Origin of the sequence: Sphingobium sp. Cam5-1 (assembly GCF_015693305.1) — a bacterium.
GTDB lineage: Bacteria > Pseudomonadota > Alphaproteobacteria > Sphingomonadales > Sphingomonadaceae > Sphingobium.
Genome location: NZ_CP065138.1, coordinates 2,096,424 through 2,151,668, shown reverse-complemented (window position 1 = coordinate 2,151,668; position 55,245 = coordinate 2,096,424). Strand labels below are relative to the sequence as shown.

General features: G+C 61.6%; 57 protein-coding genes (2 of these 57 running past the window's edge). 30 read left to right on the top strand and 27 right to left on the bottom strand.

Features of this window, described 5'->3' with window-relative positions:
- From IZV00_RS10730 to IZV00_RS10715, 4 genes are all read right to left on the bottom strand, one after another.
- Positions 1–611 carry the 5' portion of a DMT family transporter gene (locus tag IZV00_RS10730; RefSeq protein WP_196224637.1) on the bottom strand. It extends 307 nt beyond the left edge of the window, so the window shows 611 of its 918 coding nt (coding positions 1–611); it begins with the start codon at positions 609–611; the stop codon falls past the left edge of the window.
- Positions 608–964 carry an endonuclease domain-containing protein gene (locus IZV00_RS10725; RefSeq protein ID WP_443020044.1) on the bottom strand — a complete coding sequence of 119 codons (357 nt, stop codon included), beginning with the start codon at positions 962–964 and terminating at the stop codon, positions 608–610. Before IZV00_RS10725 ends, IZV00_RS10730 begins: the two co-directional genes overlap by 4 nt.
- Before the next feature lie 127 nt (positions 965–1,091).
- Positions 1,092–2,612, bottom strand: a complete 1,521-nt coding sequence (locus tag IZV00_RS10720) for a fumarate hydratase (RefSeq protein WP_196224635.1) — start codon at positions 2,610–2,612, stop codon at positions 1,092–1,094.
- 96 nt (positions 2,613–2,708) lie between these two features.
- Entirely contained in the window at positions 2,709–3,353 is a 645-nt protein-coding gene (locus IZV00_RS10715) for a glutathione S-transferase family protein (protein WP_196224634.1), read from the bottom strand.
- Between the two features lie 547 nt (positions 3,354–3,900).
- Here IZV00_RS10715 and IZV00_RS10710 point away from each other — a divergent pair.
- Complete coding sequence (locus IZV00_RS10710; RefSeq protein ID WP_196224633.1) at positions 3,901–5,832, top strand: ribonucleoside-diphosphate reductase subunit alpha; 1,932 nt, start codon at positions 3,901–3,903, stop codon at positions 5,830–5,832.
- 409 nt (positions 5,833–6,241) lie between these two features.
- Here the strand turns inward: IZV00_RS10710 and IZV00_RS10705 are convergent, their stop codons facing one another.
- Positions 6,242–6,496, bottom strand: coding sequence for a DUF2171 domain-containing protein (locus IZV00_RS10705; RefSeq protein WP_196226615.1), 255 nt, complete (start codon positions 6,494–6,496; stop codon positions 6,242–6,244).
- A gap of 89 nt (positions 6,497–6,585) precedes the next feature.
- Between IZV00_RS10705 and IZV00_RS10700 the strand changes: the two genes are divergently transcribed.
- From IZV00_RS10700 to IZV00_RS10690, 3 genes are all read left to right on the top strand, one after another.
- On the top strand, positions 6,586–7,641 hold the full coding sequence (locus IZV00_RS10700) for a ribonucleotide-diphosphate reductase subunit beta (RefSeq protein ID WP_196224632.1): 1,056 nt from the start codon (positions 6,586–6,588) through the stop codon (positions 7,639–7,641).
- 2 nt (positions 7,642–7,643) lie between these two features.
- Positions 7,644–8,696, top strand: a complete 1,053-nt coding sequence (locus IZV00_RS10695; protein WP_196224631.1) for a RelA/SpoT domain-containing protein — start codon at positions 7,644–7,646, stop codon at positions 8,694–8,696.
- A 313-nt stretch (positions 8,697–9,009) separates the two neighbouring features.
- Positions 9,010–9,552: a glycine zipper 2TM domain-containing protein gene (locus IZV00_RS10690; RefSeq protein WP_196224630.1), complete on the top strand. Its 543-nt coding sequence runs from the start codon at positions 9,010–9,012 to the stop codon at positions 9,550–9,552.
- Here IZV00_RS10690 and IZV00_RS10685 read toward each other — a convergent pair.
- Both IZV00_RS10685 and IZV00_RS10680 read right to left on the bottom strand, forming a co-directional pair.
- A complete protein-coding gene (locus IZV00_RS10685; protein WP_196224629.1) occupies positions 9,549–9,989 on the bottom strand; it encodes a thermonuclease family protein in 441 nt (146 codons plus the stop codon). The genes IZV00_RS10690 and IZV00_RS10685 overlap by 4 nt on opposite strands.
- 285 nt (positions 9,990–10,274) lie before the next feature.
- Positions 10,275–10,592: a hypothetical protein gene (locus IZV00_RS10680; protein WP_196224628.1), complete on the bottom strand. Its 318-nt coding sequence runs from the start codon at positions 10,590–10,592 to the stop codon at positions 10,275–10,277.
- Positions 10,593–10,729: 137 nt separating this feature from the next.
- Between IZV00_RS10680 and IZV00_RS10675 the strand changes: the two genes are divergently transcribed.
- Genes IZV00_RS10675 through IZV00_RS10660 form a run of 4 tightly spaced genes read left to right on the top strand, consistent with a single transcriptional unit; the run spans position 10,730 to position 12,655 of the window.
- Positions 10,730–11,110: a RidA family protein gene (locus IZV00_RS10675; protein ID WP_196224627.1), complete on the top strand. Its 381-nt coding sequence runs from the start codon at positions 10,730–10,732 to the stop codon at positions 11,108–11,110.
- A 16-nt stretch (positions 11,111–11,126) separates the two neighbouring features.
- The gene (locus IZV00_RS10670; RefSeq protein ID WP_196224626.1) at positions 11,127–11,483 is read left to right on the top strand and encodes an ArsC family reductase; all 357 of its coding nucleotides are present in this window, start codon (positions 11,127–11,129) and stop codon (positions 11,481–11,483) included.
- Positions 11,484–11,534: 51 nt separating this feature from the next.
- Positions 11,535–11,960: an RrF2 family transcriptional regulator gene (locus IZV00_RS10665; RefSeq protein WP_196224625.1), complete on the top strand. Its 426-nt coding sequence runs from the start codon at positions 11,535–11,537 to the stop codon at positions 11,958–11,960.
- 38 nt (positions 11,961–11,998) lie between these two features.
- Positions 11,999–12,655 (top strand): MBL fold metallo-hydrolase, encoded by a 657-nt coding sequence (locus IZV00_RS10660; protein ID WP_196224624.1) that lies wholly within the window; start codon positions 11,999–12,001, stop codon positions 12,653–12,655.
- 4 nt (positions 12,656–12,659) lie between these two features.
- On the opposite strand, the gene IZV00_RS10655 is transcribed toward IZV00_RS10660, so the two are convergent.
- A complete protein-coding gene (locus tag IZV00_RS10655) occupies positions 12,660–13,088 on the bottom strand; it encodes an MAPEG family protein (protein WP_196224623.1) in 429 nt (142 codons plus the stop codon).
- A 209-nt stretch (positions 13,089–13,297) separates the two neighbouring features.
- Here IZV00_RS10655 and rpmF point away from each other — a divergent pair, with 209 nt between their 5' ends.
- The 5 genes from rpmF to IZV00_RS10630 all read left to right on the top strand — a co-directional run bounded on the left by rpmF (position 13,298) and on the right by IZV00_RS10630 (position 16,391).
- Positions 13,298–13,477 carry a 50S ribosomal protein L32 gene (rpmF, locus tag IZV00_RS10650; RefSeq protein WP_081570365.1) on the top strand — a complete coding sequence of 60 codons (180 nt, stop codon included), beginning with the start codon at positions 13,298–13,300 and terminating at the stop codon, positions 13,475–13,477.
- 65 nt (positions 13,478–13,542) lie between these two features.
- Entirely contained in the window at positions 13,543–14,568 is a 1,026-nt protein-coding gene (plsX, locus tag IZV00_RS10645) for a phosphate acyltransferase PlsX (RefSeq protein WP_230463368.1), read from the top strand.
- The gene (locus IZV00_RS10640; protein ID WP_196224621.1) at positions 14,565–15,533 is read left to right on the top strand and encodes a beta-ketoacyl-ACP synthase III; all 969 of its coding nucleotides are present in this window, start codon (positions 14,565–14,567) and stop codon (positions 15,531–15,533) included. Before plsX ends, IZV00_RS10640 begins: the two co-directional genes overlap by 4 nt.
- A 125-nt stretch (positions 15,534–15,658) precedes the next feature.
- Positions 15,659–15,955 carry an integration host factor subunit alpha gene (gene ihfA, locus IZV00_RS10635; protein ID WP_196224620.1) on the top strand — a complete coding sequence of 99 codons (297 nt, stop codon included), beginning with the start codon at positions 15,659–15,661 and terminating at the stop codon, positions 15,953–15,955.
- Positions 15,956–16,028: 73 nt separating this feature from the next.
- Positions 16,029–16,391, top strand: coding sequence for a MerR family transcriptional regulator (locus IZV00_RS10630; protein WP_196224619.1), 363 nt, complete (start codon positions 16,029–16,031; stop codon positions 16,389–16,391).
- A 201-nt stretch (positions 16,392–16,592) separates the two neighbouring features.
- On the opposite strand, the gene IZV00_RS10625 is transcribed toward IZV00_RS10630, so the two are convergent.
- Positions 16,593–17,135 (bottom strand): SixA phosphatase family protein, encoded by a 543-nt coding sequence (locus IZV00_RS10625; RefSeq protein ID WP_196224618.1) that lies wholly within the window; start codon positions 17,133–17,135, stop codon positions 16,593–16,595.
- Positions 17,132–19,882 carry an ATP-dependent DNA helicase gene (locus tag IZV00_RS10620; RefSeq protein WP_196224617.1) on the bottom strand — a complete coding sequence of 917 codons (2,751 nt, stop codon included), beginning with the start codon at positions 19,880–19,882 and terminating at the stop codon, positions 17,132–17,134. The genes IZV00_RS10625 and IZV00_RS10620 overlap by 4 nt, the downstream gene beginning before the upstream one ends.
- 176 nt (positions 19,883–20,058) lie before the next feature.
- On the opposite strand from IZV00_RS10620, the gene IZV00_RS10615 reads away from it, so the two are divergent.
- Positions 20,059–21,636 carry a lysine--tRNA ligase gene (locus tag IZV00_RS10615; RefSeq protein WP_196224616.1) on the top strand — a complete coding sequence of 526 codons (1,578 nt, stop codon included), beginning with the start codon at positions 20,059–20,061 and terminating at the stop codon, positions 21,634–21,636.
- 238 nt (positions 21,637–21,874) lie between these two features.
- Here IZV00_RS10615 and IZV00_RS10610 read toward each other — a convergent pair whose 3' ends face one another.
- The 3 genes from IZV00_RS10610 to IZV00_RS10600 form a co-directional block, all read right to left on the bottom strand.
- Positions 21,875–22,348, bottom strand: a complete 474-nt coding sequence (locus IZV00_RS10610) for an RcnB family protein (RefSeq protein ID WP_196224615.1) — start codon at positions 22,346–22,348, stop codon at positions 21,875–21,877.
- A 185-nt stretch (positions 22,349–22,533) separates the two neighbouring features.
- The gene (locus tag IZV00_RS10605) at positions 22,534–23,211 is read right to left on the bottom strand and encodes a 2OG-Fe(II) oxygenase (RefSeq protein ID WP_196224614.1); all 678 of its coding nucleotides are present in this window, start codon (positions 23,209–23,211) and stop codon (positions 22,534–22,536) included.
- Positions 23,212–23,309: 98 nt separating this feature from the next.
- Positions 23,310–24,143, bottom strand: coding sequence for an RcnB family protein (locus IZV00_RS10600; protein WP_230463181.1), 834 nt, complete (start codon positions 24,141–24,143; stop codon positions 23,310–23,312).
- A 327-nt stretch (positions 24,144–24,470) separates the two neighbouring features.
- On the opposite strand from IZV00_RS10600, the gene IZV00_RS10595 reads away from it, so the two are divergent.
- The 3 genes from IZV00_RS10595 (at position 24,471) to IZV00_RS10585 (ending at position 28,396) form a co-directional block, all read left to right on the top strand.
- Positions 24,471–24,956: a biliverdin-producing heme oxygenase gene (locus tag IZV00_RS10595; RefSeq protein WP_196224613.1), complete on the top strand. Its 486-nt coding sequence runs from the start codon at positions 24,471–24,473 to the stop codon at positions 24,954–24,956.
- Positions 24,949–27,519 (top strand): HWE histidine kinase domain-containing protein, encoded by a 2,571-nt coding sequence (locus tag IZV00_RS10590; RefSeq protein WP_196224612.1) that lies wholly within the window; start codon positions 24,949–24,951, stop codon positions 27,517–27,519. Before IZV00_RS10595 ends, IZV00_RS10590 begins: the two co-directional genes overlap by 8 nt.
- A 67-nt stretch (positions 27,520–27,586) precedes the next feature.
- The gene (locus tag IZV00_RS10585; RefSeq protein WP_196224611.1) at positions 27,587–28,396 is read left to right on the top strand and encodes a DODA-type extradiol aromatic ring-opening family dioxygenase; all 810 of its coding nucleotides are present in this window, start codon (positions 27,587–27,589) and stop codon (positions 28,394–28,396) included.
- Positions 28,397–28,535: 139 nt separating this feature from the next.
- Here IZV00_RS10585 and IZV00_RS10580 read toward each other — a convergent pair whose 3' ends face one another.
- From IZV00_RS10580 to IZV00_RS10570, 3 genes are read right to left on the bottom strand one after another with little or no spacing between them, the layout of a single operon-like run.
- Positions 28,536–29,072 (bottom strand): (2Fe-2S)-binding protein, encoded by a 537-nt coding sequence (locus tag IZV00_RS10580; RefSeq protein ID WP_196224610.1) that lies wholly within the window; start codon positions 29,070–29,072, stop codon positions 28,536–28,538.
- On the bottom strand, positions 29,069–29,560 hold the full coding sequence (locus IZV00_RS10575) for a DUF2721 domain-containing protein (RefSeq protein WP_230463180.1): 492 nt from the start codon (positions 29,558–29,560) through the stop codon (positions 29,069–29,071). The genes IZV00_RS10580 and IZV00_RS10575 overlap by 4 nt, the downstream gene beginning before the upstream one ends.
- A 24-nt stretch (positions 29,561–29,584) precedes the next feature.
- The gene (locus tag IZV00_RS10570) at positions 29,585–30,793 is read right to left on the bottom strand and encodes an LL-diaminopimelate aminotransferase (RefSeq protein ID WP_196224609.1); all 1,209 of its coding nucleotides are present in this window, start codon (positions 30,791–30,793) and stop codon (positions 29,585–29,587) included.
- Between the two features lie 140 nt (positions 30,794–30,933).
- Between IZV00_RS10570 and IZV00_RS10565 the strand changes: the two genes are divergently transcribed.
- The 5 genes from IZV00_RS10565 to IZV00_RS10545 all read left to right on the top strand — a co-directional run bounded on the left by IZV00_RS10565 (position 30,934) and on the right by IZV00_RS10545 (position 36,494).
- Positions 30,934–32,676 (top strand): PHA/PHB synthase family protein, encoded by a 1,743-nt coding sequence (locus IZV00_RS10565; RefSeq protein ID WP_196224608.1) that lies wholly within the window; start codon positions 30,934–30,936, stop codon positions 32,674–32,676.
- A 140-nt stretch (positions 32,677–32,816) separates the two neighbouring features.
- Positions 32,817–33,659 (top strand): phasin family protein, encoded by an 843-nt coding sequence (locus IZV00_RS10560; RefSeq protein WP_196224607.1) that lies wholly within the window; start codon positions 32,817–32,819, stop codon positions 33,657–33,659.
- Positions 33,660–33,803: 144 nt separating this feature from the next.
- Positions 33,804–34,172, top strand: a complete 369-nt coding sequence (gene clpS / locus IZV00_RS10555) for an ATP-dependent Clp protease adapter ClpS (RefSeq protein ID WP_176502233.1) — start codon at positions 33,804–33,806, stop codon at positions 34,170–34,172.
- Positions 34,173–34,235: 63 nt separating this feature from the next.
- Positions 34,236–36,017, top strand: a complete 1,782-nt coding sequence (locus IZV00_RS10550; RefSeq protein ID WP_196224606.1) for a sensor domain-containing diguanylate cyclase — start codon at positions 34,236–34,238, stop codon at positions 36,015–36,017.
- A gap of 99 nt (positions 36,018–36,116) precedes the next feature.
- Complete coding sequence (locus IZV00_RS10545) at positions 36,117–36,494, top strand: MerC domain-containing protein (protein ID WP_196224605.1); 378 nt, start codon at positions 36,117–36,119, stop codon at positions 36,492–36,494.
- A gap of 71 nt (positions 36,495–36,565) precedes the next feature.
- On the opposite strand, the gene glpX is transcribed toward IZV00_RS10545, so the two are convergent.
- The 3 genes from glpX to IZV00_RS10525 all read right to left on the bottom strand — a co-directional run bounded on the left by glpX (position 36,566) and on the right by IZV00_RS10525 (position 40,269).
- Complete coding sequence (gene glpX / locus IZV00_RS10540; RefSeq protein ID WP_196224604.1) at positions 36,566–37,549, bottom strand: class II fructose-bisphosphatase; 984 nt, start codon at positions 37,547–37,549, stop codon at positions 36,566–36,568.
- A gap of 479 nt (positions 37,550–38,028) precedes the next feature.
- On the bottom strand, positions 38,029–39,333 hold the full coding sequence (locus IZV00_RS10530) for a homoserine dehydrogenase (RefSeq protein ID WP_196224602.1): 1,305 nt from the start codon (positions 39,331–39,333) through the stop codon (positions 38,029–38,031).
- A 96-nt stretch (positions 39,334–39,429) separates the two neighbouring features.
- Complete coding sequence (locus IZV00_RS10525; RefSeq protein ID WP_443020043.1) at positions 39,430–40,269, bottom strand: hypothetical protein; 840 nt, start codon at positions 40,267–40,269, stop codon at positions 39,430–39,432.
- A gap of 267 nt (positions 40,270–40,536) precedes the next feature.
- Here IZV00_RS10525 and IZV00_RS10520 point away from each other — a divergent pair, with 267 nt between their 5' ends.
- The 5 genes from IZV00_RS10520 to IZV00_RS10500 all read left to right on the top strand — a co-directional run bounded on the left by IZV00_RS10520 (position 40,537) and on the right by IZV00_RS10500 (position 43,572).
- On the top strand, positions 40,537–41,193 hold the full coding sequence (locus IZV00_RS10520) for an energy transducer TonB (RefSeq protein WP_196224600.1): 657 nt from the start codon (positions 40,537–40,539) through the stop codon (positions 41,191–41,193).
- Positions 41,194–41,264: 71 nt separating this feature from the next.
- Positions 41,265–42,023 (top strand): MotA/TolQ/ExbB proton channel family protein, encoded by a 759-nt coding sequence (locus IZV00_RS10515; RefSeq protein ID WP_196224599.1) that lies wholly within the window; start codon positions 41,265–41,267, stop codon positions 42,021–42,023.
- Between the two features lie 112 nt (positions 42,024–42,135).
- A complete protein-coding gene (locus IZV00_RS10510) occupies positions 42,136–42,624 on the top strand; it encodes an ExbD/TolR family protein (RefSeq protein ID WP_196224598.1) in 489 nt (162 codons plus the stop codon).
- Positions 42,625–42,644: 20 nt separating this feature from the next.
- On the top strand, positions 42,645–43,067 hold the full coding sequence (locus IZV00_RS10505; protein ID WP_196224597.1) for an ExbD/TolR family protein: 423 nt from the start codon (positions 42,645–42,647) through the stop codon (positions 43,065–43,067).
- Positions 43,068–43,254: 187 nt separating this feature from the next.
- Positions 43,255–43,572, top strand: coding sequence for a PilZ domain-containing protein (locus IZV00_RS10500; protein WP_196224596.1), 318 nt, complete (start codon positions 43,255–43,257; stop codon positions 43,570–43,572).
- 24 nt (positions 43,573–43,596) lie between these two features.
- On the opposite strand, the gene IZV00_RS10495 is transcribed toward IZV00_RS10500, so the two are convergent.
- A complete protein-coding gene (locus IZV00_RS10495; RefSeq protein WP_196224595.1) occupies positions 43,597–45,384 on the bottom strand; it encodes an ABC transporter transmembrane domain-containing protein in 1,788 nt (595 codons plus the stop codon).
- A 56-nt stretch (positions 45,385–45,440) separates the two neighbouring features.
- A complete protein-coding gene (locus IZV00_RS10490; RefSeq protein WP_196224594.1) occupies positions 45,441–46,727 on the bottom strand; it encodes a class I SAM-dependent methyltransferase in 1,287 nt (428 codons plus the stop codon).
- 103 nt (positions 46,728–46,830) lie between these two features.
- Between IZV00_RS10490 and dgcA the strand changes: the two genes are divergently transcribed.
- Entirely contained in the window at positions 46,831–47,808 is a 978-nt protein-coding gene (gene dgcA, locus IZV00_RS10485) for an N-acetyl-D-Glu racemase DgcA (RefSeq protein ID WP_196224593.1), read from the top strand.
- On the opposite strand, the gene IZV00_RS10480 is transcribed toward dgcA, so the two are convergent.
- From IZV00_RS10480 to IZV00_RS10460, 5 genes are all read right to left on the bottom strand, one after another.
- A complete protein-coding gene (locus tag IZV00_RS10480) occupies positions 47,802–48,200 on the bottom strand; it encodes a hypothetical protein (RefSeq protein ID WP_196224592.1) in 399 nt (132 codons plus the stop codon). The genes dgcA and IZV00_RS10480 overlap by 7 nt on opposite strands.
- 88 nt (positions 48,201–48,288) lie before the next feature.
- A complete protein-coding gene (locus IZV00_RS10475) occupies positions 48,289–49,452 on the bottom strand; it encodes a mechanosensitive ion channel family protein (RefSeq protein ID WP_196224591.1) in 1,164 nt (387 codons plus the stop codon).
- A 25-nt stretch (positions 49,453–49,477) separates the two neighbouring features.
- On the bottom strand, positions 49,478–50,482 hold the full coding sequence (locus IZV00_RS10470) for a DNA topoisomerase IB (protein ID WP_196224590.1): 1,005 nt from the start codon (positions 50,480–50,482) through the stop codon (positions 49,478–49,480).
- 68 nt (positions 50,483–50,550) lie between these two features.
- Positions 50,551–51,270 carry a hypothetical protein gene (locus IZV00_RS10465; protein WP_196224589.1) on the bottom strand — a complete coding sequence of 240 codons (720 nt, stop codon included), beginning with the start codon at positions 51,268–51,270 and terminating at the stop codon, positions 50,551–50,553.
- Entirely contained in the window at positions 51,270–52,637 is a 1,368-nt protein-coding gene (locus tag IZV00_RS10460) for a putative O-glycosylation ligase, exosortase A system-associated (RefSeq protein ID WP_196224588.1), read from the bottom strand. The genes IZV00_RS10465 and IZV00_RS10460 overlap by 1 nt, the downstream gene beginning before the upstream one ends.
- 200 nt (positions 52,638–52,837) lie before the next feature.
- Between IZV00_RS10460 and IZV00_RS10455 the strand changes: the two genes are divergently transcribed.
- The gene (locus IZV00_RS10455; protein WP_196224587.1) at positions 52,838–54,067 is read left to right on the top strand and encodes a TIGR04063 family PEP-CTERM/XrtA system glycosyltransferase; all 1,230 of its coding nucleotides are present in this window, start codon (positions 52,838–52,840) and stop codon (positions 54,065–54,067) included.
- A gap of 35 nt (positions 54,068–54,102) precedes the next feature.
- Positions 54,103–54,933 (top strand): hypothetical protein, encoded by an 831-nt coding sequence (locus IZV00_RS10450; RefSeq protein WP_196224586.1) that lies wholly within the window; start codon positions 54,103–54,105, stop codon positions 54,931–54,933.
- Positions 54,934–54,943: 10 nt separating this feature from the next.
- Here the strand turns inward: IZV00_RS10450 and IZV00_RS10445 are convergent, their stop codons facing one another.
- Positions 54,944–55,245: the 3' portion of a hypothetical protein gene (locus tag IZV00_RS10445; RefSeq protein ID WP_196224585.1), read on the bottom strand. It continues 70 nt past the right edge of the window; the window shows 302 of its 372 coding nt (coding positions 71–372); its start codon lies beyond the right edge, outside the window — the gene reads right to left on this strand; it ends in the stop codon at positions 54,944–54,946.

Genomic DNA, 55,245 nt, shown 5'->3' with positions numbered 1-55,245 from the left:
ACTGTGATCGCCAGCACGATGAGGGCGGCCAGGATCGGGTCACTGCCGCCGACTTCCTGCGTCGCGCGCCGGATGCCAATGGCGGTGAGGGCGAAGAAAAAGCCCGACGCGATGCCGGTCAGCGCGGCGGGCTGACCGAGCGCCTTGAGGAAATCGGCTGGTCCCATGCGCTTCCCGCCGGTCGACAGCAGCATGACTCCGACAACGCCGCAACCGATGCCCGCCCAGGCGAGGGGGCTGAGCCGCTCCCCCATCAACAGGAAGGACAGCGCGGCGCCCTGCACCGCTTCCGTCTTGGAATAGGCTGTGCCGACCACGAAATTGCGGTGGGCGAAGGCCATGATCAGCAGGTTGGTGGCGATGATCTGCGCAAGGCCGCCCGCAGCGCAGAGCAGCAGGAAGGATGGATCCGGCCGGGGCAGGGGGCCTGCAATCAGCCACACATATCCCGTGAGGAGCAACAGCGCGAAGGGCAGGCCATAGAGATAACGGACCAGTCCTGCGGCATTGATCGAAAGGGTTTGGCTGACGCGGCGCTGCACGGCGGTGCGCCAGGCTTGCATAGCGCCGGCGAGCAGAGTGGCTGGGAGCCAGATCGGCGACGAGATCATAATTCCTCCCCATGTTCAGCATGGGGAGGGGGACCATGCGAAGCATGGTGGAGGGGAAATGCGCGACAGTGGTGCAGAATATGCGACGTCACATTTTCGAGGTTGCGCAAAACATCGGTGGCTTTGATCCTCAGAACTTCAATTCCCTGCGCCCGCAACCAGACATCGCGCCGTTCATCATGCGCAATCTGCTGGACATTATCATGTCCGCTTCCGTCCACCTCAACTGCCAGCCCCACCGAAGCACAGTAGAAATCCAGCACATAAGGCCCGGTTGGATGCTGGCGGCGGAACTTCAGCCCGTCTGGTCGCTGCCTGAGCCATTGCCACAGGGCGACTTCTGGTGGCGACATAATCCACCGCAAGGCGCGCGCATTTTCGACTGTTCTTCTTCGCGGCGGCATCGCGCATTTCCCCTCCACCACTCGCTATGCGAGCGGTCCCCCTCCCCATCTTTCGATGGGGAGGATTTGGATGCCGTCACGCCTTTTCGAGAAGGCCTTCCTTCTTGATCTTCTCCTGCCACACCAGCGGGGCGAGGCGGTGGACATTCTGGCCTTCGCTGTCCACAGCGACGGTGACGGGCATGTCTTGCACATCGAACTCGTAGATGGCTTCCATGCCCAAATCCTCGAAGCCGACGACTTTCGCACCCTTGATCGCGCGGGCGACGAGATAGGCCGCGCCGCCGACCGCCATCAGATAGGCGCTCTTGTGCTTGGCGATGGAATCGGTCGCCGCCGGGCCGCGCTCCGCCTTGCCGACGCAGGCAGCGAGGCCCTGTTCCAGCATCATGTCCATGAACTTGTCCATGCGGGTCGCGGTGGTGGGGCCAGCGGGGCCGACCACCTCGTCACGCACCGGATCGACCGGGCCGACATAATAGATGACGCGGCCATTGAAATCGACGGGCAACTGCTCGCCGCGCTCCAGCATGTCGGCGATGCGCTTGTGCGCGGCGTCGCGGCCGGTCAGCATCTTGCCGTTCAGCAGCAGGCGGTCGCCATGCTTCCAGCTTTGCACGACTTCGGGCGTCAGATTGTCGAGATCGACGCGGATCGCTTCCTTGCTCGGCTTCCAATCGACCTGCGGCCATTCGCTGAGCTTGGGCGCTTCCAGATAGGCGGGGCCAGAGCCATCGAGCGTGAAATGCGCGTGGCGGGTGGCGGCGCAGTTGGGGATCATCGCGACCGGCTTGCCCGCCGCGTGGCAAGGATAGTCGTAGATCTTGACGTCGAGGATGGTCGAAAGCCCACCCAGGCCCTGCGCGCCGATGCCGAGGGCATTGACCTTGTCAAAGATTTCGATCCGGAGCTTTTCGATGTCATTCTGCGGGCCACGGGCTTTCAGTTCGCCCATGTCGATGGGCTCCATCAGCGATTCCTTGGCGAGCGCCACGGCCTTTTCCGCGGTGCCGCCGATGCCGATGCCCAGCATGCCCGGCGGGCACCAGCCTGCGCCCATTTGCGGGATCATCTCCAGCACCCAGTCGACGATCGAATCGCTGGGGTTCATCATCTTGAACTTGGTCTTGTTTTCAGAGCCACCGCCCTTGGCCGCGACGTCCACCGTTACTTTGTTGCCCGGCACCATCTCGACATTCAGCACGCAGGGCGTGTTGTCCTTGGTATTTTGACGCGAGAAGGCCGGATCGCGCAGGATGGAGGCGCGCAGGCGGTTTTCGGGGTTGAGATACGCCTTGCGCACGCCTTCATCGACGACGTCCTGCATCGAACGGCTGTTGTCGTCGAGGCGGCAATCCATGCCCCATTTGATGAAGACGTTGACGATGCCGGTGTCCTGGCAGATCGGGCGATGCCCTTCGGCGCACATGCGGCTGTTGGTCAGGATCTGGGCAATGGCATCCTTCGCCGCCGGATTGGCTTCGGCCTCATAGGCTTTGCCCAGCGCGCGGATATAATCCATCGGGTGGTAATAGCTGATGAACTGGAGCGCGTCGGCAACGCTCTCGATCAGATCGGCGGTCTTGATGACGGTCATCTTGCCTGCATGTCCCTAATTAGCGCCCGGCCCTGCACGGCGGGTCTTCGCAGGCGCGGCTAATAGGGATTGAGCCGAGAGTCCAGATATCGCGAGCTATCCGTTGGCATAGGGGAACATGTGCCACCAGGGCTCCTTCTCCTCCAGCACGCGGGCAAAGCTTGGCCTTGCCTCCAGCCGGTCGAGATAGGCGGCCAGCGCCGGAAAGCCGCCGCGCATCGGTTCCACCTTGTCGGCATAGAAAAGGGCGGGGGCAGCCGCGCAATCCGCCAGCGTGAAGTCATCCCCGGCCGCCCATTGCCGCGCGCCGATCCGCTCCTCCAGCATCGCATAGGCCTTGCCCAACAGGATGCGCGCTTCGCCCACGCCATGAGCATCGCGCGCATCGTCGGGCCGCAGCCGGTCGGCGACGATCTTCTGCATCGGCGTCATCACATAATTGTCGAACAGCCGATCCATCAGCCGCACCTCCAGTGCCTGGGCGGGATCGGCGGGGATCGGGCGGAAGGGGCCGGGGCACTGCTGCCCCAGATATTCAATGATGATGCTCGCCTCGGCGATTGTCTGATCTCGCGCCTCGTCGCGCAGCACCGGGAACTTGCCCAGCGGCCACAGCGCGAGCCACGCCTCCGCCACGCCGGGGTCCTCCATCATCGCCGGTTCGAACGGCGTGTCATTCTCATAAAAAGCGATCAGCACCTTCCAGCAATAGGAGGAAAGGGGGTGATAATAGAGAATCATCGGCTCTGCCTCTTCGCATGGTCCGGGGGTAGGATCGTGCCTCTTACCATGGTTTCCGGGCGGTTTCTTGGCTGCTCCTCATCCACAGTTGATCCACATCAGCTTGTGGATAAGTTGTGGGTGAACCACCATCCTTAGCGGAACAGGGCAGGGGTGCTGACCTGATCCCGGCAATTTCGGGCCTAAGCGAAAATTATTTTCGTTCTCAAATTGTTTCTCTTGCCTTTTGCAAGAGCGCGGGAAGTCCGCGCGTCGCTGCAATGCAGGATGACCGCCGTGCCATGCAGATGCCATCCCGTTGGCCGCCCGGAGTCTTCATACCGTCATTTACCCTCTTGCAAGCATATGAAGCTGTGGCACTATCCCTTGTATCGGGTTAACGGGGGTTACCCAACAGATTGTGATTGTACCGGCCGGACCATTTTCCGGGCGAGAGGCGTTTTGTCTCATGCGATCCGCTGCTGGCGCACCCCGCTGCCGTTCCGGGCGGCCTTACAAGATGAGGCTTGACCGAATCGAACGAAACAGGAACATTCGGGGGCTCGGAATGGATTTTCGTGACAGCGAACAGACAGGTGCAAGTGACGTGGCGACGGTAATCGACGAAGTGGTGGAAGCAGTGGCGGAAAAGAAGGCTGTGCCAGCCAAGGAAGCCGTGCGTTCTTCATCGTCCATCCAGGCGCGCCGGTTCGACGTGGTCACGGACGAAAGCCGCGATGCGCTGCTGACGGAATTTGGCAAGGACACGCTGAAGGACCGTTATCTGCTGCCCGGCGAAAATTATCAGGACCTGTTTGCTCGCGTCGCTGCCGCTTATGCGGATGACGCGGAGCATGCCCAGCGTGTCTATGACTATATCTCGCGCCTTTGGTTCATGCCTGCGACCCCTGTGCTGTCCAATGGCGGCACCGGGAGGGGTCTGCCCATCAGCTGCTATCTGAACAGCGTTGATGACAGTCTGGAAGGCATCGTCAACACCTGGAATGAGAATGTGTGGCTCGCCTCACGCGGCGGTGGCATCGGCACCTATTGGGGCAGCGTGCGTGGTATTGGCGAGCCGGTCGGCCTCAATGGCAAGACCAGCGGCATCATCCCCTTCGTCCGCGTGATGGACTCGCTGACCCTCGCGATCAGCCAGGGCAGCCTGCGCCGTGGTTCGGCCGCTTGCTATCTCGACATCTCCCACCCGGAGATCGAGGAGTTTCTGGAAATTCGCAAGCCCAGCGGTGACTTCAACCGCAAGGCGCTCAACCTCCACCATGGCGTGTTGCTGACCGATGAGTTCATGGAAGCGGTGCGCAATGGCAGCGAATTCCAGCTGAAATCGCCCAAGGACGGTTCCGTCCGCGGATCGGTGGACGCGCGCAGCCTGTTCCAGAAGCTGGTGGAAACCCGCCTGGCTACGGGCGAGCCCTATATCGTCTTCTCCGACACCGTGAACAGCATGATGCCCAAGCATCATCGCGATCTCGGCCTTAAAGTTTCGACTTCCAATCTTTGTTCAGAAATCACACTGCCGACGGGTCGCGACCATCTCGGCAATGACCGGACGGCGGTCTGCTGCCTTTCGTCCCTGAATCTGGAAACCTGGGACGAATGGAACAAGGACCCCGTCTTTGTTGAGGATGTCATGCGCTTCCTCGACAATGTGCTGCAGGACTATATCGACCGTGCGCCAGACGAAATGGCGCGGGCGAAATATTCGGCGGCGCGTGAACGGTCAGTGGGCCTGGGGGTGATGGGGTTCCACTCCTTCCTCCAGGCCCGTGGCCTTCCCTTCGAGGGGGCGATGGCCAAGAGCTGGAACCTGCGCATCTTCAAGCATATCAGCGAGAAGGTGAACGACGCCTCGATGCAGCTGGCGGTCGAGCGTGGGCCGTGCCCGGACGCCGCCGACATGGGCGTGATGGAGCGTTTTTCCTGCAAGATGGCGATCGCGCCGACCGCGTCGATCTCGATCATCTGCGGTGGCACTTCGGCCTGCATCGAACCGATCCCGGCGAACATCTACACGCACAAGACGCTGTCCGGCAGCTTCGTGGTGAAGAATCCCTATCTGGAAAAGATCCTGCGCGACAAGGCGAAGGATTCGACCAATGTCTGGAACAGCATTCTGGAACGCGGCGGTTCGGTCCAGCATCTCGACTTCCTGAGCCAGGAAGAAAAGGACACGTTCAAAACCAGCTTCGAGATTGACCAGCGCTGGCTGCTCGAACTCGCCGCGGATCGCACGCCCTTCATCGACCAGGCGCAGTCGCTAAACCTGTTCATTCCGGCGGACGTGGAAAAGTGGGACCTCATGATGCTCCATTTCCGCGCGTGGGAACTTGGCATCAAGTCGCTTTACTATCTGCGGTCAAAGTCGGTGCAGCGCGCGGGCTTCGCGGGCGGGGTGGAAGCCGACAACACGATCGATGCGCCAAAGTTCGAGCTGGCTGGGGGAAGCACAGACTATGACGAATGCCTCGCCTGCCAATGATCGGAGAGTGATATGAGCCTTGGATCGATTTTTGGTATCAGTACCGAGGAATTTCGGAAGGCAGCGGCGTGGGCGACCACGCGGCCGTTGCCCGGACTTATGGCCCTGTTTCATCCCTCGGATGCCGGACTCGATGAGTTAGATAATATTATCTACCGGTCAGAATACGGGAAAGCGAACTCACCCTACGGCTGGGACATCGATCATCGCCGCCCCTCCGCTTTGGGCGGAAGTGATCATCATGGCAACTTGCGCGCGCTAAAGTGTTCAGCGAACCGCTCGCTAGGCGGCGTCCTTGGGCAATATCTTCGTTGAGATGCCCAAGTTCCCGCCTGCCAATGAGCTAATGGGGGGGATGGGCGCGGCGGTGGCAACACTGACCGCGCCCACACATTCAGCCCCGGAGGCTTTACCCCTCGTCCTGTTCTTCTTCAAAGAGGACGGCGTTGGCACCGGTCGCAGACAGCCGCACAGTGCCATCCTCATCAACCCCGGCGATCAGTCCCTGGCTGATATAATGATGATGCCCGGAGTGACTTCCCTGGCCGCTATCCGCCTTGATCAGCTTGATACGATCGCCTTCGACATGATCGACAGTGCCGACATGGACGCCATCAGCGCCGATAACCTCAGCATGTTCCTTGATGCTGCTCAGATCAACCATCATATTGCTCCTGTGCCGGGATTGACGGGGACCAAACGTCCCGCGCCCGCGCAGGTTGCGCTTGTCCATTAATTCGCGGAGCCGACCCAATGCCCCTTCTTCAAGCCAGCAAGGTCTACAAGCCTTTCGAGTACCCTTGGGCCTATGAGTTCTGGAAGCGCCAGCAGCAACTGCACTGGCTGCCCGAGGAAGTGCCTCTGGGCGAGGATTGCCGCGATTGGGCGCAAAAGCTGTCCGATCACGAACGCAACCTGCTGACGCAGATCTTCCGCTTCTTCACCCAGGCGGACGTGGAAGTGCAGGATTGCTACCACGAAAAATATGGCCGCGTGTTCAAGCCGACCGAAGTCAAGATGATGCTGACCGCGTTCAGCAACATGGAAACGGTCCACATCGCCGCCTACAGCCATCTGCTCGACACGATCGGCATGCCCGAAACCGAATATTCGGCCTTCATGCAGTATAAGGAGATGAAGGATAAGCATGACTATCTGAGCCAGTTCGGCGTCGATACGGACGAGGACATCGCCAAGACGCTGGCGATGTTCGGCGGCTTTACCGAAGGGCTCCAGCTCTTCGCCTCCTTCGCCATGCTGATGAACTTCCCGCGCTTTAACAAGATGAAGGGCATGGGCCAGATCGTCACCTGGTCGGTGCGCGACGAGACGCTGCACTGCGAAGGCATCATCAAGCTGTTCCACGCCTTCGTGAAGGAGCGCGACTGCCTGACGCCGTCGGTCAAGGACGACATCATGGACATGTGCCAGAAGACGGTGCGGATCGAGGATGCGTTCATCGACCTCGTTTTCGAAATGGGGCCGGTGCCGGGCATGACGCCCAAGGACATCAAGAAATATGTCCGCTACATCGCCGACTGGCGGCTGGGGCAGTTGGGCCTGAAGCCCATTTACATGATCGACGAGCATCCGCTGCCTTGGCTGACCCCGTTGTTGAACGGCGTGGAGCACGCCAACTTCTTCGAAACCCGCGCGACCGAATATTCCAAGGGCGCGACGCGGGGCCAGTGGAATGAAGTGTGGGATGCGTTTGATCGGCGGAAGCAGCTCAAGGCTGGCGATGCGGCCAATGCTGATGAGGTGAGCGATCCGGACATGTTCAAGGCTGCGGGGATCGCTGCGGAGTAACGATGGCATATGCGTCGCCAAAATACTCACGCGGTCGCGTTGATCGGGCTGGTCGCGCGATCGCAACTCAGCATTTCATTCAAGATGATGTCGATGTTCTTGAAAATTGGCGAGCGTCTCACGCCCATATCTTAAACACATTCAAACAGCTTCTCTATAATAGAGCATCGAGATATGATGTAATTGTCGCTCAAAGGCTGAAGCGGCGCCCAACCATCGTTGATAAATTGAGCAGATTTCCGGACATGAATCTGTCGAGGATGCATGACATAGCTGGTTGTCGCCTCATTTTTCCTACGATTGCCGAACTTCAGGCATTCAGAGCTGAGTTGAATTCAGGGCGTTTTGATCACAAACGGCGCAATGAGGGAGATGGGAGGTGGAACTACTTGGATCACCCTAAGGCAGACGGATATCGTGGTATCCATGATGCCTTTAAATATGAAGTGGAACCCAAAGATCGGCGGATGAAGAGTGCTCAGCCTTGGAATGGAATGCTAATCGAGATTCAATATCGAACTTTCATCCAGCACGCTTGGTCTACTGCTGTTGAAGTCGCTGGCTTGGTTACAGTTAATAACCCGAAGTTTGGCCGCGGTCGCCAAGAGGTGAAGGATTTCTTTCGCGTGTCGAGCGAAATACTGGCTCGAGCGCTTGAAAATATGCATTCGAGCATGCGGGAAACGTCCGCGAGGGACTTGCTATACAATATAGAGAAATTAGAGGACGAAACCCATATTCAGCGATTGTTCTCAAATCTAAATGCCAACATTGGTGAATTCGACTTTAAAAAGATATCAATCTTGATTTTTAAATATGCTCAGAATGAAACTCAAGAATCTTCACTGGAAGTGAAAACTTTTCAAAGTGTCCCGGCTGCTCTAAACGAATATAGCCGACTCGAAAAAGATTTGGTAGGGCGGGCGGATATTGTTCTTGTTGGTACGAGTTCAGTTGAAAATATGAAATCGGCTTTCAGGAATTATTTCGCAGATACGAGTGACTTCCTTGAAATGATGGAGGATAGTAAGAAGAGGCTTCGTCGGACAGCATAGATTGGCGCACTTTACATTTCCATATTGACACTGCCGTCACCGGATACGTAGTGTTCAATCGAAGCTGCGCTGTGGGGCGGTCATCGCGAAACCCATTTTGCGATCTTGCATCCTCAATCTGCTGCGTACTAAGTAGTTCTTACGGCGGGAAATTTAATGCACCGCCTTTGCCCGACTGCTTCTTGTCACTTTTTGTCACCCTGACGCGCACGTTGCACCGAGATGAACGGAATGTTTTGTTCCGTTCATGCAACGTCCATCAGCATTCATGTGTTTAGCTCAACAGCCTGACAAAAATGGCAAGGAGCATCACATGAACTTCTCGATCAAGCGCGCCATCGCCGCTTTTTCGCTAGGGGCGATGACGCTGACTGGCGTTGCTGCGACCCCTGCTTTTGCTCAACCCGGCCACGGTCGATATGATGAGCGCCATGGCGGCAAGCATGACCGCGACTGGCGGGGTGATCGTGGGGACCGCGACTGGAAGCGCGAAGGCCGCCACGACAATGGCCGCCACAATGGTTGGCGCCGTCCCGGCGGGGTCGTCTACAGCTATGACTGGAACCGCCCGGATCGCCGCTACGGCTCGCGCTACCGGCCCGACCGCTATTATCGCAGCGGTTATGAGCCGATCCGCGTGACGCGCGGGACGCGTATCTATCGCGGCTATGACGACCGCTATTATTGCCGCCGTTCGGACGGCACGACCGGCCTGATCGTCGGCGCGGCGCTGGGCGGGCTGCTCGGCGGGCAGCTGGATCGTGGTTATTCCAATACCGCTGGCATATTGATCGGCGCCGGTGCGGGCGCTCTGCTCGGTCGCGAGATTGATCGCGGCGGTCTGACTTGCCGCTAACTACGGCACCATGGCTGGCGCGCTCCGGTCCAGGGGCGCGCCAGACCTTCGGCGACCAGCAACGCGCCGATCGACTGGCCCTGCCGTGTCACGATGCGCAGGGTCCGTCCATAGCGATCCCGTTCCCGCTTTACCGGCACGAGCGAAAAGGTGCCCGCATTGAGCAGCGCCAGTAGCCGCTGTGTTGCCCGCATGCCCAACGCGCCCTCGGCACTGCAACGCGGGCCGTGGGTTTCCGGCGTGTCGATGTCGGCGATGCGGATTTTGGCCCCCTCCAGCCAGAAGGTATCTCCATCGACCACGCAATCCGGCCCGCCCATGCCGTGACACAGGGTGAATCGTGACGAAGGATTTTCCGCCCGGAGAGGCTCCGCCGATCCGATCAACAGGAGGTGGAGGGCGAAGAGGGGCGGCAGCAGTGTGCACAGGCGGATCATCCCGCCAGCCTAGGCCGCGCTGCTGGCGACGCGCGGCGAAGCTGATCCGTTTACCCTCCGTTATGGCGGTTTTGGGCCTTTGGCGCTTCGAGCATTAAATCGGCACCACTCCTTTAGCCGTTCGCCCTGAGCCTTTCGTAGGCCTCCATTTCTTTTTAGAAGAAGAGGGCTTCGACAAGCTCAGCCCGAACGGGGTTGAGGGGTTTAGATAAGGGGCACGGCGCTCCAGCGGCTGATGGCCGGAAAGCGCGTGAAGGGGAAGGCGCGTCTTATCGGCCCCGGCCGCTATTCCTCGTCCTCGGTGTTGCGGAGATAGTCTTCCTCATCGTCCATCTGCGGTTCGCCCGCGAAGGCGTCATTGTCGATCCGTCCGGAACGGTTCATTTCCTCCATCCGCTCGACCAGGTCGGGCGTGTCTTCGGGAATGATCTGGGCGCGGTTTGGGGTTCCGCCCCGTTCGCTGTCCTCCGACAGGTCGGTGCTGCGCGCGCGGGCGTCGTCGGCGACATCCTGCGCTTGCGATCCCCGTTCTCTCTGCTCGTCATTCTCCTCGATATCGTCGGGAAAGCGGGCCTTGTCTGACTGATCCTTTGGCTGGTCCATGGCATGTCTCCTTGCCTGCCCAACCGATCAACCGGGGCGCCCGTTCCATGGCTGTCCAAAAGGCGCTGGACAGGGGAGGCGGCAGGGGGCAAGAGCCGCCCGATCCCTTTCATCGCTACCCCTTCGAAGGAAATCCCATGTCCCGCAAACTCATCTCCTCGGGTTCGCCTTTCGAGGCGCAGGTCGGCTATTCGCGCGCCGTGGTTCAGGGCGACTGGTGCTTCGTCGCCGGTACGACCGGCACTGACCCTGAAACCAAGACGATGCCCGAAAGCGTCGTCGATCAGGGCATCAACGCGCTGAAGGTCATTAGCAAGGCGCTGGAGGATGCAGGCTTTTCCTTCGCCGATGTCGTGCGCGTGACCTATTATATCACCGACCCGGCCTATTGGGATGAACTGGGCAAAGCGACCGCGCCCGTGTTCGGTGAGATTCGCCCGGCGGCAAGCTGCGTCGTCGCTGGCCTCATCAAGCCGGAGATGAAGATCGAGATCGAAGTCACCGCGTACCGCGGCTAATTGGGGGCTGACACCCATGATCACCATGTATGGCATCAAAAATTGCGACACCATCAAGAAGGCGCGCAATTTCCTGGACAATGAGCGCGTCTCCTACAGCTTCCACGACTATAAGGTGTCGGGCGTGGACAAGGGCAAGCTGGAGGAATGGGTGATGGAGCATGGGTGGGAAACTATCCTCAACCGTTCCGGCACGACCTTCAAGGCGCTGGACGCGGGCGACAAGGCGCATATCGACGCGGAAAAGGCGATCCTGCTGATGAGCACCAACCCGTCGATGATCAAGCGGCCGATCCTGGACGTTGGCGGGCGAACCGTCGTTGGCTTCAAGGCTACCACCTATGAAGAAGCGCTGAGCAAGGTGAAGGCCTGACTGGCTGCGCGGCGGCTTGTCAAATGAGGCGCAGGGGCGAATAACGGGAATATGCTTTCGCAGAAGACCCGTTACGCCATCCGCGCTCTCCAGCATCTTGCCGACCGCTACCGTCAGGGACCCGTGCCACTGAACGAAATCGCGACGCGGCAGAATATTCCCGCGAAGTTCCTGACGGTCATCCTGTCCGAACTCTCCCGCGAAGGGCTGGTGGCGACGCAGCGGGGGCGGGACGGGGGCTATTGGCTCGCGCTGGCTCCGGTTGATATCAGCTATGGCGACATTGTGCGGCTGACACGTGGATCGCTGGCGCTGACGCCCTGCGCCAGCCGATTCGCGCATGAGACCTGCACCAACTGCCTGCCCGAATCGGAATGCAGGCTGCATCGCGTGATGCTGCGCGTGCGGGACGAGACGGCGAAGGTGCTGGATGGCATAAGTCTGGCCGAACCGCTGGCGATGGAAGACGCGGGCTAGCTCTTGCGCCGAGAGCGCGGCTTCGCCACATCACGGCCATGACTACGCCCCCGCTCAAAGCCGCGCTGATTCCCGTCACTCCGTTGCAGCAGAATTGCACGCTCTTCTGGTGCACGGCCACCAATCGGGGCGCTTTCGTCGATCCGGGTGGCGACCTGCCAAGGCTAAAGGCGGCTGCCGAGCAGCAGGGCGTGACGATCGAGAAGATATTGGTGACGCACGGCCATATCGACCATTGCGGGGAGGCGGGCACGTTGGCCAAGGAACTGGGCGTACCGATCGAAGGGCCGCATGAGGCGGATCGCTTCTGGATCAGCCGCCTGGAAGAGGACGGCCGCAATTACGGCGTGAACGGAAAAATCTTCGAGCCTGACCGCTGGCTGGCCGACGGCGATCAGGTGACGGTCGGCAATCTGGTGCTGGACGTCTATCACTGCCCCGGCCACACGCCCGGCCATGTCGTGTTCCATCACGCGCCCAGCAAGCTGGCGATCGTCGGAGACGTGCTGTTTCAGGGGTCGATCGGCCGCACCGACTTTCCGATGGGCGATCACCAGCAGCTGATCGATGCCATCACGGGCAAGCTTTGGCCGCTGGGTGGCGACACCGCCTTTGTCCCCGGCCACGGCCCGATGAGCAATTTCGCCCATGAGCGCCGCACCAATCCGTTTGTCGGTGACGCCGTGCTGGCCTGACGCTTTACCGCGCGGCCATGGCTGGCGGCGCTGGCACCGCGCGGGTCGCGTGATAGGCGACATAGAGGGCAGCCACCGCCAGCGCCGCCGTCACCACCCATGTGAGCAGCGCGCCGCCTGCCCGCCAGGCGTTAGGGCGATCCGAGTCCATACCTATCCCATGCGATGCGCGCGCGATGACATAGATCAGCGCCACTATCCACAGCCACAGTGGGGATCCTATGGCCAGCTCGATCAAGGCGAAGAGGATGAGGATGATCGGCGTATATTCCACGAAGTTCGCATGCGCCCGTATCCGCCGTGCGAGCAGCGGATCGCCGCCATCGCCATGCAGCACCTTGCCGCCGACGCGAATCCGGGCGCAGCGAAATGCGAGCCACAGGTTGAGAAGCGCGCAGGCAGCGGCCAAGGTCAGCGTGATCGGCAACAGCATCGCATGTTCTCCCTATCCTTACGTTGGCGGTACAATAGGCGGCCATCGTTTCGGGGCAAGGAAGGACTTGCGCCCCTGCCAAAAAACGCTATAGGCGCAGGGCTTCGCGATCACCCGGGCCGCATGGGTCTGCGGCGCCTGTGGCGTCGATATTCATCGGATTTCGGCCAGTCGCTTAACCAGATCTAATTATGGAATAAGGTGCCGACATGGCTGTCCCCAAGAGGAAAACTTCCCCGTCCCGTCGCGGCATGCGTCGCAGCCACGACGCGCTGCGCGTTGAAGCGTTCCAGGAATGCTCGAACTGCGGTGAACTCAAGCGCCCGCATAATCTGTGCGACGCCTGCGGCCACTATAACGGCCGCGAAGTCGTTGCCGTCGGGGCCTGACGACACACTCCCTCCTGCAAAGGTGTCCTGAAGTGTCCAGCCAACCGCGAATCGCAATCGACGCGATGGGCGGGGATGAAGGCGTGCGCGTGATGATGGCGGGTGTAGCGCTCGCCCGTCACCGCCACGAAGGGCTACGCTTCACCCTTTTCGGAGACGAGGCGCGGATCAAGGCCGCTCTCGACAATCATCCGAATCTGCGGGCCGCGTCCGAAGTGGTGCACGCCAGCGATGTCGTGTCTGCGGGGGACAAGCCCAGCGCCGCAATCCGCAAGAAGGCCAGCTCCATGAGCATGGCGATCGCGGCGGTGAAAGCTGGCGAGGCGGGTGCTGCGGTCTCGTCCGGCAATACGGGCGCGTTGATGGCGATGGCCAAGCTGGCGCTGCGTACCATGCCGGGCATCGATCGGCCTGCTCTGGCGGCTTTGCTGCCTACGCTTGGCGACAATGACGTGGTCATGCTGGATCTGGGCGCCAATACAGAGTGCGACGCCCGCAACCTGGTGCAGTTTGCGGTGATGGGCGCGGCCTATGCGCGCATCGCTTTCGATCTTGAATGCCCACGCGTTCGCATCATGAACATCGGCACGGAAGACATGAAGGGCACGGAAGAAATCCGTGACGCCGCCGCGATCCTGCGCGCGGCGACCAGCCTGCCCCTGTCGTTCGATGGCTTTACCGAAGGTGACAAGATCGGACGTGGCGAGGCCGATGTGATCGTCAGCGACGGTTTTTCCGGTAATGTGGCGCTGAAGACGGCGGAGGGCACGGCCCGTTTCGTCACCGACCTGCTGCGCACGGCCTTTACCAGCTCGATCCGGTCCAAGATCGGCTTCCTGATTTCCAAGCCCGCCATGCATCTGCTCAAGCATCATCTGGACCCCAACAACCATAATGGTGCGGTGTTTCTGGGCCTGAACGGTGTCGTGGTGAAAAGCCATGGCAACGCCAATGACAAGGGCGTTGCCAATGCCGTCCATGTCGCTGCGCGGCTGTTGGAAGAAGATATTACGCGGCGTATCGCCGCCGACATGGCGGGCGTTAGCGCGCTTTCGGCCGTGGCGTCCAAACAGGAGCTCGCCGCAAAGTGATTCGCAGGTCCGTTCTTCTGGGTACGGGGTCGGCTCTCCCGGTTCGCGCTGTCAGCAATGCTGAACTGGCAGAGACCGTGGACACGAGCGACGAATGGATCGTCGAACGCACTGGCATCCGCAATCGCCATATCGCGGGCGACGGCGAAACAACCGCAAGCCTTGCGACCGATGCTGCTCGCGTGGCACTGGATGCGGCGGGTCTGGCTGCGCAGGATATCGACCTCATCATTCTGGCGACGGCGACGCCCGACCAGACCTTCCCGGCCAGTGCAACCATTGTTCAGGCAGCGCTCGGCATCAATGATTGCGTCGCCTTCGACGTCGCGGCGGTGTGTTCGGGCTTTCTATACGCGGTGACGGTGGCGGACAGCATGATCCGGTCGGGAGCCGCGCAGAAGGCGCTGGTGATCGGGTCGGAGACGTTCAGCCGCATCCTCGACTGGGAAGATCGGACGACCTGCGTCCTGTTTGGTGATGGCGCGGGGGCGATCATACTGGGCGCGGAGGAAAGCGCAGACGGGGCGCGCGGTATATTGGCTTCAAAGCTGCATGCTGACGGGCGGCACAACCAGCTTCTCTATGTCGATGGCGGCCCTTCGACGACGAAGACGGTCGGCAAGCTGCGCATGAAGGGGCAGGAAGTCTTCCGCCATGCGGTCGTCAACCTTGCCTCGGTACTGACCGAGGTGATGGAAATAGCGGGCCTTGGCACGGACCAGATCGACTGGCTGATCCCTCATCAAGCGAATGCGCGCATTCTGGACGCTACCGCGCGGAAGCTGAAGCTGTCGCCCGATCGCGTGGTCATGACGGTGGATCGCCACGCCAATACTTCCGCCGCTTCGGTGCCATTGGCGCTTGACCTGGCCATGCGGGATGGCCGGATTCAGCCGGGCGACCTGCTCGTGCTGGAGGCGATGGGCGGGGGCTTTACCTGGGGCGCTTGCGTCCTTCGGGTCTGAGCGAAGGCATCTACCCGGAATTCTTTGACTTTCTTGGGCGAGTCATCTTGCCGAATCACTCAGCTTATCGCACAATTTACCATTGTCGTCGGCATTGACCCGGCGGATGAAGGTGGGGACGTTCGATGACTGGCAATGGCACCCTGACACGCGCGGATCTGGCGGAAAGCGTCAATCGTCATATTGGCCTTTCACGATCCGAGGCCGCGGCGCTTATCGAGTCCATATTGGAACATATGGCCTCCGCACTGGAACGGGGGGAAAATGTGAAGATATCGAGTTTTGGCACCTTCGTTCTGCGCGACAAGACCCAGCGCATGGGCCGCAATCCCAAGACAGGGGTTGAGGTGCCGATCGAACCGCGCCGCGTGCTGACCTTCCGCGCCAGCCAGACCATGCGGGACCGCGTTGCCGCGTCCTGACAGGTTGGGACAGCTGCCAGTTATTCCCGCGCATGGTTGACCTTTGCGCCCTGATAGGTGCAACATCGGACCCATGGAAAAGGCAGAGGGTGCGTTCCTGACGATTAGCGAGCTGTCCGGGGAACTGGGGCTCCCGCAGCATATTCTGCGCTATTGGGAAACGCGTTTTCCCCAGCTGCGGCCTCTCCAGCGGTCGGGTAATCGTCGTTATTACAGGCCAGCGGATGTGGCGCTGGTCAGGCGCATCAATCAGTTGTTGAACGAAGAGGGTTTCACGGTGCGGGGCGCGCAAAAGGCGCTTGCCGATGGGATAGCCGTGGCGAAGCCTGCCGCTGTTCCGGCTCCTGCTGTTTCGGCCAAGCCTGAGCGGGGGACGGATTTGCTGGATCGGCTTCAGGTGATCCGGGCGGCCTTGGCGAAAGCTATTGGGGAGTAAGTTCAGCGCCTCGTATTTACTGAGTGCTTCGTGCTTTAACTCAGTGCCGCCCTTTAAACCCGTTCGCCCTGAGCTTGTCGAAGGGCTTTACTGCCCCTTAAAAAGAAGAGGGCTTCGACAAGCTCAGCCCGAACGGAGGTGGAGGGGCGGGTTGAACTCACTCCGCGCCAGTAGCCACCTTCGTCACTTAGAACAGTTGATTTAACGCGATTCCGGACCAAGCGCCGGATCGAGATCGCGCGGCCGGGTGAAGCTGACAAATGATGCCACATTCGGCTTGGCATCTTCCCACCGATCGACATCCAGATCCAGAACCGCGAGGCTGGCGGTTGGAAACTTGACTTCCACATCGCCGCGCAGCGGGCTGGCGTCATTGTCCGGCACCAGTTCCAGGATCAGTTCTTCTAGGCCAGGATTATGCCCTGCCAGGATCACGTTGCTTGCAGTGTCGGGCAGATCGCGCAGCACATCCAATAACGTTGCCACGGAAGCCAGATAAATGCGGCGATCCCAATGAGGATCGAGCGGTTCGCCATAGCCTTCAAGGAAGGTGTCGAGCGTCTGCACGACCCGGACGGCGGGAGAAGCGACGAGAAAGTCGAACTGCATCTTCCGGTTGCGGGCATATTGACCGATCAGCAGCGCCGCCTTTTCCCCGCGCCGGTTCAGCGGGCGGTCGAAATCCCGCTCTACTGGATCGTCCCAGTCGGACTTGGCGTGGCGCAACAGGGTCAACCGCTTCATCTTTGCTCCAGGTCGGGAATGCCGGATTCGTGTCCTCGTTGCCCTAGCGACATGCCGTCGCCAAGGCCAGCGTGGGAATGGGCGCTGACCGCAATGATCGCTTCGTCAAGGGTAAGGCGGCGAATGGGGGTGCCTGGCGGGAAGGCGCTGAGCAGCCGACTGGGCATGGCGGCTGACAGTATGACGAAGCTGCCGCGATCCTCGGCGCGGCGGATCAGGCGGCCAAAGGCCTGGGCAAGGCGCGCGCGGATCAGCCGGTCGTCATAGGCGGCGCCTCCGCCAGCAAGCCGGCGTGCGGCGTGCAGCACCGTGGGTTTCGACCAGGGAACGCCCTCCATCACGACGAGCCGCAGCGAATGGCCGGGCACATCGACGCCGTCACGAAGGGCATCGGTGCCGAGCAGTGACGCACGCGGATCGTCGCGGAAAATGTCGATCAGCGTGCCGGTATCCATCGGATCGACATGCTGGGCGTAGAGCGGCAGGCCCGCCCGAGCCAGACGATCGGCTATGCGGGCATGCACCGCGCGCAACCGACGTATCGCGGTGAACAGGCCGAGCGTGCCACCGCCAGCCGCCTCGATCAGCCGGCCATAGGCGCCTGACAGTGCGGCAATGTCGCCGCGCTTGATGTCGGTGACGATCAGCACCTCGGCGCGGCCGGGATAGTCGAACGGGCTTGCCGCTTCGAACCGCTGGGCACCGCGCGGGAGATGACTTGCGCCGCTGCGGCTTTCTGCATTGTCCCAGTCACCGCCACCCTTGAGCGTCGCGGACGTTATAAGCACGCCCTGCGCGGGTTTCAGCACGGTTTCAGCGAGGGGACGAGTGGGGTCCAGCCAATGGCGATGGATGCCGATGTCGAATTCGCGCCCTTCGATCCGATCGACAGTCATCCAGTCGACGAAATCCGCATCCGCCGGGCCGCCGATCCGGGCCAGCAGCGCCAGCCAGGCGGCGATAAGGTCGCACCGCCAGCCGAGCGAGGCAATCGCGCCTTCGATCCTTGCGCGAGCTGCGCCGTCGAGCCAATCAGGCGCGTCCTCGATAACCGCTTCCAGCCGTTTACTGAGCCGGTTCAGCGGCCGCAGCAAAGCGTCGAGGGCCAGCGCCGCCTCCTGAGCAGCTTCCACCAGCGGGCCGTCGGGTTCGGCAACTTCCGTTTCGAGGCCATAGCCTGCGTCCGCTTCCCCGACGTCGGCGGCGCGGGCATAGACGGTGCCGCGCACTGCGGCGAGCAGTTGTTCTAGTGGTCCGAAGGGCTCTCCTGCGACGATCCGCTTCAGCCATTCATCGGCTGGCAGCGCGCGCGCGGCGTCCGCTGCTGCGCGGATTGCCTGGCCGCCTTCCTCGTCATAGCTGGCCAGATCCGACAGGCGGGCGGCAAGACCGCGCCGCCGACCGCGCGAATTGCCTTCAGGTCCCATGACCCAGCGGCGCAGCTCGATCGCTTCCTGTCCTGACAAGGCGACGGAAAAGGTGGAGTCGGCGGCGTCGAAGAGGTGATGGCCCTCATCGAAGATGATGCGCTGGGGGCGCTGGCCGGTTTCCCGCCCGCGCGCGGCATTGATCATGACGAGGGCGTGATTGGCGATGACGATGTCCGCGTCAGCCGAGGCGCGCGCCGACCGTTCGATGAAGCATTTGCGATAATGCGGACAGCCCGCATAGATGCATTCGCCCCGGCGGTCGGTCAGCGCGGTGGAGCCGTTGCGGCGGAACAATGTCGGCAGCCAACCGGGCAGGTCGCCGCCCACCATATCGCCATCCTTGCTGAACGCCGCCCAGCGCGCGACGAGTTGGGCAAGGATCGCCGCGCGGCCCGAAAAGCCGCCCTGTAGCGCATCCTCCAGATTCAGCAGGCAGAGGTAATTTTCGCGCCCCTTGCGTACGACGATCCGCCGCGCTGCCGTTGCCGGATCGGGGAAGAGGCGAAGGCTTTCGCGGTCAAGCTGCCGTTGGAGCGCTTTGGTATAGGTTGAAATCCACACCGTGCCTTGGGCTTGCGAAGCCCAGAGCGAGGCCGGGGCGAGGTAGCCCAATGTCTTGCCGATCCCGGTGCCAGCCTCCGCCAGCAGCATGTTGGGTTGATCGCGATGCTGTCGCGGGCGGAAGCTTTCCACGGCTGCCGCCGCATAGGCGCGCTGCCCCGGCCGGGCTTCCGCCGCGCTACCGGTCAGATGCGCCAGCCGCGCCAATACCGCCTCTTCATCGAGGGAGATGGTGCGCGGCGCTGGACGCGGCGGCGTTTCCTCCCATTCGGGCAAGCGGGAGAACAGCCAGCGCTCTGCTTCGGGCGGTCGGCTTATCCGGGGCGCGATGAGCGGCGCCCAGGGCCAGCGAAGGCGGTGCAGCGTCTGGGCGGAAGTCCAGCCGCCTTCCCGCTCGGTCCATGAAGGCGATCCGAGCATGTCCAGCAGAGCCGCGGTGGCGGCTTGCAGCAGCTGCGGAATGTCCGCTTCACTGCCCGGCCGTTCCAGACCGAGCGCTTCGGCAAGGCCCTTGGGCGTGGGGACAAGGAAGCGGGCGGGATGGACGAAAGCCCAGAGTTCCAGCAGGTCCAGGCCGTTCAGCTCAGGATAGCCGAGTCTTTGCCCCGTCAGCGGCGCATTGAGCAGCAAGGTGGGCGTTTCTGCCGCGCAGGCTATGGCCGCTCCTTTTGCGACTGCCTGCGTGCTTCCGCCCTCGCGCAACCAGATCCCACCATGGCTGGCATGAAGGGCGGGCAGGGCAGTGGGGTCGATCACTCCAATCGCTTAGGCGACCGGGAACAAAAGGGAAACCGGAAAAAGGCTCAACTCAGCTTACGCGGCGGCCAAATCCGGTTGGCTGCGAGGGAAAGATGCGCGGGGCAAAGCCGCGTCCGTCGCTATGCGGAAAGACGTTCCATTTCCGGCCTTCCAAGGCTAGGGGCGTGTGCATCATGACCGTGTCCGATATCCTCCGCACCGCCGCTCTGGCGTCCAAGGCCTGGCCCTATGAAGAAGCGCGCAAGCTGCTGAAGCGCTATCAAAACGGCGCTCCCGACAAAGGCCATATCCTGTTTGAGACTGGCTATGGTCCGTCGGGCCTGCCGCACATCGGCACTTTCAACGAAGTGTTGCGCACGACGATGGTGCGCAACGCCTATCATGCGCTGTCGGACATACCCACACGCCTGATCGCGTTCAGCGACGATATGGACGGGCTGCGCAAGGTGCCGGACAATGTGCCGAACCAGGCGATGCTGGCGGAACATCTTGGCAAGCCGCTGACGCAGGTGCCCGATCCGTTCGAGAAGTTCGAAAGCTTCGCGCACCATAATAATGCGATGCTGCGCGAATTTCTGGATCGCTTCGGGTTCGATTATGAATTCGTGTCCGCGACCGACCGGTACAAATCCGGCGCGTTCGATGACGCGCTCAAAAATGTCCTGCGTCACTATCAGGACATCATGGACATAATGCTGCCGACCCTGCGCAAGGAACGGCAGGCCACCTATTCGCCGGTGCTGCCGGTCAGCCATAAGAGCGGCATCGTCCTTCAGGTTCCTATCGAGGTGTTGGATGCCGACGCCGGGCTCGTCCGGTTCGAAGATGAGGGCGAGATGATCGAGCAGTCGATCCTGTCCGGCGGTGCGAAGCTGCAATGGAAGGTCGACTGGGCCATGCGCTGGGTCGCGCTGGGCGTCGATTATGAGATGGCGGGCAAGGATCTGATCGATTCGGTGACCCAGTCGTCCAAGATTTGCCGCGCGCTGGGCGCCCGGCCGCCCGAAGGCTTCAACTATGAGATGTTCCTGGACGAAAAGGGGGAGAAGATCTCCAAGTCCAAGGGCAATGGCCTCAGCCTTGAACAGTGGCTGACCTATGGACCGCGGGAAAGCCTGGCCTTTTACGCCTATCGTGAGCCGAAAAAGGCCAAGCAGTTGCACATGGGCGTGATCCCGCGCGCGGTGGACGAATATTGGCAGTTCCGGGTGAACTATCCCAACCAGCAGGTCGAGCAGCAGCTCGGCAATCCGGTGCATCATATCCATGATGGGAAGCTGCCCGACGGCAAGCTGCCGGTGACCTTCGGCCTGTTGCTCAACCTGGTCGGCGTCATGGGCGACGCCAGTCGGGAACAGGTATGGGGATATCTGCAAAATTATGTCCCTGAAGCGAGCGCGCAGACTTATCCTGAGCTGGACGCCCTGATCGGGCATGCGCTGGCCTATCATCGCGACTTCGTGGCGCCCACGCTGAAGCGTCGCGCGCCGGAGGCCAATGAAGCCGAGGCGCTGCGCAGGCTGGACGCGGAACTGGCGGCGCTGGGCGATGATGCCACCGCCGAAGATATCCAGAATATCGTTTATGCGATCGGCAAGGACGAGGCCTTTGGCTTTGCGGAACTGCGGGACTGGTTCAAGGCGCTGTATCAGACATTGCTGGGTGCCGATCAAGGGCCGCGCATGGGCAGCTTTATCGCCCTTTATGGCGTGGCAAACAGCCGTCGCCTGATCGCCGAAGCGCTAGGTTAACGTAGGGGAACATTAGCCTCCACCAAGCGTTCCTATTCCGGTCCACCCCCTTTCGGACTGATGGTGCGCCCTGTGCGTGCCATCGGCCGCGCCTGCTCGGAGACGGGCGGCGCGGCCAAGGGGATTTCCAAAAATTGAGATACTGGCTGCGATCGCGCCGCGACCGATTTTTTGTATCGAAAGAAATGCGGACGGCTCCGAACCGAAATCCGGAGCCGCGCTAGTGGTTAGCTCTGCGTTACCAGAAGAAGCCCCGATGGACTTCCATCACGCGCCCGCTGCGGACGTTGACCAGCAGCACGTCATTATAATGCCTTACCCAGCGAAGGTTACGGTTTGCAGGGCGGGGGAGGCGATAGTGATAGGGATCGCTGATATAGTAGCGGGAATTATAGAAGCCCGGACGCAGTCGAGACCCGACTTCCCAGCGATTGTAGCGGAAGGGCGCGCGCCAGTTGCCGCCGCGATAAACGTCGCGGTGCGAACGGCGATAGTCGCGCCAATCTTCGCGCAGTTCCTGCCGTGCATCGCGCACGTCGCGGCGCTGTTCGCGGACATCGTGACGCGAGCCATAGCGTTGCGCGTCGCGCAGTTCACGCTGCTCGTGCCGCAGCTCCCGCGCACTATCGCGCACTTCACCGCGCGACTGGGCCATGACCGCGCTAGGCATCGCAGTCGCTGCGATAAGGCCGAGGATGATCAACTTACGCATATATTTTCTCCCATCAGCTTGGCGGCCGGAACCGGTGGGGATCAAACTTTCATCCCCTGGGCCGGTTCCGCCACCAACAATGGGGTTATGCATTCCGGCCGCTGAACCTGTGGGGAACAGTGCTGTCAGGAATCAGTCATTTATGTCGCAACTTGTATCACAGTTATGAACAGGCGCGCTTGCGGTCAGTGTACCCAGCGCCGCTCGCGAAACCATTTGGTCACGACATATTTGACGCCGCTTTCCACTGGCCGGGCGGCATGCAGGCTCATCGGATTGGGGGAACCGTCGGCCTTCAGGTTGTTCCAGATGAGGATCATCCCCTCAACGGGCGGCACCATGAACTCGCAATGGGGAAAATGCGTCTCCCCGCCCGCCGCGACGGGCGACAGATAGATCATCGCCGTCCAACTGCGCTGCCCGCCCTTTTTCATCATCGCGGGCCAATAGTTGGCGGTGACCGGGAAATAATCGCAATGCGCCTTATATTCCTGGCCAACCGCATAGCGTTGACCCTGCAAGGTTTCGCCATTTTCGGGCGGCAGTCCGGTCAGCGCGCAAATCCGGCGGCTGATGCCATCGACCAGCGGGTGCCAGGGGCTAAGGTTGCAGCTGTGGCTGGTGCGGTAATCGGCATTCGCGCTGCCGGAAAACAGGGTGGAGGGCTGCGCGTCGGCGTCGATCAGCGCGCGCAATCCTTCACATTCTTCGGCGCTGAGGAAGTCATGGCGGCCATAGATTTCAAGCTTTGCGGCGTCGATCCGGCTGACCAGGGGGTTGCGGTCCAGCTTTGCGCGCACCGCATCGCCGATCTTTGCCCGAGTGGCCGAAGCGATGCCGCCATCATCAATCACGTCCGTCATGCCCGCTTCCTGCCGTCGTCGTCCCGTCGGTGCAAATGAAAAGGGCCTGACGCACATGGCGCCAGGCCCAGATGAAATCAGCGGATATGATCCTTCGTTTACCAGAAGAAATCGTGGATCACATCTACCACATAGCCGTCCCGGATATCGACCAGCAGGGCGTCGTCATAATAGCGCACCCAACGCAGCGTGCCGTAGGCAGGCGGCAGGCGATAGGACCATGGATCGTTGATCCAATAGTTGTTCGAGAACAGCAAGCTGTTCAGGAATATGCCTGTCGAAAAGCTTCTGTAGCCATAGCTCCATCCGCGCGGCGCATAATAGCGGCCCATCCGGTAGCGGTCGCCATAGCGTGAGCGATAGCTGCGCCAGTCATAGCGGCGATCCTGCCGCCAGTCATTGTCCCAGCGACGCTGGCCATTCCAGCGAGTGCGATCATCGAACCGGCGATTACCCGCCAGGCTGCCGCGCCAGTTGTTTCCGCTGTCGAGCCGCCCTTCCGGACGTCCATCCCGGCGATTATCACGCCAGTCCTGACGTCGGTCGTCGCGATTGCCGCGCCAGTCGGCCCGGTTGTCGTCCCGGCGGTCATCGCGCCACTGCGGACGATCGCCACCGGTCCGTTCCCTGACGCGCGCATCGTTGCGCCACGCATCGCGAGGAGCGTCAGGGCGCGCTTCCGTACCACGCCACTGGCGATCGGGTTGTGCCGGAGCGGTCTGAACCCGCGCACGATCATTTACGCGTTCTTGCCAGCGCTGCGTGGAAGCCTGATCACGCACGCGGACGTTTCCACGATCGCCATCCTGCCCGCCGCCCCGGGATGCCCGGCCGTCGTTCCGGCCAGACTGTTCACCGCCGCGTTCGCGCCATCCATCCTGCCCGCGTTGCGCATAGGCAGGGGCCACGCCGCCAAGAACTGTCGCGGTCATCAGCCCCGCCAACATCATTTTCCTCAACATGGTCTTTTCTTTCCAAAAGGGGCGCCATGCCCCGCATGATTTCCCTTTTATGCCTGCCGCCATGTCGCGACGCTGAACTCGTTCGTCAGCGATTTGAAAGAATCCCACAAGTATAGATGGACATTGAGTTCTGACGCGGACAAATCGATTATTTTCGGTAGAAAATCGACCAACCGCCGCCGCCGGGCTTAAAAGCTGATCTAGATCAGTGCGCGCCTTGATGACAGCCTTTAGGAACGACGAGTGAAAAGAACGTCCAATGCCGGCCGAGTTCGACAGGCCTTAAGAAAAGCGACGATGGAAAACCATCAGCGGGTGGATGATCTTTTTTCCAACTTTTCGTTCGATTCCCCGGCGGAATATCGTGCTTTTCTGAAAGCGCATGCACGGGCGCTCATGCCGCTGGAGCAGTTGGCGATGCCCGATTCTCCGCGCTTGCCCCAGTTGATGGAAGACCTTGCATCACTGGGCGAGACGCTGCCGGAGCCACTGGAAACGACGGCGCATGCGGGCGAAGGGTTTCGTTGGGGCGCGCTCTACGCCCTGGAAGGTTCGCGGCTGGGTGGCGCCATGCTGGAACGGCGCGTGCCTGCCGGGTTGCCCAGGGCCTATCTCAACTCTGTCCACGGTCAGGGAAGCTGGATCGCCTTTCAGCAAGCGCTGGACGAGGCGGCGGATGGCGGTGGGCAGGATTGGATCGACAACGCGATACAGGGAGCGCAAGCCGCCTTCGCTCTGTTCGCGGCAGGTGCCGCGGCGGAACGGGTGAGCAGTCATGGCTGAACGCAGTGGGCAGGACCTGACGGATTTCGCCGTCGACATCAGCAACTGTGATCGCGAACCGATCCATGTGCCGGGCACCATACAGCCTTTCGGCTTTCTGGTTGCGCTGACCGCCGACTGGCTGGTTTCCCGCGTCTCGGCAAATTGCGAACAGTTTATCGGACTGGCCCCTGAGCAGATGCTGGGTAAGCCGATCAGCGGCCTGTTCCGGGACGATGCCATCCATTCGCTGCGGAATCGCATCACGCTGCTGCGTGGCCCCGACGCGGTCGAGCGGATGTTTTCGCTGGTGCTGATCGACGGCATTCAGCCCTTTGACATCGCCGTTCATTTTTCCGGCTCGCTGGTGGTGATCGAGGCCGAACCCGCCTTCGCGGATGAGATCGAGGCGACCAGCATGGTGCGCTCCATGGTCGCGCGGCTTGCTCAGACGGACAGCATGGCGGCTTTCCTGCGCGATGGGGCGAGGCAGGTGAGGGCCTTGACCGGATTCGACCGGGTCATGGTGTACCGCTTTGCCGATGGTGGCGACGGCGAAGTCGTCGCCGAAGCGCTGCGGCCCGGTATCGACAGCTTTTTCGGGCTGCATTATCCGGCTTCGGACATTCCGACGCAGGCCCGGGCGCTGTACTTGCGCAACATTTTCCGCGTCATCGCGGACGTTGGGGCAGAGCCGGTTCCGGTGATCCCCGTGCTCGATCCCACTGGCGCGGCGCTCGACATGTCGCTGTGCCTGCTGCGCGCGGTTTCCCCGATCCACATCGAATATCTCGGCAATATGGGCGTGGGGGCTTCGCTCTCCATCTCGATCATCGTCGAGGGGCGCTTGTGGGGCTTGTTCGCCTGTCACCATTATGGTCCGCGCCTGCCGACCTTTGCTCAGCGTAGCGCGGCTGAGCTGTTCGGACAGATATTCTCCATGATGCTGGAAAGCCGCGAGCGGGCGGAGACGGCGGACTATGAGGGGAAGGCGCGGCAAGTCGCCGATCGCCTCATGTCTGCCGTAGCGCAGGATCATGATCTGCTGTCCAATGCCCGTTGGCTGGGCGATGTCATCTTTGACACCGTGCCAGCGGATGGCGTTGGTGTTTATATTGATGGAGACATGACCCTCGCTGGTTTGACGCCGGACAGGTCCGCCTTTGCGGCGATCGTCTCGATGCTCAACCGGACGGCGGCCAGTCAGGTGTTCGCGACCGACTGCCTCAGCCGGGTGATGCCGGAGGCGGAAGCCTATGCCGATCGCGCGGCGGGCTTGCTCGCCATCCCTCTATCACGGCGACCGCGGGACTATGTCGTGCTGTTCCGCGCTGAGCAGATGCGCTCGGTACGCTGGGCGGGCAATCAGGAAAAGCATATCGAATATGGCCCCAACGGGCCGCGCCTGACCCCGCGCAAGAGTTTTGAGGAATGGTCGCAACTGGTGAAGGGTAGGTCGGTGCCTTTCACCCCGGCGGAATTGCGCGTCGCGGAGGCATTGCGGACGGCTCTGCTCGAAGTGGTCCTGCGCCTTTCCGATTCCGCCAATGAGGAACGGCAGAAGGCGCATGAAAAACAGGAACTGCTGATCGCCGAGCTGAACCACCGGGTCCGCAACATATTGTCGCTGATTCGCGGTCTATTGTCTCAGACCCGCGACAATGCCCGTTCCGTGGACGAATTTATCGCTACGTTGGAAAGCCGTGTGCATGCCCTCGCCCGCGCTCATGACCAGATCACGGCTGACCGCTGGGCACCGGCGCGGTTGCAGGATTTGATCGAGGTGGAGGCGGGAGCCTATCTGGGCGAGCGGCGCGACCGGGTCAAACAGACCGGCCCCAACGTGCTGCTGACGCCGTCGGCCTTCACGGTGCTGGCCCTCGTCATTCATGAGCTGCTGACCAACGCCGCCAAATATGGCGCGCTGTCGGATGGTGGCACGGTTGCCATCGACTGGCGGGTCGATGCGGATGGCAGCTTGCTGCTCGACTGGAATGAAAGCGGCGGCCCGGCCGTCGTCGCCCCGACCCGCCGGGGTTTCGGCTCCACCGTCATCGAACGGTCGATCCCTTATGATCTGGATGGCAAGGCGGAGATTACTTACCGTCTTTCCGGGCTGGAGGCGCATTTCTGTATCCCGTCCCAGCATATCGTGACGGTCCTGCCGGACGTCACCGTTGGGGAAAGATCGAAGCCGGCGCCCGCGCCTGCTCCCGGCTTGTTGAAGGGACGCAATGTCCTTCTGGTCGAGGACAATATGATCATCGCCATGGATGGTGAGGATGCGCTGCGCGATCTGGGCGCGGACGTGGTCACCGCCGCCAGTGTCGGCCGGGCACGTGAAGCCATCGATCTGCACGCGATCGATTTCGCCGTCCTGGATTTCAACCTGGGCAATGAAACCAGCCTGCCGATCGCCGACATGCTAGCGGAAAATGGCGTCCGCTTTCTGTTCGCGACCGGCTATGGCGATGGCTTGGACCTGCCCGAGCGGTTCAGCGGCGTCACTTTGCTGAAGAAGCCCTATTCCGGCGTCACGCTGGCGCAGGCGATTGCTCCTATTATCGAGGCGAGCGAAGCGTAGGACGGCGAAACGCACTGTTTCATGCCGCTCACTTGCATGGTGAGGGGCGGCGCGCGATCTAACGGTCATGAAACAGCCCAGCCTTTATATCCCGCACGGTGGTGGTCCTTGCTTCTTCATGGACCCCGCAGACCCTGACCGCCCCCACAGCGACCCGATGTGGCAGACGATGCAGGATTATCTGACGCAACTGGTCGAGAGCCTGCCCGAACGACCGCGCGCGATGTTGATTGTGTCGGCGCATTGGGAGGAGCCGGTCCTTACCGTACACAAGGGGGATCGCCCGGACCTTCTGTTCGATTATTATAATTTCCCGCCGCACACCTATTCGCTGAAATGGGATGCGCCCGGAGCGCCCGCCGTCGCCGACCGCGCTGCCCAACTGCTGCGCGACGCTGGCTTCCCCGTCGCGGAAGAGCATGAACGCGGCTGGGACCACGGCGTTTTCATTCCGATGAAGGTCGCGCGGCCGCAGGCCGACATTCCCGTCGTGCAACTGTCGTTGAGAAAAGACCTCGACCCACAGGCGCATATCGCGGCGGGCCGCGCGCTTGAACCGTTGCGGGATGAAGGGGTTGTGATCATCGGGTCGGGAATGAGTTTTCACAATATGCGCGTTCACGATTCGCAGGCGCGAACACCGTCGCTATTGTGGCATGAGGCTTTGACCGACGCTGTGACGGACCCGGACCCCCATCGGCGATCGGCTTGCGTCGCTGCGTGGGAGACGTTGCCGGAGGCGCGCTTTGCCCATCCTCGTGAAGAACATCTGCTGCCGCTGATGGTGGCACTGGGCGCGGGAGGCGATGATGTCGCGCGGGTGGACTATGACGACGCCGTGCGCGGGTGGCCGGTATCGGCCTATCGGTTCGGCTAGAATGGAGTGCTTTTAATCTGAATCACTCAACCCGTTCGGGCTGAGCCGGTCGAAGCCCTTCTTTTCCTGAAAAAGTAGAGCCCTTCGACAAGCTCAGGGCGAACGGTATTGAGGTGTTGCCGATTTAAAGCACGAAGCTCTAGGGACGGCGGAGTGCCGGGACGGCGCGGGCAGCCTCTTCAGGCGATACCCCCGGCGGCGGGGCAGCCTCGACCTGCTCCTCGCCGCGCATGACCTTTCCGGCGCGTTTGATGGCGCCACGCAGCCGGGGGTAGATGCCGCACCGGCATATGTTGGTGATGGCGGCGTCTATATCCTCGTCACTCGGATCGTTGTTGCGCTTCAGCAGAACCGACGCCGCCATGAGGACGCCGGGGATGCAATAGCCGCACTGCGACACATTGTCGGCCGCGAAGACCTGTTGCAGCGGGTGGCCGCGATCGGGGGAAAGCGCTTCTATGGTGGTGACGAAGCGCCCTTCGGTCTCCCCAATGCTGACCTGGCATGAGCGCACCGCCTGCCCGTCGATATCGACCGTGCAGGCGCCGCAGTCGCCCGTTCCACAACCATATTTGGTGCCGGTGAGGTTGGATGCGTCGCGCAGCGCCCAGAGAAGCGGCGTGTCGGGGTCCATCCGATATTGGACCGGGCGGTCGTTGACCGTGAATTTGGTCATGCCTCCTCGTCCCCGTCCGCTTGGTGATAGAGGACTTCGTTGCGGATGCGGATGGTGCGCGATGCCAGGCGGATTTCCTGAATGAAGGTTGCGAAACCTCCCGCCTGAAGCAGCATCGCCAGACTGAACAGGATGGCAATGAGCGTGCCAAGATGCGCGCCGAACAGGTTGCCCGCAAATAGCAGGATGACGACCAGGCAGACCGCGCATGCGGAGGCCACAGAAAGGAAGATCGCGACGTTCACCACGTTCATGCGCCGGTCCAGCACGCGAATCTCGCCTACCAAGCGGTCATGTTCCTTGCCGCGCGACGTGAGTATTTTGCCTTCGACCAGCCTGGCCCGGTCGATAATCCGGGCAAGGCGCCCCGCGCAGACGTTCAGGAAGGCGCCGATGCCCGCGAGCAGGAACACCGGCGCCAAAGCGAGCTGGATCGTCTGCGCGACCTGCGAAACCTGGGGCAGGGGGATGGTCGAGTGAAGTGCCACGCCTTTAACCCGGCGCCGCTTCCGTCAGGCCGCGCCTTTGGCGGGCGTGTTGATGCCCATGGACTTCAGATATTGTTTGATGTTGCGCGCCGCCTGCCGCAGCCGCTGCTCATTTTCCACCATGGCGATGCGGACGAAACCTTCGCCATCCTCACCATAGCCGACGCCGGGTGCCACCGCGACCTTGGCGTGGGTCAGGAGCTGCTTGGAAAATTCCAGGCTGCCCATGTCCTTGAGCGCGGGGGGCAGGGGAGCCCAGGCGAACATCGACGCCTTGGGCGCCGGAATTTCCCAGCCAGCGCGGCCGAATGCCTCGACCATTACATCGCGACGCTTGTGATAGAGTTCGCGATTCTTCTGAACGATGTCCTGCGGACCGTTCAGCGCCGCGCAGGCCGCTGCCTGGATCGGCGTGAATGCGCCATAGTCGAGATAGGACTTCACCCGCTTGAGCGCTGCGATCAGTTTCCGGTTGCCGACCGCGAAGCCGATGCGCCAGCCAGCCATGGAATAGGTCTTGCTGAGCGAGGTGAATTCTACCGCGACATCCTTGGCTCCCGGAACCTGCAGGATGGAAGGCGTCGGGTTGCCGTCATAATATAGCTCGGAATAAGCAAGGTCGGACAGGACCCAGACGTTATTTTCCTTCGCCCAGGCGACCAGCCGCTCGTAAAAGGCAAGATCGACCGTTTCGGCGGTAGGATTGCTGGGATAGCCGACGACCAGAATGGAGGGACGCGGCACGGTGAAGGCCATCGCGCGTTCCAGCGACTTCCAATAATTTTCGTCCGGCGTCGTCGGGACCGAGCGAATGGTTGCGCCCGCGATGATGAAGCCGAACATGTGAATCGGATAGCTGGGGTTGGGCGCCAGAACGACGTCGCCCGGCGCGGTGATCGCGGTCGCGAGGCTGGCAAGCCCTTCCTTCGACCCCATGGTCACGACGACCTCGGTCTCGGGATCAAGGTCTACGCCGAAGCGGCGGCCATAATAATTGGCCTGTGCCTTACGCAGTCCGGGGATGCCCATCGACTGGGAATAGCCGTGGGCGCTCGGCTTTTGCGCGACTTCGCACAGCTTGGCGATGACGTGGTCGGGTGGTGGCAAATCAGGATTGCCCATGCCCAGGTCAATAATGTCCTCACCCGCGGCTCGCGCGGCGGCCCGCATCGCGTTGACTTCAGCGATGACATAGGGCGGCAGACGCTTCATGCGGTAAAATTCTTCGGACATTATAGGGCTTTCCTGAAAGGTCTCCATGGGGAATAGTGCTGCACGCACTTTCGCGCGATGCGCTCTGGCTATAGCCCGCCAGATTGGCTCACGCCAGCGAAAGCGGCGGACACAGGGATGCCAGGACGAGGAAGGTGGCCATGGAAGCACAGAACCTCAACGAACCTCATCTGCCGACGCTGGAACAGATGCAGCAATGGACCGAGGTCGTTGGCAGGGCGCAGCAGCTCATTCTGGAGCAGGCAGCCGGGGCCACGGGGAGGACAATGCCGTTCGATCCGGACGCGGTGGCGCGCATTCAGACAGGCTTTGCCAATGAAGGTCTGGCCCTGTGGCAGCGTTTCCTTGACTCAGGCGGCATGCTTCGCGACCAGCCGGACGCTCCGCCTCCCGAAAGCCCCGCCGCGCGCAAGGATCGCCGCTTCGCCGACCCCGCCTGGACCAAGCATCCCTTTTACGACCTGATCCGGCAAAGCTATCTGCTCATGTCGGACTATCTGCTGAAACTCACGGACGCGGTGGATGGGGTCGATCCCAAGCAAAAGGCAAAGCTGCGCTTCGCCACCAGCGGCATGCTGGACGCGGTGGCGCCCAGCAACTTTCCGCTTACCAATCCCATCGTCATGGAAAAAACCCTGCAAAGCGGAGGCGAAAATCTGGTCAAGGGCCTCCAGCACATGCTGGCGGACATGGAAAAAGGGCAGCTGACCCAGACGGACGGCACCGTCTTTGAGCTTGGCCGGAACATCGCGACCACCCCCGGCAAGGTGATCAAGGAAACGCCCCTTTACCAGCTGATCCACTATGCGCCGACCACGGACAAGGTGCTGGAAACGCCGCTTGTCATCTTCCCGGCGTGGATCAACCGCTTCTACATACTCGACCTGTCACCGGAAAAAAGTTTCGTGAAATGGGCGACCGACCAAGGGATCAGCGTCTTCCTGCTGTCGTGGAAATCGGCCGATGCGTCGATGAAGAACCTGCTGTGGGACGACTATATCGTCCGGGGTCAGGTCGACGCGATCGATACCGTGCGCGAGCTGCTCGGCGTGCCGAGCGTCCATACGATCGGCTATTGCGTGGCTGGCACCACCCTCGCCGCGACCCTGGCCTATCTTGCCGAACGTGGCGAAGCGGACAAGGTGGCGAGCGCGACCTTCTTCACGGCGCAGGTGGACTTCAGCGAGGCGGGGGATCTCGGCCTGTTCGTCGATGATGAGCAGATGAAACTGGTTGACCAGCTTTCGAGCGGGGGCTTCCTGGATGGGCGCTATATGGCTGCGACGTTCAACCTGCTGCGCGGCCGCGACCTGATCTGGAACTATGTGGTCAATAATTACCTGCTGGGGCAGGATTATCCGCCGTTCGACCTGCTATATTGGAATGGCGACACCACCAATCTTCCCGCGTGCTGGCACAAAAATTACCTGACGCAGCTTTATCGCGACAATCAGTTGGTAGTCCCTGGAGCGCTGACCATCGACGGAACGCCGCTTGATCTGAGCAAGGTCAAAACGCCCGCCTATGTTCAGGCGGGACGGGAAGATCATATCGCCCCTCCCGAAAGCGTGTGGAAGATCACATCCCACTTCGCTGGGCCGATCCGGTTCCTACTGGCTGGATCGGGCCATATCGCGGGCGTGGTCAATCCTCCGGCCGCGGGAAAGTATCAATATTGGTCCTGCGATGAACTGCCTGCCAGCCTTGCCGACTTCCTGGCGAACGCGAAGGAGACGAAGGGAAGCTGGTGGCCGGACTGGATCGAATGGATTCGCTCTCATGGTGATTCGATGGTCTCTGCCAAAGATGGCGGGCGGGTGCCTGGCGCCGGTTCCCTGAAGGCCATAGAGGATGCGCCGGGCCGCTATGTGAGAGAGCGCTAAGCCTCCCAAAATACGCTGATTTCAGACTGGGAAAAGAAGGGTCGATTTCTCCGCCAATCTTGTTTTGCTGCACTGCACAAAAATTCTTGCGTTTGCGTTTTGAATTATATATTGTGCACTGCAGCAACGGAGAATCTTTTATGCCAGTGACTCCTAAGCCTGCTCGCCGGAAGGCAGCGGTCAAGACGGTCGGCTCCACATTGTCGGCGGCGGAAGCATTGAAGGCCGCGGAAGAAGCGGTGAGCGTCAGCCCGAAGGCTGCGCCCGTGCGGAAGGCCGTGGCGGTCAAGAAGGCGGCGGTTAAAGCCGCAAAGCCTGATCCGGTCGCGATCGTCGCCGCAACCACGGCGGTCGATGCGGCGCCCGAACCGGCTGCACCGCCAGCAATTGATCCGGCTCCTCATGCACCAGCGCCGCTGGTCGAAGAGGTCGGTATCGAAGCCGAAGAAACCAAGAGCCTGTCGTCCGAGGCCGGGCCGGTAGAGCCCACCATGCTGCCTGCCACAGAAGGAACCAAGATGATGAACGACGTGATCGAAACCGGAAAGAAGTTCGCTGAAGAAACCAAGGCCAAGCTTGAGACGGCCTATGCCGATCTGAACCAGAAGGCCAAGGCTGGCGTCGAAAAGTCGACCAAGGCCATCGAAGAGCTGAGCGACATCGCCAAGGGCAATGTCGAAGCGCTGGTCGAATCGGGCAAGATCGCTGCCAAGGGCATTGAGACCCTGGGCCAGGAAGCTGTCGATTACAGCCGCAAGAACTTCGAGAAGGCGACTGCCTCGCTCAAGAGCTTTTCGACGGTCAAGACGCCGACGGAATTCTTCCAGCTGCAGAGCCAGCTTTTCTCGAGCAGCTTTGACGAGCTGACCAAGGAAGCCGCGAAGAGCAGCGAAGCGCTGATCAAGCTGGCTGGCGAAGTCGCCCAGCCGCTGACCGCGCGGGTTACCGTTGTCACGGACAAGGTAAAGTCTCTCGCCGCCTGATCGGCGGTAAAAGGCTTGAAAGAATGAAGCGGCTCTCACCTTGGGGTGGGGGCCGCTATTCTTGTGCGCCGCCCTCCTTTGCACGATGACCTGCAATCTGTGCCCCTTGCCTTGAGGGCCGGAATCGCCATATCCTCACCCGTCATGAGCAGCATCAGTACATATCGGGAGAAGATGGCAGGCCGGGACCAGGATGATCAGGGTGAAGGCCCTGGCGGTCCCAATGTCGGCATCGCGACGCGCACCCGCGCCCGCACCAAAAAGCCGTCTCTCTACAAGGTATTGATGCTGAATGATGACTACACGCCGATGGAATTCGTCGTGCATGTCCTTCAGCAGTTTTTCCGCATGGACATGGAAGAAGCCACCCGCGTGATGCTCCATGTGCACCAACGCGGCGTCGGCGTTTGCGGCATTTTCAGCTATGAAGTGGCGGAGACAAAGGTGAACCAGGTGATGGACTTCGCCCGGCAGAACCAGCATCCGCTGCAATGTACGCTGGAAAAGGCCTGAGCCTTCTCGGGCTGTCTTCATGGTTATCATATATTAAGGATGGTTGCTTAGGCAGAGGGCGTCATGCCTGCCATTCTCCGTTCTCCTTCTTCCAGACTGACGCCGCTGGTTGCTGGCATTGCCTATTTCCTGATGGCGACGCTGGCGATGCTATGCTCGCGGTTTGAAGGGGGACTCGCCTTTGTATGGGCCGCCAATGCGTTGCTGATGGCGGAATTGCAGACATCGGAAACCAGCTATTGGCCGCGCATAATCGTGGCTTGCGGCATTGCCAGCATCATATCGACGACGCTGTTTGGCATGGGGCCTTGGGCAGCGCTGCCCATGGCGTTCATCAATATCGCCGAATCGTTGATCGTCGCGATCCTGTGCCGTCGGTTCATTCCCGTCCACCTGAGTGACGGATCGAAGCGCTCGCTCCTCGTCTTCATCCTCGCACTTTGCATCCCTGCGAATATCATCGCGGCCACCGGCGCGGCGTTTGTCGCCTCCACCCTTACGCCCGTGTCCTTCGGCTCTTCATGGCTGCAATGGTATAGCGGCCATGCGCTGGGTGGTCTGGTCTGCACGCCGATCCTGACGATGCTGTTGCAGGGGCAGGTTGGCGCCTGGGCTCGGGAGACATCCGGCAGACAGAAGCTGGAGGCTTTGGTACTTCTGGCCCTTTTTGCGGCCGTGGTCGTCCACCTATTCTATTTCGCTCGATATCCGATGCTGTTCCTGCTGCTGTTGCCACTGGTCGCGATCGCCTTTCGCATCGGTTCATTGGGAACGGCCGCAGCCATTATGCTGCTCGCCCTGATCGGCGGGGCGGCGACGATGACGGGCCATGGCCCGGTGAACATGGTGGCCAGTAACGTGGGTGAACGTACACAGTTGTTCCAGTTCTTCCTCGCCTCCTGTTTCCTTCTGTCCATGCCGGTTGCCGCCGAACTGAACGGGCGCCGCCGCTTGTTCCAGATGCTGCAGGCAAGCGAGGCACGATATCGCGCCATTGCCGAACATAGCGGCGACCTGGTGTTGAACGTCAGCGTTGATGGCATCATCCAATATGCTTCGCCTTCAGCGGCCGAGCAGATCGGTTGCGCGCCTGCGGTGCTGGTCGGCCGTTCGACGGATATCATGGTCGATCCCAAGGATCGTGGGGAGGTCCACGGGGCTCATCAGCGCGCTCTGGCACGGCCGGGCGACGTGCAGACAGTGGAGTTCCGCCCGGCAGCTTTTACCGATGGGGTGGATTGGTGCGAGATGGTCACGCGTGCCGTGCTGGACGAACAGGGCCTTCCTATCGGGGTGATCAGCACGATCAGAGACATGTCGCGGCACAAGGCGCGGCAGAGGGCGTTGCAGCGCGTCGCTGCCGTGGATACGCTGACCGGCGCCGACAGCCGCTGGGCCTTCATCGAAAAACTCGATCAGGAAATCAAGCGGGTGGCGCGAGGGGCCAATGCCTGTCTGCTGATGATCGACATAGATCATTTCAAATCGGTCAATGATCGTTACGGCCACGGGGTAGGGGACAAGGTGCTCTCCAGCTTCGTGGAGCGCCTACGTCCTGGCTTGCGCGGCGGGGACAGCATCGGAAGGCTTGGCGGAGAGGAGTTTGCGATCCTTCTGACGGGCACCGATATCCAGCGCGCGAGCATGGTGTGCGAGCGGCTACGGAAGATGGTGTCTGCCCAGCGGATCAGCACCGTAGGCAGCGAATCGATCGCCATTACCTTCAGCGCGGGACTTGTCGAACTCGACGGGCGGGCGAGCAGGGCCGATCTGCTGGACGCCGCGGACAAGGCGCTTTACCGCGCCAAGAATAGCGGGCGTAACTGCTTGCGGCTTGCCGCCTGAACCTTCTGCCCGGCTTCGGAAAAATGCATCGTTGATCCGGGCGAATTTGTCAGATGATATGTTGTAACTTCATCTGGTCTGGCCTATGTAGTGGCCACCATGTCCACCAGCATCCGCTCCCGCCTGTCAAATGGCCGCATCGATCGCATCGCGATTGCGCTGTCGGGCATGTGCGTCGCGCATTGCATTGGCACGGCAGTGCTGCTTGGCGTTCTTGCGTCGGCGGGCGGGATTTTTGAAAATCCTCTCTTCCATGAGGTTGGGCTCGTGCTCGCTATCCTGCTGGGGGCGGTGGCGCTTGGGCAGGGGGCCATGCAACATGGCTTCATGATGCCAGCGGCCGTCGGCTCGCTGGGTCTGGGCATCATGGCGGGTGCCATGACTCTTGATCATGGATGGCAGGAAAGCGCTTACACCTTGTTTGGCGTGGTGACGCTGGCCCTGGGGCACGATCTCAATCACCGGGCTGGACGATAAGTCAGTCTGACCGGAGCGAATAGAAAAAGGGGGCCATGAGCCCCCTTTTTCGTTATCGGCTTATATTCGGGTCAGAAATGCTTCCTGTCCAAATGATGCTCGCCCTTCACCCAACGAACCGTCCCGGTGCTGGCGCGCATCACGACGCTATCGGTGGTCAGCTTGCCGCCGGGCAGCCGCTTGACGCCTGCGAGCAGGGAGCCGTCGGTGACGCCGGTCGCCGCGAAGATGCAGTCGCCCTTGGCCAGCTCCTTAAGGTCATAAACCTTGTCGAGATCGGTGATGCCCCACTTGAACGCGCGCGCCCGTTCGTCGTCATTGCGGAACAGCAGCTTGCCCTTGAACTGACCGCCGACGCAGCGCAGAGCCGCGCACGCCAGCACGCCTTCAGGCGCCCCGCCCGAACCCATATAGATATCGATATTCGTTTCCGGATCAGTGGTCGCGATCACGCCGGCGACGTCGCCGTCGGGGATCAGCATGATGCCGCATCCGATCGCGCGCAGTTCGGCGATCAGCTTTTCATGCCGGGGGCGGTCGAGAACGCAGACGATGATCTCATGGGGATGAACGCCCTTTGCCTTCGCCACCGCTTCGACATTCTCTCTCACCGGCCGGTTGAGGTCGATGATGCCATCGGGATAGCCCGGTCCCACCGCCAGCTTTTCCATGTAAACGTCGGGCGCGTTCAGCAAGCCGCCTTCTTCCGAAATGGCGAGAACCGCCAGCGCGTTGGGACCGGCCTTGGCCGTGATCGTCGTCCCTTCCAGCGGATCGAGGGCGATGTCGATCTTCGGGCCTGATCCGATCGCGTTGCCGACCTTCTCACCGATGTAGAGCATCGGCGCTTCGTCGCGTTCGCCTTCGCCGATGACGACGGTGCCATCCATATAGAGGTCGTTGAATGCCATGCGCATCGCTTCGACAGCGGCAGCGTCAGCCGCCTTTTCGTCGCCGCGTCCAATCAGCTTCGAGGCGGCGATGGCGGCCGCTTCGGTGACACGCACCATCTCAAGCACCAGGACACGATCGAGAACTGAGCTAGCCTGCACCATGATAATCCCTCTGCTGTCTCTTTGTGATCAGCGCGATAGGAGGTCATCCCCGCCTTGTCGAGCCATCCACCCGGCCTCAGCCTGCTTTTCGCGGCGCCAATGCAACGGAAGGTCGTCTGTGGCGTTAAAATGCCAACAATGACAAGGGGTCGAAATAATGATCGCCGCGCTGCTTGCTGCCAGCCTCGTTCATTCAGCGGCTCATCCTTCTCAACCTATCCCAGCTAAGGCAGCGCCGTGCCAGGCCGTGCCGACGCTGTGCATGTCCGGTCGGCCGACTTCAAGCCGCCTGCCGTTGGAAGGCAGCGCAAGACGCGCGGACAACAAGATGAGCGCCTATCGCTTCGACGCGCGGCCGTGCCGGATAATCGGCAACATGGGTTGCCCCAAGCAAGCCCGTCTGCGCGTGTTCAAACTTGGCGAACCTTTGCGCGAGACTTTGATGCGCAGCTTCGCGCCTCGTTAAATGGCAGCGATTTTCAGTCGAGAATATGCATGACCATCGGAGCCTGGAGCAGGCTGTCCGATCCCGCGAGCCGCCGAAGCGTGTCGAGAACGCAGCGCTCTTCCCCGGCATGGGTGACGATCGCCATCAGCACGCTGTCATCATGGCTTGCGCCGCGCTGGATCATGCTTTCGATCGACACACCGGCGTCGCGCGTCGCGGCGGCAATCTCGGCAAGGACGCCTGGGCGGTCCTGTACCTTAAAGCGCAGATAGCTGCGGCCGATCCGCGCGCCCGCGTCCGCTGCCGGTTGCCGCGCCAATGCCGCTACCGGCATTGCCAAGGCGTCGCCATATTCATCGCGCGCGACATCGATCAGATCTGCGACCACGGCCGATGCCGTTGGGCCATCGCCCGCGCCCCGGCCCTGGAAGAAAAGGCGGCCGACGAAATTGCCTTCGGCCACAACAGCGTTGAGCGAGCCATCGACGTGAGCGAGCGGATGGTCGAGGGGGACGAGCATGGGGTGAACGCGCTGGAATAAGCCGCCCGGCCCATTTTCGGCCATCCCGACCAGGCGAATGCGATAACCCATAGCCGCTGCTTCGGCGATGTCAGCGGCGATGACGTGGCGGATGCCCGTTACCGCTACACTGCCAAAGTCCAGCTCCGTGCCGAAAGAGAGGCTGGCAAGAATGGTCAGCTTGTGCGCGGCATCGACACCGTCGATGTCGAAGCTCGGGTCCGCTTCGGCATAGCCCAGTTCCTGCGCTTCCTTCAGCACATCGTCGAAACCGCGTCCTTCCTTTTCCATCGTGGTCAGGATGTAGTTGCAGGTGCCGTTGAGGATGCCATAGACGCGGCTGATCTCATTGGCGGCGGCGCCTTCGCGCAGGCCCTTGATGACCGGAATACCCCCGGCAACGGCAGCTTCATATTTGAGGGCGATGCCAGCTTTCTCCGCCAGCGTGGCGAGGTCAAGGCCGTGATGGGCCAGCATGGCCTTGTTGGCCGTGACGAACGGCTTGCCGGCCGAAAGACACTGCCGGGCGAGGGTGAGCGCGGGGCCGTCGGCGCCGCCGATCAGTTCCACCACGACATCTATATCGTCGCGGACGGGCAGGGTGGTCATGTCGTCCACCCACTCATAGGGCGACAGGTCCACGCCCCGGTCCTTGTTGCGGTCACGCGCGGAAATGGCGACGATCTGAATCGGGCAGCCAGCGCGACGCGCGATCAGGTCTGCATTTGTCTGCAACAGCCGGATCACGCCACCGCCCACCGTGCCAAGGCCGACAAGCGCGACGCGCAGCGGGGCATGGCGGTGAAGATTGGTCATGATAGTGGCTGTCCTCAGGCTGATATAATGCCGCGCTGATAGCCGCCAACGCGCCGCTGTCCAAGAAAAAGGACAAGGACGGCCCGTTCGGTGGCGTCAACGCGCGGAACGGGTGCGGCCGCAATTGCCGAGTGACTGGATGACAAAGGCATAATCGATCCGGGCCGCCTCCGCATCGACAGGAGCGAGCGCGCGAACCGAGGAACCCGGCAGGGTGGGCGGCAAGCTGCAAGCCAGGCGATACCAGAGAAGGCTTCCTGGTGCAGGCGGCCGCGCCGCTTCATCGACGATTTCGCCCAGGGCAACGGCCCATTTCGGTTGCTGCCCAGGGCGGCGCAGGATGGAAAGCGACACCGGATCCCCCGTGGCCGTTCGCAGGAAAATCTGTGTTTCGCCTTCACCCGCGACCGTTCCTGCGACGTGGAAGGCGTCGCCAGGTCCGATGATGCGAGGCGGGGCGCTGGAAGCGACCAGTTCAGACAGAATGGCCTTCACCTGTTCGATCGCCGCAGTCGTGGCAGGAATTTGAGCGTCGCCCGCTACCAGCTGGATTTCTCCCGGCCGTCCTCCTGGGCGAGCAAACAGGATGACCTGCGTTTTCTTCAGCTTGGGAAGCTTTCCGCGAGCATTGAGCGGCGCATCATAAAGATAGCGAACGCGTGGACTGATTCCCCCTTCGCCGCGAATCAGCGATGTGACCTCGGCCTCCACAAAGACCCGTTTTTGACCGGTAGGCACATTTTGGACCGTTTTTTCGGGTAGTGCAATTATGCTGCTGATGCGTGCCACGGCTACCAGCGGAGCTGCGTCTGCCAAATCCGCGAGATCGGCATAGGAAAGGGTGGCGGACTTTGTGCCATCACTCGTCTGGGCCGCTGAAACCAGCGGAGATGCGGCGAAAATGAGGCATGTTGCGACAGCGGTTTTGAAGGTCATGGAGGATTTTCTTTGCATGTTCGTCCTGCCTAAAGTCATCCGTGACAATGTTGTCACAGGCAAGTCATTCTGTATTAAAATGCTAATCGGAAATGATCGTGTCGATAAAGCGTTTGCGTGCCACGATGCGCCGCGATAGGAGTTTGCGCGGTAGCAAATGCGCGGAAGGGGGCCAAAGGTGGCCAGGGACGACCTGGTCAACTAGGGCCATTTTTGGCTTGTTTGCTTATAACAATGGTAAGTTGAGTTAAGGAGTGTCGTTGCCGAATGGCCTATGCTGACCACTCGCAAGGATCGAGTCGTACGATCTCGATCGTCATCGTCGCCCTGATTCACGCTGTTCTGGGTTATGCCTTTGTTACCGGCCTTGGCATGAAATATGTCAAAAAGGCGGCGGAACAGCTGAACGTGATCGACGTGAAGGAGGAACCGCCGCCACCGGATGAGGAGCCGCCGCCACCGCCGCCAGACCAGCCGGTCGAGCCGCCGCCAGTGGTCGCGCCCCCGCCGATCGTCCAGACGCCAGCCCCCGCGCCGGCCATTGCCACGGTGCGTACGCCGCCGCCGGTTTTCAATCCGGTTCCGGTTGCTGCTCCACCGCCACCACCGCCACCACCACCGGCAGTGCCCGCTTCGCGCGCTACGCCGCGTAGTGCGCCCGGCAGCTGGCTTAGCGATGCGGACTATCCGAGCCGCGCGCAGCGTGAAGAGCGTTCGGGTACAGCGGGTTTCCGGCTTGAGATCGGCCCTGACGGCCGCGTCACAAGCTGCACCATCACCTCTTCGACCGGTCATGCCGATCTCGATGAGGCGACCTGCCGTCTCCTGCCGCGCCGCGCAAGGTTCAAGCCGGCCACGGCAGCCGGGGGTGGCCCGATGTCGGATACCTATAATGGTCGCATCACCTGGCGACTGCCTGAATAATTGTAACGGGAAGGCTGGCGCCGCTGCCGCCTTCCCCTTTTATTGATCCTTTTGAGAGGGAAGTCTTGAAAATGTTGATGTATCTCGCAGCCGCGGCCGCGCCGAAATCGGCAAATCCTTACGGCCTGATGGAAGCCCTGGAGCAGGGCGGCACCATCGCCTGGACCGTGTTCCTCATCCTTTGCGCGATGTCGGTAGGCACATTCTACATTCTGTTCACCAAGCTGATCGAACAGCAGAAGGTTCTCAATCAGGGCAAGAAGGTTCGTGCAACCTTCTGGCGCGCCCCGACCCTCAAGGAAGGTTCGGCCAAGCTTGAAAAGAACTCGGCCTACAAGCAGATCGTCGATGACGGTATTAAGGCTCAGGAAGAACACACCAAGCTGACCGATCCGGTCGAAGCACATGACTGGCTGCACGGTTCGCTTGCCCGTTCGGAAGCCTCGATCAACTCGAAGCTGGGCGGCGGTCTGGCGTTCCTCGCGACCGTCGGTGCGACCTCGCCGTTCATCGGTCTGTTCGGTACGGTTATCGGCATCTATCGCGCGCTCATCAAGATCGGCGCTGCCGGTCAGGCCTCGATCGACGCCGTTGCCGGTCCGGTCGGTGAAGCTCTGATCATGACCGCGCTGGGTCTGGCCGTGGCCGTTCCCGCCGTGCTTGCCTACAACTTCCTGCAGCGTCGCAACAAGTCGATCGCTGAACAGCTGAATGGCTTCACCGTCGATCTGCTGGCTCACCTGGTGTCGAACGGTGCTGTTAAGCCTTCGTTCGCGACTGCCCCGGCTGCGCCTGCCGCCAAGACGGCTGCTGCTCCGACCAAGGCCTGATTGGGTCAGGGAGCCGGTGTGGGGGTTAGTGGACGGCTGCGACCGCTGCTTCCCCACCGGCCTGGGTCCCGAATAACGGGGCGCCATCGACACGCATGTTAGGAAATTATCAATGGCAATGAGTGTTGGCTCCGACGGCGGTGAAGACAGGCCGATGTCCGACATCAACACGACGCCGCTCGTCGACGTCATGCTGGTGTTGCTCATCATCTTCCTCATCGCAGTTCCGGTCGTCGTCCAGACGGTTCAGCTACAACTCCCCAAGGTCGCATTCGAGCCGACGACAACGAAGCCGGAGAATGTCTCGCTGTCGATCACGCAGGCCAAGGACGGCAGCTGCGCGGTTTACTGGAACCTGACCAGGGTGTCTTCGGACGAACTGCTCGACCGCGCGGTCGCGAAGCTCGAGGCGGACATCAAGAAGGCAGGTGGCGTTGAAAATATGACGCCTGAAGATCTGCCGGAAGTGCATATTCGTGGGGACATCAATACCCCATACCGGTGCATCGGCGGCACCATCTATACGATGCAGCGCGCCGGTTTCCCGAAGGTCGGCTTCATTTCGGAGCCCGAACCGGGCACGAATGTGCAGCGGCTCTAAGTTTTTAGGAGTATCGCCCCATGGCAATGAGCGCCGGAAAAGATGATGGCGAGCCGATGATGGACATGAACACGACGCCGTTGATCGACGTCATGCTCGTTCTCCTCATCATGTTCATCATCACGATTCCGATCCAGACCCACGCGGTCAAGATCGACCTACCGCAGAATGCGCCACCGACTGACAGCGTCATCGACCCTGTCAAGAACAAGGTTGCGATTGATGCTGGCGGAATTATCACCTGGAACGGTTCGGCCATCGACCTTCTGACCCTGCGTCAGTATCTGCAGCAGTCGCTGCGGTTGCCGGTCGAACCCGAACTGCAGTTCCAGCCCGATGCCGCGACCCGCTATGTCGTCGTTGATCAGGTTTTGGCCGAGATCAAGCGCGCTGGCGTCACGAAGCTTGGCTTCGTAGGCAATGAACAATATGGAAACTTCTAAGAGCTGGCTACGCCGCCGCCGTCTGGCCGGGAATGTTCGACTTCCCGTTTCCGGGCGCGGGCTGGGGTGACGCAATCAGCTTTTGGTTATCTACGGGGTCGCTTCGGCGGCCCTTTTTTTGGTCCACTGCCTCAATGGTTCCTTAACCCTAATGTGAGATGTTCCATCCAAAGGAACGCATCTGATCATGGGCGCTGAATTGCACATGGACCTGAACCAAAAGAGCGGTCGCCAGACTGATCGGCGCTATGTTCAGGTGCCCGTCAAGGTGAGGCGGCCAAGCGAGAACTGGTTCAAGAGCAGCGTCGCCGACTTGTCTGTTCATGGCTTCCTCCTGCAGAGCTTTATGAAGCTGGCCGCAGGTGATTCCCTCTGGGTCATGCTGCCCGGATTCGAAGGACGACGCGCTCAAGTCCTCTGGACACGAGGACATGAGGCAGGTTGCCGGTTCGAACGGCCCCTGCACCCCGCCATACTTGATCATATTGTCAGGATCAGCGGATAAAACAGCTTTGAAGGCCGATCAGCCTCAGGCCGCTGGCGCATCCTGAAACTGAAGGTTTGCCAACCTCGCGTACAGACCCTTTTCGGTCATCAGTGCGGCATGATTGCCCTGTTCCACCACGCGACCATTATCGAGTACGATGATCCGGTCAGCAGCGCGAACCGTTGCCAGCCGGTGGGCGATGACGATTGTCGTCCGCCCGTGCATCAGGCGCGCCAGTGCATCCTGAACCAGCCGTTCCGATTCCGCGTCCAGAGCAGAGGTCGCCTCGTCCAGCAACAGGATCGGCGCATCGCGAAGCAGGGCGCGCGCGATCGAAAGGCGCTGCCTTTGTCCTCCGGACAATCGGGCCCCACCTTCGCCCAAAAATGTATCCAGCCCCTCAGGAAGGGCGCGCAGAAACGTTTCTGCATTGGCTGCACGCGCTGCTCCCCAAATCTCCTCGTCCGACGCGTCCCAACGGCCAAAGCGCAGATTGTCCCGCGCCGATGCCGCAAAGATGACGCTGTCTTGCGGAACCATCGCCATCATATTCCGAACCGTTGCCGGGTCGGCATCCTTCAGATCGACGCCATTCAGCCGGATGGCCCCGGTCTCAGGATCATAGAAGCGTAGCGCAAGTTGGATCAGCGTGGATTTGCCCGCACCTGACGGCCCAACGACTGCCACTGTTTCACCCGCCGCAATATCGATAGAGATGCCGTGCAGCGCGGCTTCACCCGGTCGCGTGGGATAGCTGAAATGTACCCTGTCGAACTGGAGGTTCGCGCCATGTGGAAGCTGGGGAATCGGTTTGGGCGACGCAGGAGCGACGATTTCGGGCTTTGCCGTCATAAGCTCATGCAAGCGGCTCGCCGCGCCAGCTCCCCGAAGCAGGTCGCCCCAGGTTTCTGACAGTGCGCCAAATGCCCCCGCGACAAGGCCACCGGTAAGGACGAACGCCGCGATGCTGCCGCCCGAAAGCCTGCCCGCCGCAACATCCAGGGCGCCTTGCCACATCACCGCGGTGATCGATCCAAAGACCAAAGCAATGACAACCGCCGTCATCGCCGCGCGGAGCAGGATGCGGCGCCGGGCTGTCGCAAATCCTGCTTCCACCGTGGTGTCGAACCGCGCGGATTCCCGCGCTTCCTGTCCGAATGCCTGAACGATCTTCATGGCGCCCAGCACTTCGGATGTTACGCTGCCGACGGCGGCCAGCCTGTCCTGACTGGCGCGGGAGAGAAGCCGTACACGGCGGCCCAGGCTGATCATCACGACCAGAATGATGGGGATGCCAAGTACGAGCATGCCCGCGAGCTTGGGCGCGAGAGCGAAGAGGTAGATGAGGCCACCCACCCCGGTGACGAGGTTGCGCAGGGCGACCGAAACAGTCGAACCCACGATCTGGTCGATGATGGCGGTGTCCGCCGTCATGCGCGACGCGATCTCAGACGGCCGGTTCTCTTCGAAAAAGCGGGGTTCGAGGCGCAGCAGATTGGCCTGCGTTGCCGATCGGATATCGGCCACCACCCGCTCCCCAAGCCAGGATACGAAGTAGAAACGTGCCGCCGTTGCCAGGGAAAGGATCAGCACAATCAGCAGCAGATACTGAAACCACCGGCTGATGTCGCCGCCGCCCATGAATCCGCGGTCGATGACGAGTCGAAAGCCACTGGGAATAGCGAGAGTCGCGGCGGACGAGACGATGAGCGCGGCGAGCGCGGCGGCGATCCGTCCAGGATAGCGCGTGGCGAAGCGCCACAACATGGCGAGGCTGCCAAGGGACGAACGCGCGCCGCCGCGCGGCATGGACTTTTCCGCATCTTGCATGGGCGCGCGCTTAGCAGCCCCCAGCCCAAGCCTCAACGAGGATCAGCGGCGCGGCCTCAACTGGAAGGTGTAATCTCCGACGCCAGCGTCATGATGCGGCGAGCGGCCGTGCGACCGGTCAGCGCGTAGGCCATGTCGCCAGCTTCCCAATAGGCGATGATATCGGCTGCGCGCCTGGCGATCAGGGGATGTCCTTCTGCAGGCGTTTCGGCTTTATCCGCAAAGAAGGAGAGTTGTTCGCCTGTCGGTGTCACAATCGAGATGGCTATGGCCGGGCTGTCGGGCGTCGGAAACAGCTGAACGTCGGTAACACGCCAGCTGCGCGGAAAAGATGGCAGGATGATCCCGGTTGAACGGCGTATTTCCTCGCTGTTGAGGGTCGCGCTTTCCACTTGAGACGCCATATTCTGCCGCAACAGGCCAGCACGGTGGGACGCCGCCGCTTCGTCGAGGAAGGGGCTGGCCTGCGCCGCCTGCGGAAACTCGCCTAGCGCGCCTCTCGCGATCCAGCCAGTCGCCAGCAGGGCTGCGATCGCGACTGTCCGGCGCAGATGCTGCCAGCCGCGCCCGCTTTCATTATCGTTGGCGACCGGGATCGACATGTCACGCCTGCGCCCGACCAGCGTGCCCTTGGTGCCGTCATGCATCAGGCGGAAATCGATGTGCGGCCAGCGCTGACGCCAGCGTTGCGCCACGATCCGCTCGCCTGGCCGCGCCGCGTCATCCAGCAGGACGACGGCGTTGGGCGACAGCCGTGCAAACAGGCTGTCCGCTGCGCCCCGCACCAGCGGGTGGACCGACCATGGCGGCCCGTCGATGATCAGCAGGTCGATGCGCTCAGGCAAATCATCGAGCGCGTACCAGCGCCCCGGCCAATCGTTGCTTTCCGATGACAGCGGCGCGTGGCGGAGGTCGGCTTGCAGATCATGATCGGAAAGCCAGTTGCGGGTGGCATCGACAAAGCCGCCATGCTGGTCAAAGCTGGTCAGGCGCCCTCCGCCATGCATAGCCAGAGCCTTGGCCGCAACCAATGTGGAAGCGCCTGCGCCCAGTTCCACGACCTGCGCAGGCCGCAAGCGCGCAATTTCCCGCACGATGTGGCGCAGGAAACCGACGTCCGCCTTCCAGCTGCCAAGATGGGGAAGCGCATCATGGGGCAGGTTCAACTCATCCATCAGGGCGCGTTTGTCGGCTTTGCGCCCACCCGAAAGGCTGGCGAGCAGCCACGGCCAACTGATCGCCCCGAAACCGATGCGCCATGCCAGGTCGGACAGCCGACGTTGTGCCGCACCGTCCTGCTGTTCGGCCAGGGAAAGAAAGCCGGTCAATTCGCGGGAAGTCACGATGCACCCATCCTTATATAAGATCTGGCGGGACTATGCGGCGGCCCGCGATTCTCGCATAGAGCCTTTGTCCGGTCCCTAACTTGCCGCTCAGGAAACGTCGATGAACCGTATAATTTCCGCCACCATCGAACGCTGGCCGGTAGCAGGCGCCTTCATCATCAGCCGGGGCGCCAAAACCTCCGTCGACGTCGTCGTCTGTACCGTGAGCGACGGAATATATGTGGGCAGGGGCGAAGGCACGCCGATTTATTACGAAGGTGAAACGGCTGAAGGCTGTGCCGCCGCGATCAACGCTTATCAGGGACCTTTGGACCGCGAGGCACTGCTTGAAGCGATGCCACGAGGCGCGGCGCGCAACGCGCTTGATTGTGCGCTGTGGGACCTGGAGGCCAGACGGGCGGGCATTCCCGTTTGGCAACTGGCGGGCGTTCAGCCCCCTGCACCGCTGCCCACTGCCTTCACGATCAGCCTGAATGACCCGGAACAGATGGAAGCCGACGCCCGTGCTGCGGCGGGCAGAGGCTTTGCCCTGTTGAAATGCAAGCTGACGGGTGAGGGGGACAGGGACCGGATTGCAGCGGTTCGTGCGGGCGCGCCGGGCACTCGGCTGATCGTCGATGCCAACGAAAGCTGGCATGATCTTGATATCGCGGCGGAAGCGGGCGCTCTCGCCGAACTCGGCGTGGAAATGGTGGAGCAGCCGGTTTTTCACGGGCGTGAGGACAGGCTGGCGGGCGTCAAGGCGCCGCTCCCCCTTTGCGCGGACGAAAGTTGCCACACGCGCGCGGACCTTGATCGATTGGGGGACTTTGACGCAGTCAATATCAAGCTGGACAAGGCGGGCGGGTTGACTGAGGCGCTGGCTCTTGCCCGTGCCGCAAGGGGGCAGGGCTTCCGCATCATGGTGGGTTGCATGCTCGGCACATCGCTCGGGATTGCCCCTGCGGCGTTGGTCGCGCAGGACGCCGACTGGATAGACCTCGACGGTGCCCTGCTGCTGGCCAAGGACAGGGATGGTGCCCTCGCCTTGCAAGACGGCATGCTCCAACCGGGCACGCTTTGGGGCACGGGTCAGTAACCGAGCGTCAGGCCCACGGCATAATATTTGGGACCGACATTGCCTTTCACGCGAAGCTTCGGGACGATCGGCATGGCGACGGTGGCATAGGGTCGGCTGTTGTCGCCGCTGAACCGAATGCCCGCGCCGATCGTCGCAAAGGCTGGCAGGTGGTAGGTCGCCTCGACCCGCCCATACAGCTTCGCCTCACCATCGCGCAGGTAAACGCCCGCACCGGGAGTCAGGCTGAAGCCCGCTACGTCCAGTGCATAGCCAGCGCCGATTTCGGTGCCCCAATGACCATTCGCCCGGCCGTAATTGACCTCGGCTCCAAGTCCTTCGGCATGCGCCGCAGGAGCCATGGCGAGGGAGCTTAACAACGCGGCGGCAGCGAGTTTGGTGCGTGACAACATCTTCAATCCCCAATCAGCGATGCTGTTGCCTGACCGGCTGACAGGGCCGAGGCAAGCAAGGGGAAGATGAAGCGAATCGAAAACCCGCTCAGATGAGCCGCGCAGTTCCTTCATGGTCGATATGGATGGGATCGGGATAGGGCATGATCGTCCGACCGTCCGGCGCTGCGGTAAAACTGGTCTGGGTGGGATAGGCAAATTCAATGCCTTCCGCCTTGAATCGCTTCCAGATCGCCAGGCCGATGCGATGGCGTGACTGGAAATAATCATGCTTGTCGGGATAGGGCACATCGAAATTAAGTTCGTAATCGAGCGAGCTCGCGCCAAAGCGCACCAGCCCCGCATTGACGAAATGCATGCCTTCGTCCGTCACAATCTTTTCAAGCAGGGCCGGAATGGCGTCCGCCTTTTCATCGGCGGTCTGGTAGATGATGCCGATGGCAAAGGTCACCCGGCGCTGTTCCAGCGTTTGAAGGCTGGTAATCTCCTTTTGCAGGAGGTTGGCGTTGGAAATGACCTTCTTCTCGCCCGTCATGGCGCGCAGGCGTGTGCTCTTGAGGCCGATGCGTTCGACCCGTGCGGTCGTCTGATCATAGGTAATCACCTCGCCCCGGCGGAAAGGCTTGTCGAAGATGATCGACAGCGCAGCGAACAGGTCGGAGAAGATGCCTTGCGCCGCGAGGCCGATGGCGATGCCACCGATGCCAAGGCCCGCGACCAGACCCGTCACGTTGACGCCCAGATTGTCGAGTACGACCACCAGGGCGATGGCGAACAGGCCGAAGGTCACGAGGACGCGGATCAACCCCATGGCATTGGCCAGGGTTTCGCCATGAGCGTCCTCGCCAACAGTCTTGCGTTCAACCAGGCCCAGGATGATCTCGCGCGCCCAGATGGCAGCCTGGAAAACGGCGGCAATGGTGAAGAGGAAGGCCACCGTCTTCATCACCATCTGCGGAGGATTGGCGTAGCTGACCACCAGCCGCGCGGCGACCAGGGCCATGAAGAAGTGGGTGGTCCGTGCGATGGCGCGGCCTACGACGTTGGAAACGCCAAGTGTGCTGCCCGGTTTTCCCCTGAACCGCTTGCCGAATTGCCGCAGCGCGGCGAGGGCGAGATAGATGGCGATGCCGATCCCGACGGCAATCACTATCTGCAAAGAGTGAATGGCAAACCAGTTCGCCGTGGCGTGCCACATTTCCGAAAGGTTAGGAGCGCGAACCGTGAAGGCCGGGTCATTCTTTGCAGCCATGGGGATCCCTGAAAAATCCAAGCGGTCAGGCCGCCAGAGGAAGAGAGGAGCGTGCCCCGCATTCTTCCAGAAAGGCGATCAGTCCGCGTTCGTAGCGGGTGAGATAGCGCGTACTGCGCGGCAAGCGAAGCCCTGCCCGCCATTCATCCTGTCCCGACTTGCACAATTCGATCAGCGCTGGATGAATATAGCTTTTCCGGCTGATGGCGGGGGTGTTGCCCAGCGCTTCGGCCACGGGCGCGACCATCTGTGCGAGCGATACGGGGCCGGAAGCTAGCGCCTCGAAAGCGACGGCCGAAGCCCCCCAGGTGCGGAAATGCTTGGCCGTGAAGTCATGTCGCATGGCTTCCGCAATATAGGCGTTCACGTCTCCGGAAGTGATCGGCCGGGCGATCCCTTCCTCGTCCAGATATTGGAACAGATGCTGTCCCGGCAGGTCCTGCATCGCGCGCACGAAGCGGAGCAGTCGACGGTCGCTTATTGTCAGATCATGTTCGCGCCCCGACTTGGCACGATAGCGCAACCGCAGCTTCCGCCCGCTAAGATCGACATGGCGGCGGCGCAGCGTCGTGGCGCCGAAGCTCTTGTTCGCGGCGGCATATTGTTCGTTGCCCACGCGTACCTTGGCGAGGTCGAGCAGCCGGACGACGGCGGCCAATGTCCGTTCCTTGCGCAGGCCGCGGATCGAAAGGTCCGCTTCGATCTGCGCGCGCAGGCGCGGCAGGGCGCGGCCGAACAAGGCGCAGCCGCCATATTTCTCGGCTTCGCGCGCGGCACGGAACTCAGGATGATAGCGATATTGCTTGCGGCCCCGGTCGTCATAGCCGGTCGCCTGGATATGGCCATGCGGCAGCGGACAAAACCAGCAATCCCGGTAGGCTGGAGGCATGCCGATCGCGTTCAGCCTGTCGATTTCGTCCCGGTCGGTGATCCGCGTGCCATCGGGGAGGAAATAGGCCCATCCCCGTTTCAATGGGCGGCGCGCTATTCCTGGCAGGCTGTCATTGGCGTGGACGAGGCGTTGCGGCATTTGGCTCCTTCTCAAGAGCCATTAACCCGCCTTACCGAGCTTGCGTTCCCCGGCCTCGACGCCTGAGGTCAGGATCGGCCGGGCTGTGAGCCGGTCAAGCGCCAACGAAGCGCTCCGCTGCTGCGCAAGCGCCAATGCTCAGGATGGCGGCGGATGACCGATAGATGTGCGAGAGTCAGGGTCGCCGCCAATATCGCGGCGGGCATGGTGATCATCGCCATATTGGGCAGCAGCAGCGCGATAGTAAAGCAGCCCAGGGCTGTGGCTGCGGCGATCATGGTGGACCGTGCTTCGCCGTCCGGCCCGCGCATCCAGAATATGCAGCCGCTTACCCCTAGCGCGAAAGCCATGGCGAGTCGGGCGGGCTGACCCTGTCCCGCAAGGCCGCAGCCGATGAGCAGCAGAAGGATGAGGAGCGCGATCCCGGCACGGGGCAGGCGGCCAAGCAGATAGGCTCCGGCAGGATAAAGCAGCAGCTCCGCCATCAGCACCGCCGCCAATATCGACCCGGCGAGTGCCGACTGCTCTGGCCCCGCGATGACCGCCACCACCGCCGTGGCGGCCCAGGGGACGAGGCGTTCGGGCGCCATGCGAATATGGCTGACCCAGCCGCGCAAGCCCGCGCGGGTTTCCCATCGCCGGTCGGCAAGCCGCAGCTGGAAAGCGGCGATGATGAACAGCGCTTCCACGCCCCAGGGCAGGAATTCCCTGCCGATCATGGGCGACGCCAGAACGAGGCCAAGCAACAAGCCATGGGCGACGCCCAATATGCGGAGTTCTCCGCTCATCATACTCCCCCTGTGATCGGCTTTAAGGGCCGCAACGGAATGGCCGGGGCTCGCGCGCCCTCCCGCTGCTTGCGCGTGAGATAGGTGTCGAGGCCGATTTGCAGCGATAGCATCATGAAGATGAAGGGTTGGTAAGCGATGCCGACGAACAGCGACCCAATCATGTAAATGACATGGCCTTGTTGAAGAGCCAGCGCGAAGGGTGCGACCCACGCCTCGCCCGGACCATCGCGGCCCCGATAGCGTCGGCGGATTGTTTCAGTGCGGATGAAGCAGGTGAGGTGGATCAGCAGCCACAGCGCGAAGCCGAAATAGCCCTGCTCGCCCAGCATCTCGAAATAGGCGCTATGATAGGCGCGGCCCTTGTCAGTGACGAGCCGCCTTTCCATGCGCGACCCACCGCTGTCGATCACCCGTTCCTGCGTGAAATAGGTGAAGCTGTTCTGTAGGTAATTGTCGAAGCCGCCGCCGCCGGGATGCTCCTTCACATAGTCCAGCGTCCACTTCCACACGGCGAGCCGGGTGGAGGCGCTTTCGTCGCCCTGATGATTCTCGATGGTGGACATGCGCTGCGTGAAGCTGGCGGGCAGGAAGGGTATGGCGGCGAGAGCTGCCACGGCCATTAGCGGTCCATAAACAAAGCGCCGCTTCGATCGCATCAGCATCATGCCAGCCAGAATGACGATGCAGACAAGGCCGGTGCGCGCTTCTGTGCCGATCGGCATCAGCAGGCAGGCGAAGCATAGCGCATAGGCGAAGGTGCGCACCCGCCAGTCCGGCGGAAAGATCGTCCCATGCTTTGCCAGCCACAGGATGAGCGGGATCAGCGAGATGGCGACGCAGCTGATGATGCTGCCTTCATACAGGCCGCTATTATTGTCGACCATCAGGTTGAGGACGCCATAACCGCCGCCCGACAGCGCCGTCTTCATGCCGCCATTGATGATGATCGTGCTCGCACACAGCACCATGAACAGCGCCAGCGCCTCCAGCCGCAGCCGGGTGCGGAGAGTCAGCGGCAGGAAGATCGCGAAGATCATCGCCTTCCACACCCATTCCCATTTGGTATGCGCGTTGAGCGGGAAGTCGGCCGTCGCGGTCGTGTAGCCGCACCAGGCCAGCAGGATCAGCAGCAACAGCTGGCGCATGGAGAAGCGGCAGTCCGTCTTCTTGTCCACCAGCAGCCATGCGCCCACCGCCAGAGCAAAGGCGATCGCGGAAATCGGGATGCGGTTCAGCAGGAAATAGGACAGCCGCTGGGGCGAGACGATGTCGATATAGGCGTAGACGGCCACGAGCAGGAAAGGTCGCCGCAGCCCGAGCAGGAAGAAGGCGCCAAGGAAGGCGAGGAAGAACAGGTCACGCATCGCGCGATTGCTCCACCTGCGATTCGTCATCCAGATCGGCGCGCGGCAGCAGGCGCCAGGCCGCTAGCATGATCACGCCATGGCTGATCAGCAGGGAAAGGGCGTCAATCATCGCGCGAAGGGTTCTTCCATGGCCACACCCTTTCCCTAGCGCGGCAGAGTTGACGGGCCGTTAAACCTTTTCCGCCACAACAAGCGTCATGACTCGGATACTCCATGTGCTCGATCACAGCCTGCCGATGCATAGCGGCTACACCTTCCGCACGCGTGCGATCCTGCGAGCGCAGATGGCGCAGGGCTGGGACGTGCGGGGAATCACCGGATTGCGTCACGGCGCCAAAGGGCCGACAGAAGAAGTCGTGGACGGCCTTCATTTTCACCGGACGCCGGGCACACCGGCCACCGGCAATCCGTTGCTGCGCGAATGGCGGGACATCGCGGCGCATGCGGATGCCATCGATTCGCTGATCGCTCGATGGCGGCCGGATGTGATCCATGCCCATTCGCCGGTGTTGAACGCCATGGCGGCGCAGCGTGCGGCCAAGCGGAACGACATTCCCATGATCTACGAAATCCGCGCCTTCTGGGAGGATGCAGCCGTTGGAAACGGCACCGGCACCGAGGGCAGCCCCCGCTATTGGCTGACCCGGCAACTGGAAACCCATGCGGTGCGCGCGGCCGATGCCGTCGCGGTCATCTGCGAAGGGCTGCGCGGCGACCTGGTGGCGCGCGGGATTGACCCGGCCAAGATCATCGTCTCGCCCAACGGCGTGGATATGGAGCAATTCGGAACGCCGGTGCGCCGCGATCCGGCGCTTACCGCCAAGCTTGGGCTGGAAGGCGCCGACGTGGTCGGCTTCATCGGCAGCTTCTATGATTATGAGGGCTTGGACGACCTGATCGCCGCGATGCCCCGGCTGGTGCGCGCGCGGCCCAAGGTCAAGCTGCTGCTGGTAGGCGGCGGCCCTCGCGAACAGGCGCTGCGGGATCAGGCGACGGCCTCGCCTTTCGCCGACCATATCGTCTTCGTGGGGCGTGTCCCTCATGATGAGGTTGAGGATTATTATGCGCAGGTCGATGTCCTCGCTTATCCGCGCAAGGCGATGCGGCTCACCGATCTTGTGACCCCGCTCAAACCGCTGGAGGCAATGGCGCAAGGGCGGCTGGTAGCGGCCTCCAACGTAGGCGGTCATCGCGAGTTGATTGAGCATGGAGTGACTGGCACGCTGTTCGCGCCTGGCGATCCGGCGGCCATTGCGACCGCTTTGGCAGAGATGTTCGCTGATCGTGGCTTCTGGGACGATCGGCGGGCGACGGCTCGCACCTTTGTCGAGCGCGAGCGTAACTGGTCGTCAAATATTCTGCGTTATGGCCCTGTCTATGATCGGTTGCTGGCGCAGCGGATCGCGCGCGTTCGCGCGGCGGCCTGAACGAAAAGATGGCGGCGGCGCGACTTCATAGGGCGATGACCCCAGCCGCGTTGGCAGGGCTGGCGGTCGCGCTGATCCTGCTGGCGATGCCCGTGGGACTGGTCGAGACAATTGTCGCGTCGAGCGGGCTGAGCGAAGCCTTGCCCGCCGCCGCGCCGCCACTGGGATTGAAGGCGCGCCTGTTCGTTGCGGGCTTCGGCGCGCTGATGGCGATGGGCTTTGTAAGTTTCAACGCGGCGCCCGTGCCGATGAAAAAGGATCGACGCTCTCGCAGCGTTACAGGAGTGAGTGAAATGGGTTTTGCATTGCCGAAGCTGAACTGGCTGTCTCGCGGCCGGACCTCGGGATCCTCCAGAATATCGCGCCCGCTGATGCGCCGCGCCGACGCGCATCCCGACGCCCCGGCGCGTGCTCCCATCTTTGCGAGCCGCGACTTTGGCGGGTTGGAGATTTTTCCCCGGATTGGCCCTGCGCGAGGTGAACAGTTCGAAGCGGCTCAACCTGAAGCTGAGGCCATGATCCTGCCCGGTGCGCCGACGCCGGAAGAAGCCCCGGACATTCATTCGGCAGTCGATGCCGCGTTTGAAGCCATGAGCGTCATTGCCACCGATCCCGCCCCCGCATCTCTGTCCAACGACATCCCGCCAACGCCCAGCCTGCCTTCGCTGGCTGAACTCACCGCGCGGTTCGAAAAGGGCCTCACCGATCGTGTCCGTGGCACCAGGACTGCTGCCGCCGACGGTGTCATCGCTGACATGCCGACCGAACAGCGGGTCCCGGTGCGGGATCGGGTAGAGCATGATGTCGATCAGGCGCTGCGCGCGGCGCTTGGCACATTGCGGGCCATGGCGGACCGGACGCGCTGAGACCTGCCGCTCACCAATCTTCGATGGTAAGCGCCGACAGTTCGACCCATTCCTCCTCCGAAGCAGACCGGCCGCCGTCGATCGTAATATCGGCGACGAAATGTCTGGGCAGCGTCCATTCGGCTTCCTCCAGTCCCTCGGCAAACCGGGCTCGTCGCTCTTTGGCGTCCGGTCCCGTGATCCGCAGCGTTATGACGTGCTGCCTCCCCTGAAACAATGCGCTGGCCCAGGGGCGGCTCATGGCGCGTTCTATGCTGGCGGGTTCGCCTGCGCGATCGATCAATTGGGCGAGCAGCCGGGGCAGGGGGTCCT

Bases quoted from the DNA above. Each gene is read 5' to 3' on its own strand.
- IZV00_RS10725 (WP_443020044.1), bottom strand. From the start codon at position 964: ATGTCGCCACCAGAAGTCGCCCTGTGGCAATGGCTCAGGCAGCGACCA.
- IZV00_RS10720 (WP_196224635.1), bottom strand. From the start codon at position 2,612: ATGACCGTCATCAAGACCGCCGATCTGATCGAGAGCGTTGCCGACGCG.
- IZV00_RS10715 (WP_196224634.1), bottom strand. From the start codon at position 3,353: ATGATTCTCTATTATCACCCCCTTTCCTCCTATTGCTGGAAGGTGCTG.
- IZV00_RS10710 (WP_196224633.1), top strand. From the start codon at position 3,901: ATGGATTTTCGTGACAGCGAACAGACAGGTGCAAGTGACGTGGCGACG.
- IZV00_RS10705 (WP_196226615.1), bottom strand. From the start codon at position 6,496: ATGGTTGATCTGAGCAGCATCAAGGAACATGCTGAGGTTATCGGCGCT.
- IZV00_RS10700 (WP_196224632.1), top strand. From the start codon at position 6,586: ATGCCCCTTCTTCAAGCCAGCAAGGTCTACAAGCCTTTCGAGTACCCT.
- IZV00_RS10695 (WP_196224631.1), top strand. From the start codon at position 7,644: ATGGCATATGCGTCGCCAAAATACTCACGCGGTCGCGTTGATCGGGCT.
- IZV00_RS10690 (WP_196224630.1), top strand. From the start codon at position 9,010: ATGAACTTCTCGATCAAGCGCGCCATCGCCGCTTTTTCGCTAGGGGCG.
- IZV00_RS10685 (WP_196224629.1), bottom strand. From the start codon at position 9,989: ATGATCCGCCTGTGCACACTGCTGCCGCCCCTCTTCGCCCTCCACCTC.
- IZV00_RS10680 (WP_196224628.1), bottom strand. From the start codon at position 10,592: ATGGACCAGCCAAAGGATCAGTCAGACAAGGCCCGCTTTCCCGACGAT.
- IZV00_RS10675 (WP_196224627.1), top strand. From the start codon at position 10,730: ATGTCCCGCAAACTCATCTCCTCGGGTTCGCCTTTCGAGGCGCAGGTC.
- IZV00_RS10670 (WP_196224626.1), top strand. From the start codon at position 11,127: ATGATCACCATGTATGGCATCAAAAATTGCGACACCATCAAGAAGGCG.
- IZV00_RS10665 (WP_196224625.1), top strand. From the start codon at position 11,535: ATGCTTTCGCAGAAGACCCGTTACGCCATCCGCGCTCTCCAGCATCTT.
- IZV00_RS10660 (WP_196224624.1), top strand. From the start codon at position 11,999: ATGACTACGCCCCCGCTCAAAGCCGCGCTGATTCCCGTCACTCCGTTG.
- IZV00_RS10655 (WP_196224623.1), bottom strand. From the start codon at position 13,088: ATGCTGTTGCCGATCACGCTGACCTTGGCCGCTGCCTGCGCGCTTCTC.
- rpmF (WP_081570365.1), top strand. From the start codon at position 13,298: ATGGCTGTCCCCAAGAGGAAAACTTCCCCGTCCCGTCGCGGCATGCGT.
- plsX (WP_230463368.1), top strand. From the start codon at position 13,543: ATGGGCGGGGATGAAGGCGTGCGCGTGATGATGGCGGGTGTAGCGCTC.
- ihfA (WP_196224620.1), top strand. From the start codon at position 15,659: ATGACTGGCAATGGCACCCTGACACGCGCGGATCTGGCGGAAAGCGTC.
- IZV00_RS10630 (WP_196224619.1), top strand. From the start codon at position 16,029: ATGGAAAAGGCAGAGGGTGCGTTCCTGACGATTAGCGAGCTGTCCGGG.
- IZV00_RS10625 (WP_196224618.1), bottom strand. From the start codon at position 17,135: ATGAAGCGGTTGACCCTGTTGCGCCACGCCAAGTCCGACTGGGACGAT.
- IZV00_RS10615 (WP_196224616.1), top strand. From the start codon at position 20,059: ATGACCGTGTCCGATATCCTCCGCACCGCCGCTCTGGCGTCCAAGGCC.
- IZV00_RS10610 (WP_196224615.1), bottom strand. From the start codon at position 22,348: ATGCGTAAGTTGATCATCCTCGGCCTTATCGCAGCGACTGCGATGCCT.
- IZV00_RS10605 (WP_196224614.1), bottom strand. From the start codon at position 23,211: ATGACGGACGTGATTGATGATGGCGGCATCGCTTCGGCCACTCGGGCA.
- IZV00_RS10600 (WP_230463181.1), bottom strand. From the start codon at position 24,143: ATGACCGCGACAGTTCTTGGCGGCGTGGCCCCTGCCTATGCGCAACGC.
- IZV00_RS10595 (WP_196224613.1), top strand. From the start codon at position 24,471: ATGGAAAACCATCAGCGGGTGGATGATCTTTTTTCCAACTTTTCGTTC.
- IZV00_RS10590 (WP_196224612.1), top strand. From the start codon at position 24,949: ATGGCTGAACGCAGTGGGCAGGACCTGACGGATTTCGCCGTCGACATC.
- IZV00_RS10585 (WP_196224611.1), top strand. From the start codon at position 27,587: ATGAAACAGCCCAGCCTTTATATCCCGCACGGTGGTGGTCCTTGCTTC.
- IZV00_RS10580 (WP_196224610.1), bottom strand. From the start codon at position 29,072: ATGACCAAATTCACGGTCAACGACCGCCCGGTCCAATATCGGATGGAC.
- IZV00_RS10570 (WP_196224609.1), bottom strand. From the start codon at position 30,793: ATGTCCGAAGAATTTTACCGCATGAAGCGTCTGCCGCCCTATGTCATC.
- IZV00_RS10565 (WP_196224608.1), top strand. From the start codon at position 30,934: ATGGAAGCACAGAACCTCAACGAACCTCATCTGCCGACGCTGGAACAG.
- IZV00_RS10560 (WP_196224607.1), top strand. From the start codon at position 32,817: ATGCCAGTGACTCCTAAGCCTGCTCGCCGGAAGGCAGCGGTCAAGACG.
- clpS (WP_176502233.1), top strand. From the start codon at position 33,804: ATGAGCAGCATCAGTACATATCGGGAGAAGATGGCAGGCCGGGACCAG.
- IZV00_RS10550 (WP_196224606.1), top strand. From the start codon at position 34,236: ATGCCTGCCATTCTCCGTTCTCCTTCTTCCAGACTGACGCCGCTGGTT.
- IZV00_RS10545 (WP_196224605.1), top strand. From the start codon at position 36,117: ATGTCCACCAGCATCCGCTCCCGCCTGTCAAATGGCCGCATCGATCGC.
- glpX (WP_196224604.1), bottom strand. From the start codon at position 37,549: ATGGTGCAGGCTAGCTCAGTTCTCGATCGTGTCCTGGTGCTTGAGATG.
- IZV00_RS10530 (WP_196224602.1), bottom strand. From the start codon at position 39,333: ATGACCAATCTTCACCGCCATGCCCCGCTGCGCGTCGCGCTTGTCGGC.
- IZV00_RS10525 (WP_443020043.1), bottom strand. From the start codon at position 40,269: ATGACCTTCAAAACCGCTGTCGCAACATGCCTCATTTTCGCCGCATCT.
- IZV00_RS10520 (WP_196224600.1), top strand. From the start codon at position 40,537: ATGGCCTATGCTGACCACTCGCAAGGATCGAGTCGTACGATCTCGATC.
- IZV00_RS10515 (WP_196224599.1), top strand. From the start codon at position 41,265: ATGTTGATGTATCTCGCAGCCGCGGCCGCGCCGAAATCGGCAAATCCT.
- IZV00_RS10510 (WP_196224598.1), top strand. From the start codon at position 42,136: ATGGCAATGAGTGTTGGCTCCGACGGCGGTGAAGACAGGCCGATGTCC.
- IZV00_RS10505 (WP_196224597.1), top strand. From the start codon at position 42,645: ATGGCAATGAGCGCCGGAAAAGATGATGGCGAGCCGATGATGGACATG.
- IZV00_RS10500 (WP_196224596.1), top strand. From the start codon at position 43,255: ATGGGCGCTGAATTGCACATGGACCTGAACCAAAAGAGCGGTCGCCAG.
- IZV00_RS10495 (WP_196224595.1), bottom strand. From the start codon at position 45,384: ATGCAAGATGCGGAAAAGTCCATGCCGCGCGGCGGCGCGCGTTCGTCC.
- dgcA (WP_196224593.1), top strand. From the start codon at position 46,831: ATGAACCGTATAATTTCCGCCACCATCGAACGCTGGCCGGTAGCAGGC.
- IZV00_RS10480 (WP_196224592.1), bottom strand. From the start codon at position 48,200: ATGTTGTCACGCACCAAACTCGCTGCCGCCGCGTTGTTAAGCTCCCTC.
- IZV00_RS10475 (WP_196224591.1), bottom strand. From the start codon at position 49,452: ATGGCTGCAAAGAATGACCCGGCCTTCACGGTTCGCGCTCCTAACCTT.
- IZV00_RS10470 (WP_196224590.1), bottom strand. From the start codon at position 50,482: ATGCCGCAACGCCTCGTCCACGCCAATGACAGCCTGCCAGGAATAGCG.
- IZV00_RS10465 (WP_196224589.1), bottom strand. From the start codon at position 51,270: ATGAGCGGAGAACTCCGCATATTGGGCGTCGCCCATGGCTTGTTGCTT.
- IZV00_RS10460 (WP_196224588.1), bottom strand. From the start codon at position 52,637: ATGCGTGACCTGTTCTTCCTCGCCTTCCTTGGCGCCTTCTTCCTGCTC.
- IZV00_RS10455 (WP_196224587.1), top strand. From the start codon at position 52,838: ATGACTCGGATACTCCATGTGCTCGATCACAGCCTGCCGATGCATAGC.
- IZV00_RS10450 (WP_196224586.1), top strand. From the start codon at position 54,103: ATGACCCCAGCCGCGTTGGCAGGGCTGGCGGTCGCGCTGATCCTGCTG.